Origin of the sequence: Hymenobacter rubripertinctus (genome assembly GCF_003583925.1) — a bacterium.
In the GTDB taxonomy this organism is placed as follows: Bacteria; Bacteroidota; Bacteroidia; order Cytophagales; family Hymenobacteraceae; genus Hymenobacter; species Hymenobacter rubripertinctus.
Genome location: NZ_QYCN01000022.1, coordinates 1 through 57,188 on the forward strand (window position 1 = coordinate 1; position 57,188 = coordinate 57,188).

The 57,188-nt window shown below is 61.2% G+C and carries 49 protein-coding genes, 2 tRNA genes and 1 CRISPR repeat array; of the genes, 33 read left to right on the forward strand and 18 right to left on the reverse strand.

Translation table 11 applies throughout. From position 1 onward, the window contains the following. Positions 1-46: 46 nt before the first annotated feature. A CRISPR array of direct repeats spans positions 47-1,633; the repeat unit is 29 nt; unit sequence GCTTCAATCGGACTGTGTGGAATTGAAAT. 90 nt (positions 1,634-1,723) lie between these two features. Both D0T11_RS14185 and D0T11_RS14190 read left to right on the forward strand, forming a co-directional pair. After that, positions 1,724-2,368 carry a class I SAM-dependent methyltransferase gene (locus tag D0T11_RS14185; RefSeq protein WP_147374666.1) on the forward strand — a complete coding sequence of 215 codons (645 nt, stop codon included), beginning with the start codon at positions 1,724-1,726 and terminating at the stop codon, positions 2,366-2,368. Between the two features lie 79 nt (positions 2,369-2,447). After that, positions 2,448-4,289 carry a M61 family metallopeptidase gene (locus D0T11_RS14190; RefSeq protein ID WP_119656521.1) on the forward strand — a complete coding sequence of 614 codons (1,842 nt, stop codon included), beginning with the start codon at positions 2,448-2,450 and terminating at the stop codon, positions 4,287-4,289. Positions 4,290-4,396: 107 nt separating this feature from the next. On the opposite strand, the gene D0T11_RS14195 is transcribed toward D0T11_RS14190, so the two are convergent. Beyond that, positions 4,397-5,056: a hypothetical protein gene (locus tag D0T11_RS14195; protein WP_119656459.1), complete on the reverse strand. Its 660-nt coding sequence runs from the start codon at positions 5,054-5,056 to the stop codon at positions 4,397-4,399. Between the two features lie 194 nt (positions 5,057-5,250). On the opposite strand from D0T11_RS14195, the gene D0T11_RS14200 reads away from it, so the two are divergent. From D0T11_RS14200 to D0T11_RS14240, 9 genes are all read left to right on the forward strand, one after another. Then, positions 5,251-5,820, forward strand: a complete 570-nt coding sequence (locus D0T11_RS14200; RefSeq protein WP_119656460.1) for a hypothetical protein — start codon at positions 5,251-5,253, stop codon at positions 5,818-5,820. A gap of 25 nt (positions 5,821-5,845) precedes the next feature. Continuing rightward, on the forward strand, positions 5,846-6,871 hold the full coding sequence (locus D0T11_RS14205; RefSeq protein ID WP_119656461.1) for an MBL fold metallo-hydrolase: 1,026 nt from the start codon (positions 5,846-5,848) through the stop codon (positions 6,869-6,871). 200 nt (positions 6,872-7,071) lie between these two features. Further along, entirely contained in the window at positions 7,072-8,553 is a 1,482-nt protein-coding gene (locus D0T11_RS14210) for a sodium:solute symporter (RefSeq protein WP_182888418.1), read from the forward strand. Positions 8,554-8,772: 219 nt separating this feature from the next. Beyond that, complete coding sequence (locus D0T11_RS14215; RefSeq protein ID WP_119656462.1) at positions 8,773-9,252, forward strand: energy transducer TonB; 480 nt, start codon at positions 8,773-8,775, stop codon at positions 9,250-9,252. A 99-nt stretch (positions 9,253-9,351) separates the two neighbouring features. Continuing rightward, complete coding sequence (locus D0T11_RS14220; RefSeq protein WP_119656463.1) at positions 9,352-11,199, forward strand: ABC transporter ATP-binding protein; 1,848 nt, start codon at positions 9,352-9,354, stop codon at positions 11,197-11,199. A gap of 147 nt (positions 11,200-11,346) precedes the next feature. Continuing rightward, entirely contained in the window at positions 11,347-11,853 is a 507-nt protein-coding gene (locus D0T11_RS14225; RefSeq protein ID WP_119656464.1) for a hypothetical protein, read from the forward strand. Positions 11,854-11,861: 8 nt separating this feature from the next. Then, positions 11,862-12,371, forward strand: a complete 510-nt coding sequence (locus tag D0T11_RS14230) for a hypothetical protein (RefSeq protein WP_119656465.1) — start codon at positions 11,862-11,864, stop codon at positions 12,369-12,371. A gap of 175 nt (positions 12,372-12,546) precedes the next feature. Then, complete coding sequence (locus tag D0T11_RS14235) at positions 12,547-13,119, forward strand: hypothetical protein (RefSeq protein WP_119656466.1); 573 nt, start codon at positions 12,547-12,549, stop codon at positions 13,117-13,119. A gap of 70 nt (positions 13,120-13,189) precedes the next feature. Then, the gene (locus D0T11_RS14240) at positions 13,190-14,095 is read left to right on the forward strand and encodes a DUF2911 domain-containing protein (protein ID WP_119656467.1); all 906 of its coding nucleotides are present in this window, start codon (positions 13,190-13,192) and stop codon (positions 14,093-14,095) included. Between the two features lie 233 nt (positions 14,096-14,328). Here D0T11_RS14240 and D0T11_RS14245 read toward each other — a convergent pair whose 3' ends face one another. From D0T11_RS14245 to D0T11_RS14250, 3 genes are all read right to left on the reverse strand, one after another. Further along, the gene (locus D0T11_RS14245; RefSeq protein ID WP_119656468.1) at positions 14,329-16,017 is read right to left on the reverse strand and encodes a sodium:solute symporter; all 1,689 of its coding nucleotides are present in this window, start codon (positions 16,015-16,017) and stop codon (positions 14,329-14,331) included. Next, positions 16,014-16,148 carry a hypothetical protein gene (locus D0T11_RS23375; protein WP_262681981.1) on the reverse strand — a complete coding sequence of 45 codons (135 nt, stop codon included), beginning with the start codon at positions 16,146-16,148 and terminating at the stop codon, positions 16,014-16,016. Before D0T11_RS23375 ends, D0T11_RS14245 begins: the two co-directional genes overlap by 4 nt. Before the next feature lie 198 nt (positions 16,149-16,346). Next, positions 16,347-18,893 carry a PIG-L family deacetylase gene (locus D0T11_RS14250; protein WP_119656469.1) on the reverse strand — a complete coding sequence of 849 codons (2,547 nt, stop codon included), beginning with the start codon at positions 18,891-18,893 and terminating at the stop codon, positions 16,347-16,349. Positions 18,894-19,323: 430 nt separating this feature from the next. Between D0T11_RS14250 and D0T11_RS14255 the strand changes: the two genes are divergently transcribed. The 5 genes from D0T11_RS14255 to D0T11_RS14275 all read left to right on the forward strand — a co-directional run bounded on the left by D0T11_RS14255 (position 19,324) and on the right by D0T11_RS14275 (position 25,156). After that, positions 19,324-20,982: a S8 family serine peptidase gene (locus D0T11_RS14255; RefSeq protein WP_119656470.1), complete on the forward strand. Its 1,659-nt coding sequence runs from the start codon at positions 19,324-19,326 to the stop codon at positions 20,980-20,982. Between the two features lie 238 nt (positions 20,983-21,220). After that, complete coding sequence (locus tag D0T11_RS14260) at positions 21,221-22,186, forward strand: YitT family protein (protein WP_119656471.1); 966 nt, start codon at positions 21,221-21,223, stop codon at positions 22,184-22,186. 164 nt (positions 22,187-22,350) lie between these two features. Continuing rightward, a complete protein-coding gene (locus tag D0T11_RS14265; protein ID WP_119656472.1) occupies positions 22,351-23,181 on the forward strand; it encodes an MOSC domain-containing protein in 831 nt (276 codons plus the stop codon). A gap of 379 nt (positions 23,182-23,560) precedes the next feature. Further along, a complete protein-coding gene (locus D0T11_RS14270) occupies positions 23,561-24,373 on the forward strand; it encodes a DUF547 domain-containing protein (RefSeq protein ID WP_119656473.1) in 813 nt (270 codons plus the stop codon). A 102-nt stretch (positions 24,374-24,475) separates the two neighbouring features. After that, positions 24,476-25,156, forward strand: a complete 681-nt coding sequence (locus D0T11_RS14275) for a DUF2461 domain-containing protein (protein WP_182888419.1) — start codon at positions 24,476-24,478, stop codon at positions 25,154-25,156. A 51-nt stretch (positions 25,157-25,207) separates the two neighbouring features. Here the strand turns inward: D0T11_RS14275 and D0T11_RS14280 are convergent, their stop codons facing one another. Then, positions 25,208-25,831 carry a deoxynucleoside kinase gene (locus D0T11_RS14280; protein ID WP_119656475.1) on the reverse strand — a complete coding sequence of 208 codons (624 nt, stop codon included), beginning with the start codon at positions 25,829-25,831 and terminating at the stop codon, positions 25,208-25,210. A gap of 123 nt (positions 25,832-25,954) precedes the next feature. Here D0T11_RS14280 and D0T11_RS14285 point away from each other — a divergent pair, with 123 nt between their 5' ends. After that, positions 25,955-26,416 (forward strand): hypothetical protein, encoded by a 462-nt coding sequence (locus D0T11_RS14285; protein ID WP_119656476.1) that lies wholly within the window; start codon positions 25,955-25,957, stop codon positions 26,414-26,416. 114 nt (positions 26,417-26,530) lie between these two features. On the opposite strand, the gene D0T11_RS14290 is transcribed toward D0T11_RS14285, so the two are convergent. Beyond that, a complete protein-coding gene (locus D0T11_RS14290) occupies positions 26,531-27,193 on the reverse strand; it encodes a hypothetical protein (protein WP_119656477.1) in 663 nt (220 codons plus the stop codon). Between the two features lie 165 nt (positions 27,194-27,358). On the opposite strand from D0T11_RS14290, the gene D0T11_RS14295 reads away from it, so the two are divergent. Together D0T11_RS14295 and D0T11_RS14300 are read left to right on the forward strand one after the other, a co-directional pair. Beyond that, the gene (locus D0T11_RS14295) at positions 27,359-27,871 is read left to right on the forward strand and encodes a GNAT family N-acetyltransferase (protein WP_119656478.1); all 513 of its coding nucleotides are present in this window, start codon (positions 27,359-27,361) and stop codon (positions 27,869-27,871) included. Between the two features lie 53 nt (positions 27,872-27,924). Continuing rightward, the gene (locus D0T11_RS14300; protein ID WP_262681982.1) at positions 27,925-28,305 is read left to right on the forward strand and encodes a CDGSH iron-sulfur domain-containing protein; all 381 of its coding nucleotides are present in this window, start codon (positions 27,925-27,927) and stop codon (positions 28,303-28,305) included. Positions 28,306-28,401: 96 nt separating this feature from the next. Here D0T11_RS14300 and D0T11_RS14305 read toward each other — a convergent pair whose 3' ends face one another. Then, positions 28,402-28,653: an acyl-CoA-binding protein gene (locus D0T11_RS14305; RefSeq protein WP_119656479.1), complete on the reverse strand. Its 252-nt coding sequence runs from the start codon at positions 28,651-28,653 to the stop codon at positions 28,402-28,404. 176 nt (positions 28,654-28,829) lie between these two features. Between D0T11_RS14305 and D0T11_RS14310 the strand changes: the two genes are divergently transcribed. Both D0T11_RS14310 and D0T11_RS14315 read left to right on the forward strand, forming a co-directional pair. Then, positions 28,830-30,122 (forward strand): amidohydrolase family protein, encoded by a 1,293-nt coding sequence (locus tag D0T11_RS14310; protein WP_119656480.1) that lies wholly within the window; start codon positions 28,830-28,832, stop codon positions 30,120-30,122. Between the two features lie 61 nt (positions 30,123-30,183). Continuing rightward, positions 30,184-30,855 carry a hypothetical protein gene (locus D0T11_RS14315; protein ID WP_147374667.1) on the forward strand — a complete coding sequence of 224 codons (672 nt, stop codon included), beginning with the start codon at positions 30,184-30,186 and terminating at the stop codon, positions 30,853-30,855. A gap of 78 nt (positions 30,856-30,933) precedes the next feature. Here D0T11_RS14315 and D0T11_RS14320 read toward each other — a convergent pair whose 3' ends face one another. After that, a complete protein-coding gene (locus D0T11_RS14320; protein WP_119656482.1) occupies positions 30,934-31,977 on the reverse strand; it encodes a hypothetical protein in 1,044 nt (347 codons plus the stop codon). Positions 31,978-32,161: 184 nt separating this feature from the next. Between D0T11_RS14320 and D0T11_RS14325 the strand changes: the two genes are divergently transcribed. Then, the gene (locus D0T11_RS14325) at positions 32,162-33,406 is read left to right on the forward strand and encodes a zinc dependent phospholipase C family protein (RefSeq protein WP_119656483.1); all 1,245 of its coding nucleotides are present in this window, start codon (positions 32,162-32,164) and stop codon (positions 33,404-33,406) included. A gap of 110 nt (positions 33,407-33,516) precedes the next feature. Beyond that, complete coding sequence (locus tag D0T11_RS14330) at positions 33,517-34,251, forward strand: peptidylprolyl isomerase (protein WP_119656484.1); 735 nt, start codon at positions 33,517-33,519, stop codon at positions 34,249-34,251. A gap of 13 nt (positions 34,252-34,264) precedes the next feature. On the opposite strand, the gene D0T11_RS14335 is transcribed toward D0T11_RS14330, so the two are convergent. Both D0T11_RS14335 and D0T11_RS14340 read right to left on the reverse strand, forming a co-directional pair. Continuing rightward, positions 34,265-34,747, reverse strand: coding sequence for a hypothetical protein (locus D0T11_RS14335; RefSeq protein WP_119656485.1), 483 nt, complete (start codon positions 34,745-34,747; stop codon positions 34,265-34,267). A gap of 193 nt (positions 34,748-34,940) precedes the next feature. Next, positions 34,941-37,028, reverse strand: coding sequence for a M13 family metallopeptidase (locus tag D0T11_RS14340; RefSeq protein WP_119656486.1), 2,088 nt, complete (start codon positions 37,026-37,028; stop codon positions 34,941-34,943). A gap of 169 nt (positions 37,029-37,197) precedes the next feature. Here D0T11_RS14340 and xseA point away from each other — a divergent pair, with 169 nt between their 5' ends. The 6 genes from xseA to D0T11_RS14365 all read left to right on the forward strand — a co-directional run bounded on the left by xseA (position 37,198) and on the right by D0T11_RS14365 (position 42,154). After that, positions 37,198-38,697, forward strand: coding sequence for an exodeoxyribonuclease VII large subunit (gene xseA, locus D0T11_RS14345; RefSeq protein ID WP_119656487.1), 1,500 nt, complete (start codon positions 37,198-37,200; stop codon positions 38,695-38,697). 43 nt (positions 38,698-38,740) lie between these two features. Continuing rightward, complete coding sequence (gene xseB, locus D0T11_RS14350; RefSeq protein ID WP_119656488.1) at positions 38,741-38,971, forward strand: exodeoxyribonuclease VII small subunit; 231 nt, start codon at positions 38,741-38,743, stop codon at positions 38,969-38,971. Between the two features lie 90 nt (positions 38,972-39,061). Next, positions 39,062-39,418 carry a hypothetical protein gene (locus D0T11_RS14355; protein WP_119656489.1) on the forward strand — a complete coding sequence of 119 codons (357 nt, stop codon included), beginning with the start codon at positions 39,062-39,064 and terminating at the stop codon, positions 39,416-39,418. Between the two features lie 26 nt (positions 39,419-39,444). Then, positions 39,445-40,125 carry a hypothetical protein gene (locus tag D0T11_RS22150; protein ID WP_147374668.1) on the forward strand — a complete coding sequence of 227 codons (681 nt, stop codon included), beginning with the start codon at positions 39,445-39,447 and terminating at the stop codon, positions 40,123-40,125. 794 nt (positions 40,126-40,919) lie between these two features. Next, positions 40,920-41,732 (forward strand): sensor histidine kinase, encoded by an 813-nt coding sequence (locus D0T11_RS14360; RefSeq protein ID WP_119656490.1) that lies wholly within the window; start codon positions 40,920-40,922, stop codon positions 41,730-41,732. Beyond that, positions 41,729-42,154 carry a response regulator gene (locus D0T11_RS14365; protein WP_119656491.1) on the forward strand — a complete coding sequence of 142 codons (426 nt, stop codon included), beginning with the start codon at positions 41,729-41,731 and terminating at the stop codon, positions 42,152-42,154. The genes D0T11_RS14360 and D0T11_RS14365 overlap by 4 nt, the downstream gene beginning before the upstream one ends. 105 nt (positions 42,155-42,259) lie before the next feature. Here D0T11_RS14365 and D0T11_RS14370 read toward each other — a convergent pair whose 3' ends face one another. Further along, on the reverse strand, positions 42,260-45,061 hold the full coding sequence (locus D0T11_RS14370; protein ID WP_119656492.1) for a TonB-dependent receptor: 2,802 nt from the start codon (positions 45,059-45,061) through the stop codon (positions 42,260-42,262). Positions 45,062-45,319: 258 nt separating this feature from the next. Then, on the reverse strand, positions 45,320-45,673 hold the full coding sequence (locus D0T11_RS14375) for an MGMT family protein (RefSeq protein ID WP_119656493.1): 354 nt from the start codon (positions 45,671-45,673) through the stop codon (positions 45,320-45,322). A gap of 246 nt (positions 45,674-45,919) precedes the next feature. Here D0T11_RS14375 and D0T11_RS14380 point away from each other — a divergent pair, with 246 nt between their 5' ends. From D0T11_RS14380 to D0T11_RS14395, 4 genes are all read left to right on the forward strand, one after another. Further along, on the forward strand, positions 45,920-47,065 hold the full coding sequence (locus D0T11_RS14380) for an efflux RND transporter periplasmic adaptor subunit (protein WP_119656494.1): 1,146 nt from the start codon (positions 45,920-45,922) through the stop codon (positions 47,063-47,065). 100 nt (positions 47,066-47,165) lie between these two features. Beyond that, entirely contained in the window at positions 47,166-50,249 is a 3,084-nt protein-coding gene (locus tag D0T11_RS14385; RefSeq protein WP_119656495.1) for an efflux RND transporter permease subunit, read from the forward strand. 74 nt (positions 50,250-50,323) lie between these two features. Next, the gene (locus D0T11_RS14390) at positions 50,324-51,781 is read left to right on the forward strand and encodes a TolC family protein (protein WP_119656496.1); all 1,458 of its coding nucleotides are present in this window, start codon (positions 50,324-50,326) and stop codon (positions 51,779-51,781) included. 271 nt (positions 51,782-52,052) lie between these two features. After that, entirely contained in the window at positions 52,053-52,232 is a 180-nt protein-coding gene (locus D0T11_RS14395) for a hypothetical protein (RefSeq protein WP_119656497.1), read from the forward strand. Positions 52,233-52,319: 87 nt separating this feature from the next. Here D0T11_RS14395 and D0T11_RS14400 read toward each other — a convergent pair whose 3' ends face one another. From D0T11_RS14400 to D0T11_RS14425, 6 genes are all read right to left on the reverse strand, one after another. After that, complete coding sequence (locus D0T11_RS14400) at positions 52,320-53,603, reverse strand: zinc dependent phospholipase C family protein (protein ID WP_119656498.1); 1,284 nt, start codon at positions 53,601-53,603, stop codon at positions 52,320-52,322. A gap of 223 nt (positions 53,604-53,826) precedes the next feature. Beyond that, positions 53,827-55,071 carry a PAS domain-containing protein gene (locus tag D0T11_RS14405; protein ID WP_119656499.1) on the reverse strand — a complete coding sequence of 415 codons (1,245 nt, stop codon included), beginning with the start codon at positions 55,069-55,071 and terminating at the stop codon, positions 53,827-53,829. Between the two features lie 36 nt (positions 55,072-55,107). Continuing rightward, positions 55,108-55,467 carry a hypothetical protein gene (locus tag D0T11_RS14410; RefSeq protein ID WP_119656500.1) on the reverse strand — a complete coding sequence of 120 codons (360 nt, stop codon included), beginning with the start codon at positions 55,465-55,467 and terminating at the stop codon, positions 55,108-55,110. A 287-nt stretch (positions 55,468-55,754) separates the two neighbouring features. Beyond that, a tRNA-Ser gene (locus tag D0T11_RS14415) sits at positions 55,755-55,839 on the reverse strand. Between the two features lie 78 nt (positions 55,840-55,917). Then, positions 55,918-56,004 (reverse strand) — tRNA-Ser (locus D0T11_RS14420). 115 nt (positions 56,005-56,119) lie between these two features. Continuing rightward, positions 56,120-57,115: a YihY/virulence factor BrkB family protein gene (locus tag D0T11_RS14425; RefSeq protein WP_119656501.1), complete on the reverse strand. Its 996-nt coding sequence runs from the start codon at positions 57,113-57,115 to the stop codon at positions 56,120-56,122. Positions 57,116-57,188: the final 73 nt, after the last annotated feature.

Genomic DNA, 57,188 nt, shown 5'->3' on the forward strand with positions numbered 1-57,188 from the left:
GGAATTGAAATGAAGCCGCAATATTGACGACTTGCAGCAGCAGTTGGCTTCAATCGGACTGTGTGGAATTGAAATGAAGCCGCAATATTGACGACTTGCAGCAGCAGTTGAGCTTCAATCGGACTGTGTGGAATTGAAATTGAAGTACAATCCGGCTACCAAGATTTTTAGCGGCGCTTCAATCGGACTGTGTGGAATTGAAATAATACGCAGCCAATTGGCGCAGCATTAAAGGTTGCTTGCTTCAATCGGACTGTGTGGAATTGAAATTCGATCGTGTTACCAGCACGACCGGGGGCTATCTGGCTTCAATCGGACTGTGTGGAATTGAAATTAGAACCTCAGAAATTGGGTAGCTAAAACCGTTATGGCTTCAATCGGACTGTGTGGAATTGAAATTCCGCAAGAAAGACCGCAAATAGTTGAGTCTTCCGGGCTTCAATCGGACTGTGTGGAATTGAAATCTGTTTCTGGTTCTTGAAGCCCGCGCCTATCCCGGGGCTTCAATCGGACTGTGTGGAATTGAAATGAGATCAGCGGGCTTAAAACCTACGAAATCGGCACGCTTCAATCGGACTGTGTGGAATTGAAATGGCCCGGTCCCGAGTGCGCGCAGCAGTGAGGCCACGGCTTCAATCGGACTGTGTGGAATTGAAATACCAAGGCCGCACGTCGAAGCCCGGGCAGTTTTTTAGCTTCAATCGGACTGTGTGGAATTGAAATCAGATCTTTTTAATTCCAATTGGGCAGAGGTTAGCCGCTTCAATCGGACTGTGTGGAATTGAAATCTGGACATTGGCGTTATAACCGTTGGATACTTAGCGCTTCAATCGGACTGTGTGGAATTGAAATTGGTTTCGTCGCTGGCCCAGGCCCCGGTGCCGCCGTGCTTCAATCGGACTGTGTGGAATTGAAATGGGGCGGACGGCGGGTGGCTCGTGAAAACACAGGCCGCTTCAATCGGACTGTGTGGAATTGAAATAGCACCTTGCGTACCCGCGTGGCCGTGTTCTGGTAGCTTCAATCGGACTGTGTGGAATTGAAATATAGGTGCGGTTGAAGCGGGCAATGGGGTCGTACTCGCTTCAATCGGACTGTGTGGAATTGAAATAATTATCGGGCTAACAGCAACACCTAAAAGGCTTGAGCTTCAATCGGACTGTGTGGAATTGAAATTAGTGAAATGAAGAAATATTTAATCAAAGAAAGATTGCTTCAATCGGACTGTGTGGAATTGAAATTGAAACAAGCATTCTTGAATTTCAAGAAAGACTAATGCTTCAATCGGACTGTGTGGAATTGAAATTGCACAATGCGGGTGAAAGAGCCGGTGGCAACAACAGGCTTCAATCGGACTGTGTGGAATTGAAATGGGGCTCCACGCGCAGCACCTGCCGGCCCTGCCGCCGCTTCAATCGGACTGTGTGGAATTGAAATTTGAAGCTGTATTGCGCCGTTTTCCAGTCGTACACAAGCTTCAATCGGACTGTGTGGAATTGAAATACCTGGGCCGCTGCCGCCACGGACCGCGCCGCCCACGCTTCAATCGGACTGTGTGGAATTGAAATAGCTGCGCGCCCAGGGCCTGGAGGCTGAAACCGAGGGCTTCAATCGGACTGTGTGGAATCGGTGTAGGCATTTGTTGCCTTATCAGCATCCCTGCCTAACTATACACATGGATGAGGTAGCTTTCCTGCTTTCATTCAGTGTGCTTACCCTCTTTATGATTCCCCTCCCCGATTCCGGCTTCGACTACGTGGCGGCGTTCTACGACCCGCTGGCCCGGCTCGTGTACGGGCAGTCGTTGCAACTGGCCCAACAGACGGCCCTGGATCGGGGCTTGCCGCCGGGCAGCGCGCGGCTGCTCATCATTGGCGGGGGCTCGGGCTCGGTGTTGGGCGAGGTGCTGCGCCGCCGCCCGCAGGCCCGCATTGTGTACCTCGAAGCTTCGCCCCGGATGCTGGTCCGCAGCCAAAGGTATCTGGCCCGGCACTACCCGCAGGCTGCCAGTCAGGTGGAATTCCGGCTGGGCACGGAGCAAAGCCTGGGGCCGCAGGAGCAGTTTGCGGGCCTGATCACATTCTTTCTGCTAGACTTATTCGAGCCTACCCGGCTCCGGCGCATCGTCGGGCGGTTGGGGGCAGTCCGCAAGCCGGGGGCGCCATGGCTGCTGGCCGATTTCGGGCCGCCCCGCACCTGGTGGCACCGGCTGCTGCTGAAGCTGATGTACGGCTTCTTCGGCCTGACTACCGGCATCAGCGGGCGGCAGCGGCCCCCTATTGAGGCCGAGCTGGCCCGATTGGGGCTGCACCCGGAGCCGGCCGGGCAGTTCTTCGGGGGCATGGTGGAAGCCAGCGTGTGGCGGTAGGGAAAGGTAGCGCGGTATCCTACTTTGGCCGGCAGGTGTTAGGTTGCAACTCCATTCTTATTTGCTGCTACTTATGCTGATGCGGAAAACCGCTGCCCTGCTGCTCCTGAGCCTGCCGCTGGCCCTCACCCGCCCCGCCCGGGCCCAGGCCCCCGTCCGTTACGAGCTGGCTTTCCCGAACGCCGTTCACCACGAAGCCCGCATAACGGTGACGTTTCGGGAGCTGCCGGCCGGTCCGCTGCACGTGCGCATGGCCCGCTCCTCGCCCGGGCGCTACGCCCTCCACGAATTTGCCAAGAACGTGTATGACGTGGCCGCCACCGACGCGCGGGGCCAGACGCTGCGCCTGACCAAACCCGACCCCTACGGCTGGGACGTAGCCGGCCACGACGGCACCGTGACCTTCACCTACACCCTGTTCGGCGACCGGACCGACGGCACCTACGTCGGCATCGACGGCCGCCACGCCCACCTGAACATGCCCGCCACCCTGGCCTACGCCCAAGGGCTGGAGCAGCGGGCCGCCGAGGTGCGCTTCGGTCTGCTGCCCGGCTGGACGGTGGCCTCGCAGCTCCAGCCCGACGCGGCCGGCACCACCTACTCGGCCCCCAACCTGCAATACCTCATGGATTCGCCCACCTCGTTGGGTGAGCAGCAAGTGCGCAGCTGGCAGGAAGGCGGCCGGACCATCGAGCTGAAGGTGCTCCACGACGGCACGCCCGCCGAGCTCGACGCCTACGCCAATCAGACGAAAAAAGTGGTGAAAGAGGCCGCTGCTATTTTCGGGGGCCTGCCCGCCTACGATTTCGGGCGCTACACGTTCGTGGCCAACTACCTGCCCCAGACCAGCTCCGACGGCATGGAACACCGCAACTCCACCAGCCTCACCAGCCGCCGCCCCCTGCGCGGCCCCGGGGCACTCGATAACCTGGGCACCGTCGCCCATGAGTTTTTCCACAGCTGGAACGTGGAGCGCCTGCGTCCCCAGGATCTGGAGCCGTTCGATTTTCAGCGGGCCAACATGAGCAGCAACCTCTGGTTTGCCGAGGGCTTCACCCAGTATTTCGGTGAGCTGCTGCTGCGCCGGGCGGGCGTGTACACCGATTCGGCCTACTGCAAGGAAGCGCTCAGCGGGATGGTCGATGCCATGCTCACGATGCCGGGCCCCAAACGGTACTCGCCAGTGCACATGAGCCAGCAGGCACCCTTCGTGGACGCGGCCGCCGCCATCGACCCCAATAACCGCTCGAACACCTACCTGAGCTATTACTACATTGGGGCGGCCAATGCCCTGGCCCTCGACCTGGAGCTGCGGGCCCGGTTCAAAACCGACCTCGACACGTATATGCGGACTCTCTGGGAGCAGTTCGGCAGTAAGCAGCAGAATTACGCCCCCACCCGGCCCTATACACTGGCCGATTTGCAGCGTGTGCTGGGCGAAGTGGCCCGCGACACGGCCTTTGCCGGCCAGTTCTTCCGCCAGCATATTACGGGCCACGAGCTGCCCGATTATGCCACGCTGCTGATGCCGGCCGGCATGCTGGTGCGCCCTGCTCACCCCGGGCAGGCCACGTTGGGTGCCCGCCTCCAGTTCAACCCCGCCGACAGCACCGCCACCCTGGGCACCACCCTGTTAGGCAGTCCCCTCTACCTGGCCGGCCTCGACCGCGAAGATGTGGTACTCAGGCTCGATGGCCAGCCATTTATCAGCGCCCCGGAACTCCAGAAGCGTTTGGCCGGCCACAAGCCCGGCGACACGGTGCAGGTGGAAGTGCGCACCCGCACTGGCTCCCGCACCGCGACGGTTACCCTGCAGGAAAACTCCGACCTCGAAGTAGTGCCCTATGAGGAGGCCAAGCGGCCTTTGAGCCGGGCGCAGAAGAAGTTCCGCGCTGCCTGGCTGGGTAGCAAGGCGAAGTAGACATAGAACGGGTAGGGTGCGGGGCTTGCCCCCGCCCGCCGTTGAACGCCTCATACCAGAGTTGTTCAACGGCGGGCGGGGACAAGCCCCGCACCCTACCCGTTCTCTTACCGGCTCGCATAAAACCGCCAGGCCAGCAGGGCCAAAAAACCTATCACGCCCAACACCATTATCCGTTGGCCGTGGGCACGATCGGGGACCTGGAAGGCGGGCACCCGCTCGCCATTGGGCAGCTGGCGGTAGTGCGAGTAGAGGTGCCAGCCGATAAAAAAGCTCAGCACGCCCCCGAAAACGGCCAGCACGTAGCCCGCCATCACCCAGCGGCTCTGCCGGGGCTCGGGCCGGGCCAGCTCCTGTAGGCGCTGGTGGCGTAGCTGCGCCAGCTGTTCCGAACTCGGGGCCGCGCCCCGTTCCCGGAGCAGGCGCTGGGCCAGGGCGACGTCGAGGCTATTCCACTCATCGGGCTTGCCAAGCACGTCGAGGAGCTCTTCGTTGCTAAAACTGAACAAGTAGTAGTCGGCTGGCACATCGGCCAGTTGGGCTTCGGCGGCAGCCAGCTCCAGGGCGTGGGCGCGCTCGAAATCGGCGGGGCGCAGCTGCACCAGGAAATAGCGGCTGGTTTCGTTGAAGGCGAACGAGGCATCGATGGGCAGCTGGTCGAGCCGGGTGTCGTATTCGAGGCCGTGCTCGTGGAGCAGGTGCAGCAGCGGCTGGGCCACGGTGGCGTTGGGGAAGCGCTGGTAGGTCTGGAATTCGTGGTCGGGCATGAACGGGGGAAGCGCGGGCGGGGGAGGCGCGGGCGGGGGAGGCGTGATGCGTTGGTCAAAGAAACAGGATTCTGCTAAATCGGTTGGTTTCATGGCACGTTGGTACCTGCCGGGCCATGAAACCACGTTTTGCCCCACTACGCGGGGTTTCGTATCTTTCGCTACCGCCTCCGGCCTCAACTGCTGTTTTGCTCATGCCCCGATTCCTGTATTTCCTGCCTACGGCCTTGCTGGCGGTTACCGCTGCTTCGGCCCAGAACGCGGCTCCGGCCGGCCCACGGCTGGGCCTGAAGCCTTCGTACAGCCTGCAGGCCGGGGCCACATTTGCCGGCCGCTACGGCTCGGCCACCTACCTGAGCCCCTCGGTTTCGCTGCCGCTTACTCAGCGGTTTTCGGTGTTTGGGGGCGTTACGTACCTGCGGACGATGCCGGGCGCGGCCTATGCCCCGCTGGGCGAAGCCGGCCAGCGGCTGCCGCTGGCCGGCACCAACCGCCTGCTTATTCAGGGCGGCGGGCAGTACGCGGTGTCGGCGCGGCTCTCGCTCACCGGCTCGGCCTGGAAAGACCTGACGCCGGCTGGTTTGCCTGGCGTGAACCCCTACGCCGGTTTCGGCGGCAACCTGGGCCAGGGCGTGAACCTGCGGGCCGACTACCATATCACGGAGAACTTCTCGGTGTCGGGCGGGGTGCGGGTGAGCAACGGGGCCACGGCCTACCCGGGCAGCCAATACGGCAGCTCGTATGGCAGTCCCTGGGGCTACTAATATCTCCCTGGCCCTTCGTTTTTCTATGCCCACTCCCCGCTACGTTCGCAATCCGCAGCTGTCCACCATCAAGCCTACTTACCCCGGCAACAAAATGCTGGGCCGCGAATACTGCAACGGCGAGCAGCTCTATGAGCCCGAGTTCGGTACGCTGCTCAAGTGGCAACTAAGCAAAAATCCGCAGAAGGAAGAAAAGAAGGCCGACACCTGGGTGCCCGAAGTAGTGGATTGCACCGCTTTCCTGCAAAGCCGCGAAGACGGGCTGGTGTGGCTGGGCCACTCCAGCTTCGTGCTGCGGGTGGCGGGCGTCACCATCATTACCGATCCGCTGCTGTTCTCGTCGCTGGGGTTGCGCCGCCGCCATGCCCTGCCCTGCCGCCCCGAAGACCTCACGGGCATCAATGTACTGCTGCTCAGCCACGGCCACCGCGACCACCTCGACGAGCAATCCATCAAGCTGCTGGCCCGCCAGAATCCGGCCATGCGGGCCTTCGGGCCGCTGGGCCTGGTGAAGCTGCTGCGCGGCATCGTGCCTAAGCTACCGGTGCAGGAAGCCGGCTGGTGGCAGCAGTTCGATTTGAGCGCGCTGGGCGAAACCCCACCGTTCGAGCTGTTCGAGTTGCCTGCCTCGCACTGGTACCGCCGCGGGCTGCTCGATCTGAACGAGGTACTTTGGGGCTCGTTGCTACTGCGCCTGCCCGACGGCCGCACCCTCTATTTCGCCGGCGATACGAACATGAACGACCATTTCGAGGAAATCGAGCGGCAGTTCGGCCCCCTGGATATCGTGCTCATGCCCATCGGGGCCTACAAGCCGGCCTACATGATGGCCGGCAGCCACACCAACCCCCACGAGTCGGCCAAGGCGGCCAACCAGCTCCGCGCCGGCCACCTCGTGCCCATGCACCACGGCACGTTCGACCTCAGCGACGAGCCCGCCTCCGAGCCCCAGCGCCTCATCCAGGAAATTGCCGCCTCCGGCATGCTCCGTCCCGAGCTGCACGTGCCCGCCGTGGGCGAAGTGCTGCGCTGGCAGGAGTGGGATTCTTGAGCTATTAGCTGATGGCTGTTAGCTGTTAGCTTTTTCCGGGCTTTTAGCGGTTGAAAATTAGCAGTTAGCTTTACGGTTTACTCGCTGTTGGAAAACAGTTGCGCATCAACTCTACCTGAAGACGTTTTCTCACTGGGTGGAATTGATTCACAGCAAAAAAAGCTAACAGCTAATAGCTCTCAGCTAACAGCTCCAAAAAAATGTCCCCCACCCTTATCCTGAGTCTGATTGCGGGCTACTTCGTGGTCCTGATGATTATCGCCTACTTCACGTCGCGGAAGGCCACGAGCGAGTCGTTCTTTATTGCCAACCGCAACGCGCCCTGGTACATGGTGGCCTTCGCCATGATTGGCACCTCGCTGTCGGGCGTCACGTTCATTTCGATTCCGGGGATGGTGGCCGGGCAGGGCTGGAGCTACATGGCCGTGGTGCTGGGCTACACGGTGGGCTACCTCGTGATTGGCACCGTGCTTATGCCCCTGTATTACCGGCTGCGGCTGGTGAGCATTTATACGTATCTGGAGCAGCGGTTCGGGTTCTGGAGCTACAAAACGGGCGCGTTCTTCTTTTTGCTTTCGCGGGCCGTGGGGGCGGCTTTCCGGGTGTTTCTGGTGGCGGGCGTGCTGCAGCTGGCCGTGTTCGATGGGTTGGGCGTGCCGTTTGCCGTTACCGTGACGGCCGCCATCTTCCTCATTTACCTCTACACCTTCCGCGGCGGCCTCAAAACCATCCTCTGGACCGATACTTTCCAAACCATGGCCATGCTCATCTGCGTGGCCGTGAGCATCTACCTCATGGCCGACGAGCTGAATCTGGGCTTTGCCGGCCTGGTGAAAACGGTGAAGGAAAGCTCCATGTCGCAGATTTACTTCTCCGACCCCAAGGACGATAAGTTCTTCTGGAAGCAGTTTGCCTCGGGTGCTTTTATTACAATTGTCATGACTGGCCTCGACCAGGACCTGATGCAGAAAAACCTGAGCTGCCGCAACCTGGCCGACGCCCAGAAGAATATGTTCTGGTTCACGATTGCCATTGTGCTGGTCAACATCTTTTTCCTCTCGCTCGGGGTGCTGCTTTACCAGTTTGCCGCCGCCAAGGGCATCACGCTGCCCACCAACCCCGAAACCGGCGCCGTTATCGGCGACGCCGTGTTCCCGATGCTGGCCACCAACCACTTCACCTTGTTTGCGGGCATCGTGTTCATCCTGGGCATCATCGCCGTGACCTACGCTTCTGCCGATTCGGCCCTGACGGCCCTCACCACCTCATTTTGCGTGGATATGCTCAGCATTGGGCAGTACGAGGAGCGCAAGCAGAAAACCATCCGCCAGCTCACCCACTTCGGCTTCTCGATTGTGCTGATTGTGATTATCCTGATTTTCCGGGCCATCAACGACCAGAGCGTGATTACGGCCGTGTTCAAGGCGGCTGGTTACACCTACGGGCCGCTGCTGGGCCTGTATTCGTTCGGCATTTTCACCAGCCGCGGCCTCCACGACAAGCTGGTGCTGCCCCTGTGCCTGCTCACGCCCCTGCTCACCTGGTTCATCAACGCCAACTCCGAGGCCTGGTGGGATTACAAGTTCGGCTTCGAGATTCTGATTCTCAACGGCCTGCTCACCTTCCTGGGCCTGTGGGCTATTTCGCGCCCCCGCAACCTCGAATTGAACCCCGTCGCGTAGGCGTTGTTCTTGGGTGAGAAGTGCGCGTTGAGAATTAGAGAAAGCGGTAATAAGAACTGTCATGCTGAGCGAAGGCGGAGCCGGAGTCGAAGCATCTCTACCGCAACACTATCAAGAGTCAGGATTACTATTGCGGTAGTGATGCTTCGACTCCGCTCAGCCTGACGTTCTAGTTGCCTGTTCAACCTCAGCCAAAACTCCAAGCCCCCACTCCCCGCTATGAAACACCTGTTCTTCATCCTGCTGCTCGTACCTTTGGGCCTTGCCAAAGCCCAGGCCCAGCAAACGACTCCGACCAAAACTCCCGTCGAGTTGAAAGCGGGCCGGATGCAGGCCCAGGTTAAGCCCGCCGCCAACCGGCCCGATGTGCCGCCCCAGTTTCCGGGCGGGGCCGCGGGTCTGAATCAGTTTTTTCAGCAAAATCTAAAGTATCCCGAAGCGGCCGGCGTCAAGCAAATCAGCGGCCACGTGGTGATGACCTTCACGGTGGAAGCCGACGGGCACCTGACCAACCCCTCGGTGGTGCAGCCCCTAAGCCCCGAGTGCGACACGGAGGCGCTGCGGGTAATGGGCCAGATGCCAGCCTGGAAACCCGCCACCCGCAAGGGCCAGCCCGTGCCCATTCAAGTACGCCTGCCCGTGCCCTTCGGCGTGTCCGAGGGTCTGGAGGTAGAGCAAGGCAAATCTAAATTTGAATAATGAGGAGTTAGAAGTTAGAATCCAGGAAATAGAGTTTATCGGCCTTACGGCTGTTGCGGTCCTGACTCCTAGCTCCTAACTCCTAGCTTCCCAAAACCAATGGCCCGAAGTGGACTCAATAGCAGCGGCAGCGACCTGGCAACGGCCGAGCTGCCCAAATCGAAAGTAAACAAGGAATCACTCAAGCGCAGCCTGCGCATTTTTCGCTATATGCTGCCCTACAAGGGCAAGTTTATCGTGGGCCTGCTGATGCTGCTGCTCAGCAGCAGCACGTTTATGGCCTTTCCGTGGCTGGCCGGCAAGCTCATCAATGCCGCCAACCACGAGCCGCTGGTGCTGGCCAACGGCTGGGTGCTGGGCATCAACCAGATTGCCCTGTTGCTGTTTGCCATCATCTTCTTTCAGGGCCTGTTTTCGTTCGTGCGCATCTGGTTTTTCACGCAGGTAGGTGAGTTCACGGTGCGCGACATTCGGCGAGCCCTTTATGGCAAGTTCGTGCAGCTCCCCATCCCCTACTTCGAACAGAACCGCGTGGGCGCTATCACCTCGCGCATCACCTCCGACGTAGCCCAGATTCAGGACACGTTTTCGCTGACCCTGGCTGAGCTGTTCCGGCAGCTTTCCACGATGATTATCGGCATCACGGCCATCATGATTGTGTCGGTGAAGCTGTCGTTGTTTATGCTCCTCACGTTTCCGCCCATCATTCTGGTGGCGGGGCTCTTCGGGCGTAAAATCCGCGTGCTGGCCCGCGAAACCCAGCAGGAGCTGGCCAACACCAACACCATTGTCGAGGAGACGCTGCAGGCCATCAACTCGGTGAAGGCCTTCACCAACGAGCGGTTTGAGACCCGCCGTTACGGCTCGGCCCTCGACCGGGTGGTGCGGGCAGCCCTGAAGAGCAATCTGTACCGCGGCGGCTTCGTGTCGTTTATCATCATTGGCCTCACCGGCGGCATCATCCTGATTTTGTGGCGGGCGGCCCAGCTGGTCTACAACCCCGGACCCGATCATCTCGAAGTGGGCCAACTGCTCACCTTCCTGCTTTACACGGCCTTCATTGGGGCTTCCATTGCGGGTTTGGGCGAGATGTACGGCAAGGTGCAGAGCACGCTGGGCGCTTCCGAGCGCATCCTCGAAATTCTGGATGAAACGCCCGAACCCACTCACCTCGAACCCTCTGTGGGCTTGGTGCCCGCCAGTATCCAGGGCGATATCCGCTACGAGCACGTGGTCTTCAACTATCCCACCCGCCCCGACGTGCCGGTGCTGCAGGATATCAACTTTAGCATTGCGGCGGGCGAGAAAATTGCCCTCGTGGGCCCCAGCGGCGCGGGCAAAAGCACTATTGCCGGCCTGCTGATGCAGTTCTATCCGCTCAGCGGCGGCCACATCCGCATCGACGGCCACGAAGTAGCCGACTACGACCTGACGGCTCTGCGCCGCCACATCGGCATTGTGCCCCAGGAAACGCTGCTCTTCGGCGGCACTATCCGCGAGAACATTGCCTATGGCCGCCCGGATGCTACCGACGCCGAAATCGTGGAGGCCGCCGAGCGGGCCAACGCCTGGCGGTTCATCCAGGGCTTCCCGGAAGGGCTCGATACGCTGGTCGGCGACCGGGGCATCAAGCTCTCGGGCGGGCAGCGCCAGCGCGTGGCCATTGCCCGCGCCATCCTGAAAAACCCCGCCATCCTCATCCTCGACGAAGCCACTTCCTCCCTTGATTCGGAGAGCGAGCAGCTGGTGCAGAGCGCCATGGACGAGCTCATGCAGAACCGCACCAGCATCATCATCGCCCACCGCCTGAGCACGATTCGGAAAGTGGATAAGATCCTGGTTATCGACGGCGGCCGCATCGTGGAACAAGGCACCCACGACGAGCTAAGCGAACGGGAAGGCGGCCTGTATGCTAACCTGCTCCGCTTGCAGTTTGAGTTGACGTAAGGCTACAACCGCACTTACAACAAAAGGGGCGAAGCTTTGGCTTCGCCCCTTTTGTTTTCTGCTATATTTTCGGGGTATCTCCACTTCCCTCTACCGGGAGCCGGAAATAGGCTAGATATTGAATTTTATCCCATTAATTTCGGCGCTATGGAGCCGATTATTCTTGCTGATGTCCGTATGAGCCGGGCTGATTTCGTGGCCATAAACTGGCCCATTATTGTGCGGAAGCGGGGCTGGATAAACATGCTTTTAATGAGCGGCGTTGTCGTTTATCTTTTTTGGAGTGACGGCTTTTACGAGTCTGGATACTGGCTTTACCAAGCGGGCATTACACTGGCAGTGCTGGCGGCCATGGCTATATTGTTGGGCTACTTATACCGGCGGGCAATCAACAAGCAGTACGATAGCACGCCGCTCATGCAACAGCCCGCCACGTACCGACTGTCGGTTGCTGGTATTGAGAAAACCAGTTCCCTGCAACGCCTGGAGTTGCCCTGGGCCAGCTGCCAGGGGGTGCGCCGGCTGGGGCGCTGGTATTTCCTGGTAACCGGGCCGCAACGGGGCGAATTTCTGGACCCGGCCCGTCTGGAAGCGCCGGCTACCGAAGCCGACCTGCGCGCCTTGCTAACTCAACAGGGCCTGACGTTTTTATAGCTCTCCCGATGACCATTGTTATTCCCCAGGTGCGAGTAGATTTCCGGCGCTACCTCGCCCTTTCGCTCCGTTACTCATTTCGTCGCAAGCCGCTGATGGCCGTTTTACTTGTTCCCTGGCTCACGTTTATGTGGTCGGCCGGAGCGCTGCTCACCGGACCCACTTCAGTAATTGATGTACTGAAACAGAACCCTTTAGGAATGCTGTTCATGCTATTTTTCCTGCTACTTCCGGTACTGCTCGTATGGGGCACGTGGCAGCAGTATCAGGCCAGCAGCCTACTCCTTAATCCCGCCGACTACGTTTTGAATGCCACCGGCGTAAGCGTCCGCGGCCCGGCCATGAACACCGACCTAATGTGGCCCGCCTTCACGCGGGCCGACCAATTTGGCTCCTGGCTATTGTTGCAAGCCTCTGAGCAAAGTGCCTTTTTCCTTGATCTACAACGAATAGCCCCTCCTGCCACCCCGGCTGACGTGCTGGAATTGGTGAAGTCGGGCGGGGTTTCGGTTCACTAAAAGCGCACTGCCCATGCACCTGCCTGCTACCCCACCCATGTTCCGGGAGTACCAGCTGATTCACCAGACCCAGGAGCGGCAACGGGTGTCGGTTCACCTGCCCCCGACACCTTGCCGTCCTAGTATGTCCTAGCAGAGGCGAATCCAGCGAGCCGGCGGCTACCTTCGCGCCCCAATGAAGCACCTACCCTACCACCTGCCCGCCGTGCGCCTGTCGGCCGACGAGTACGTGGCCGTGAACCTGCGGTTGTGGCGGGCGCGGCCGGGTACGCGCCGCAGCCGCTGGGTGCTGGGCGCGGCCGTGTTGCTTTTGAGCCTGAGCATCGGTATTGACCTGTGGCAGAACGGCCAGCCCGAGCGGACGTCGACGTTTATTTTTCTGACGGTGGCAGTGCTCTACGGGCTGTCGCGGGCAGCGCTGGTGCGCTGGCAGCTGCGGCGTGGCTACGCCCGCAACGCGGGGTTACACCAGCCCCTCGACTTCCGGCTGACCAACGGCGAAATTATTGGCCAGAGCGGGCAGGGGCAGTTTTCGAGCAAGTGGCCGCAGCTGAAGCGGGCCGTATGGGTGGGTACCGACTGGCTGCTGCTCTACCCCACAGAAACCGCCTGCTACTACCTCGACCTGCGCCAATTGCAGCCACCCGCCACCCCCGCCGACCTGGCCCGGCTGCTGGCCCGGCACGCGGTACCGCAGCAGCGGGTGGGCGGCGGCGGCAACCTTCCGGGCGGTGGCGGGGTTGCCTGAACGAGCGGCCGAGTTTGGTTTGCTTATTTTTACCCTCCATCTACTCTCACCTTCACCATTCCTGCTTCGTATGTCATTTTCCACTTCCCGCACCGCCAAGGCCTTCATTCCTGGCGCTACGTTGGTCCTCACCGGCTTGCTGCTCGGTGGCAACACCGCCCAGGCCCAGATCAGCACGCCCCAGCCCAGCCCCAAAGCCAGCGTAATGCAGCGCGTGGGCCTCACCGACGTTACGGTGTCTTATGGCCGTCCCAGCCTGCGCACCCGCATGGGCTTCGGCGACGCCAACACCAAGGCCGTGGTCAACTACGGCCAGCGCTGGCGCACCGGCGCCAACAACTCCACCCTCATCAAATTCTCTGATGACGTAACCGTGGAAGGCCAGAAAGTACCGGCCGGCGAGTACGCCATTTACACCGTGCCCGGCAAAACCGACTGGCAGGTGGTGCTGAGCAAGAACACCAAGCTCGGGTCCGATGTGGACGGCTACAAGGACGACGAAAACGTGGCCAGCTTCAAGGTGAAGCCTTATAAGCTGGGCGAGAAAGTTGAAACCTTCACCATCGACTTCACCGACCTCACCCCCGCCACCGCCAACGTGGCTATGCTCTGGGATATGAGCGGCGTGAAGTTCAAAATCATGTCGGACGTGGACGCGAAAGTGATGGCCCAGATCAATGCAAAGGTCATCAACAACGCCAGCCCCACCAGCGGCGACCTGGCCGCCGCCGCCGTTTACTACCTCGACAACGAGCGTGACATGAAGCAGGCCCTGGCCTGGATGCAAAAGGCCAACGCCACCGACCCCAAGTTCTGGAACGTGCACACGGAAGCCAAAATCCGCATGAAAATGAAGGATTACAAGGGCGCCATGGCCTCGGCCGAGCAGTCGAAGAAACTTGCCACCGAAGCCAAGAACATGGACTACGTGAAGATGAACGACGAGCTGATGACGGACGCCAAAAAGGCCAAGTAGTTTTTGAGCTAAAAGCTGATAGCTATTAGCTGAATACGCGCCCGGTTCCTCTTGGAGCCGGGCGCGTTGTTGTTGCGGCCCTCGCGTTGCGCCTCACCCCCTAGCCCCCTCTCCTTCAGAGAGGGGGAACTAGCTTGTAGCTTTTTAAAGCTAGATGAAGAACTAAAAACTAGTTCCCCCTCTCCTTTTCGGAGAGGGGGTTAGGGGGTGAGGCGAACCGCGAGAACGTCAGGTTATCGGCCAGCAGCTACCAGCTTATTCGACAAGCTGCCGACCACCACCAGGGCGCAGCCGATGATGTTGAACCAGAGGTAGCCGATATCAGTGGTGAAGAACAGGCCCATGACCACAATTTGCGCCATTACAGCGGCCCAGAACACCGTGCGGCCGTTCACGAATTTCAGGAAGAAGGCCACCACGAAAATGCCCAGAATGGTGCCGTAGAACAGCGAGCCGAGGATATTGACGGCCTGAATCAGGTTTTCGAGGCGGGCGGCGAAGGTGGCGAACCCGATGCCCAATACCCCCCAACCCACGGCCGCCCAGCGCGAGGCTGCCACGTAATGCCCCTCCGAGCGGCCCGGCCGGCGCGGCTTGTACAGGTCGACCACGGTGGTGGACGAAAGGGCGTTGAGGCCGGCGGCGGCCGAGCCCATAGCTGCGCTCAGGACCACGGCCACCAGCAGGCCCACCAGCCCGTGGGGCATGTAATTGAGCACGAACGTCAGGAAGATATAGTCGGTGTCCTTGGCTTCGGCGGTCGGCACGGCCTGTTTGAGCAGGGTTTGGGCGCGCTGGCGAAGGCCCAGGTTGGCGGCCTGGGTGGTCTGGAGATGGGTTTTGGCGGCGGCTATGGCCTGTACATCATCGGTTTTGAGGGCCGCTACCAGCTCGCCGGTAGCGCGGGCGCGGGCCCGGAACAACGTGGCGTGGGTGCGCTCCAGGCCGCGTAGCTGGGGGCCGTACTGCTCGGAGTGGGCCACCTGCAAATACACCGGCCGGTTGAAGGTGAGCGGGGCCGGGTTGAACTGGTAGAACACGAACAGCAGCACGCCCAGCAGCAGAATCCCGAACTGCATCGGAATCTTGAGCAGCCCGTTCATCAGCAGCCCCAGCCGGCTTTCGGTGATGTCGCGGCCCGCCAGGTAGCGCTGCACCTGGCTCTGGTCGGTGCCGAAGTACGAGAGGGCCAAAAACAGGCCGCCGGTGATGCCCGACCAGAAGTTGTAGCGGTCGGAGGGGTCGAAGTGGAAGTCAATCAGGTTGAGCTTGCCCTCGTGGCCAGCCACGCGCATGGCGTCGGTGAAGCCTACTTCGGCCGGCAGGTAGTGCACCAGCAGGTAGCCGGCAATCACCATTCCGGTGAAAATAACGGCCACCTGGGCCTGCTGGGTCACGGCCACCGCCTTGGTGCCGCCGCTCACGGTGTAGGCAATCATCAGCCCCCCAATCAGCCAGACGGTGAGCTGGATGTTCCAGCCCAGAATGGCCGACAGCACCAGGGCCGGGGCATACAGCGAGAGGCCGTTGCTGAGGCCCCGCTGCACCAGAAACAGCAGCGCCGCGAAGGTGCGGGTGCGCCTATCGAACCGGCCCTCCAGGTACTCGTAGGCCGTAAAAACCTGCAGGCGGTGGTAAATGGGCACCGCAAACACGGCAATCAGAACCATGGCCACCGGCAGGCCCAAATAGAACTGGATGAAGCGCATCCCGTCGTCGTAGGCCTGGCCGGGCGTACTCAGAAACGTGATGGCCGAAGCCTGGGTGGCCATGATGCTCAGGCCCACCGCCCACCACGAAGCCGTCCGGCCGCCGAGCAGGTAATCGTCGAGCGAGTCGCCGGCGCGGCGGGTGCGCCAGGTGCCGTAGCCCACAATGAACAGCAGGGTCCCGCCCAGAATCAGCCAGTCGAGCCCGCTCATGCAAACAGCCGGGTCAGGTACACGAACAACCCGATTTCGGCCCCCAACGCCCCCAGCACCAGCCAGTACCAGGCCCGCCACGAAGGCAGCAGCGGCGGTTTGTTGTGGGGTTCAGTTGAGGCGGTGGGCACGGGCACAGGGTTATAAAGCGAAAGATAGGGCTTCGGGCTGACGTTGCGCCTCACCCCCCGGCCCCCTCTCCGAAAAAGGAGAGGGGGAGCCTAACGCAAGAGACGTATATTTTCTCGCCTGCTTTGCCGGTCAACGTCGTCTGGCATCCCCTCTCCTTTTCGGAGAGGGGGCCGGGGGGTGAGGCGCAACGTTGAACGCTACTTCCCCAACGACACCATATTGGTCAAAATTCGGTAGGCACCGGGCACGCCGGCGGGCAGTTCGCGGAACAGCGAGAGGCCGGTGTAGATGTAGTGGCCCTTGCCGTAGTCGGCGACGAGGATGGCGCTTTCGCGGGCCGGCTCATCAGGGTCGTGGCTGCTGATGACGGTTTGGTAGCGGGGGTCCCACTTCTCGGGGTAGTAGAGGCCCTGCTCCTGCACCCAGCCCTTGAAATCGGCGGGCGTGATGCGGTTGGGCGTGTTGAGCAGGGGCTGCTTGGGGTTGAGCAGGATTACGGGCGCGTCTTCCACCGTCACCCGGTCGCGGCCCAGGGTGAGCGGGTAGGGACCGATTTCGGGCAGCACCGTGCCGCGGTTCACCACGTACTGCACCACCACGTTGCCGCCGTTTTCCACGTATTTCAGCAGGGCCGGCTGACGGGCTTTCAGCTGCTCGACGGTATTGTAAGCCCGGATGCCGAGCACCACGGCATCGAAGCGGCGCAGGTTGGTTTCGGTGAGGTCGTCGGGCTTGAGCAGGGTAACGGTGTAGCCGATCTGGCGCAGGGCCTCGGGCACCTCGTCGCCGGCCCCCATCAGGTAGCCGATTTGCTGGCCCTTGCGCTTGAGGTCGAGCTTGACGAGCGGGGCGGTGGCTTCGGGGAACAGCGTTTGGGTTGGAATGTGGTCGTAGGCAATTACCTGGTAGCCGCGCGAGTACGCCTGGCCGTCCACGGTGGCCACCGCCCGCAGCTCGGTTTTGCCCTCCTTGGCCCCCGCTACCGGCCGCACCTGGAACTGCACGGTCTGCTCGGCATCTTTGGCGGCGAGGTCGAAGGGAAAGTTCGCCGGCTCCGACTGCCAGCCGGCGGGCAGCGTGAGGGATACGTTGCCCTTCACGCCGCCTTTACCGGCCCGCACCGTCACAGGCACCGTTTTAGCCGCGTTATCGGCAAACACGAAGGCCTGCCCGCCCACGTTCACCATCACCGGCGGCACCACCGTCAGCGGCTCGTAGATTTCGCCCCGCACGGGGTCGGTGTGCTTGTATTGAACGGGGATATCATATGTAAACTCCTGACTAACTGCTTGAATAACTGCTGTTATTATAGCATCAGGTTCATTTTCGGCTAGACCCCGCTCTAATTGTGCAGGGACTTTATACATACCAACAGTTGCAGACCTTTTCAGCCAATAAGGTTGAGAAAGCAACTCGTCTCTTGTCCTTCCTTCTAGTCTATCATTATCAGCTTTTGCAGGCTGTAAAAAGGCACTTTTAATAGTTATAGGCTGATTTGGGCCTATCGTCTTGTTGACAATCGAATCCTTATCTCTATCTGGAAACCCCAGTTCACTCAAATTCAGAACCTGATTTGGTGTACGATTTAATAGTGTGATTTTCACTGGAATTGATTCGCCAAGACATACACTTGGAAAGGCTGCAATGGCTTCCATGTAGAGCCCCAGGCACGATTGAAACATGCTATTGGTTTCAGTCAGCTTTTCTTTTACCCAGAAATTATTTTGCGGTAGCTTCCTCAACGCCTCCCGCACCTTCAGTAGCCCCGCCACACTCGCGCTTGGGTTGCTTGCATCGTAGTTCCGAATCACCTCGTCTACCAGCTTGCCCACGGCCGCGCCGCCGGGTACGCGGTTCCAGGTCAGGTCCACGCCGTCGAACAGATCGGTTTTAGCGGGCACACCTTTCAGGAGCTGGAAATACTCCGGGGCCTCGCCACGCTGGGCGCTGCTGCCGAAACCCTGGCTTTTGTGGCTGGTGCGGCTTTCGGCAGCAATTTCGCCGTAGCTGCGGCCCAGCAGCGGGTTGTATCCTCCCGCATCGAGCTGGAAATACTGGCTCATGTCCTCGCCTGGCTTCACGAAGAAGCTGCCGGTGTTCCAGAGCAGTCGCTTGGCCTGCCAGGGCTGCACATACTGGAGTTGCTCGGGGAAGCGCTTGGGGTCGGCGGCGGCATCGAAGGCCTCGATGGCCAGCATGGCGCTGGCCGTGTGGTGGCCGTGGCCGGCGCGGGCATCGGGCGGGAAGCGGGTAATCATCACGTCGGGCCGGCGCTGGCGGATAACCCAGACCATATCGGCGAGCACCTGCTCCTTGTCCCAGATGGTGAAGGTTTCCTGGGCCGTTTTGGAGAAGCCGAAATCGTTGGCGCGGGTGAAGAACTGCCGGCCGCCATCGACGCGGCGGGCCGCCAGCAGCTCCTGGGTGCGGATGACGCCCAGGCCCTCGCGCAGCTCGGGGCCGATGAGGTTCTGGCCCCCGTCGCCGCGGGTAGCGCTCAGGTAGCCGGTGTCCACGAGGCGGCCGTTGGCCAGGTAGGCGATTAGCCGGGTGTTTTCATCGTCGGGGTGGGCGGCAATGTACAGGGCCGAGCCCAGCACGTTGAGCTTCTTGAGCCCCAGCAGAATCTCGGACGACGAGTACGTTTTGGGGGCCTGGGCTTGCGCCGTGAATGAGTGGATGAGTGAATGTGTGAGTACTATCAGCCAGACGGCGGCGGCGCGGAAGGGTTGGCGAAGGGTCATGCGGGGAGCTGAAGCGGGGGCGTTGAGGGGTAAAGATACGGCCGTTCACCCCACCCCCCGGGCGCCGGAGCTTTTACGATGTGGCACAGTCGCCCTCCACGGGCGCCTCACCCCCCGGCCCCCTCTCCGAAAAAGGAGAGGGGGAGCCTAACGGTTTAGCTCTTAGCCAATAGCTATTAGCTGTTCCCTTGAACGAAACTAATGGCTAACAGCTGTCAGCTAATAGCTTCGATGAACGCACCCCCTCTCCTTTTCGGAGAGGGGGCCGGGGGGTGAGGCGCCCGTGGAGGGCGACCTAGCTGACTCATCCCTGAACGAGCCAACAGCCCAACAAAACCCCGCGCTTATGCGTCGGAGGCACGGAATACGCGTCGGTAGCGTTTACCTTGCCTGCGCCTTACTTTTTAGCTTTAGCTCCCCTTCTTTGCTTATGCCGTTTTCTCCCTTCCTGCGCCGGTCCGTACTGGGCCTTGCGCTGAGCTTTCCGCTGCTGACCGCCGCCCAATCGGTGGCCCCGGCCGCCCCGGCCGAAACCGTTACGCCCGCCGATGCCGCCCTGCGGCAGTGGTATCTGCTCGACCCGACCGCCGACCGCGTGATGGGCGTGAGCGTGAACCGGGCCTACCAGGAGCTGCTGGCCGGCAAGCCCACCACGCCCGTCGTGGTGGCCGTCATTGATGCCGGCATCGACACCACCCACGCCGACCTCAAGCGCATTCTGTGGCGCAACACCCGCGAAATCGTGGGCAACGGCCTCGACGACGACCAGGACGGCTACGTGGACGACGTGCGGGGCTGGAACTACCTGGGCGGGGCCGACGGCCGCAACATCAACCTCGAAACGCTCGAAGAAACCCGCCTGCTGGCCCAGTTGCAGCCCAAGTACCTGGGTAAGAGCCGCGCCGCCCTGCCCGCCGCCCAGCGCCCCGAGTACGACCTCTACCTGAAAGTAAAGAAGAGTTACGATGCCAAGGTGAAGGAAAACACCGACCGCCTGAAGCAGTACGGCCAGGCCTACGCCGACAACGCCCAAGTAGCCGACATCCTCAAGCAAACCCTGCAAGTGGAGCGCCTCGATACGGCTGTGCTGCACAACCCGCCCACCCGGGACCCCAAACTGCGCGACCTCACCGGGCAGTTGTACGCCATGCTCAAGCCCACCGGCTTTGCCTCGCTGGAGGATATTCTGGCAGAGATGAAAAACGGCCTCAAGGAAACCCAGGACCAGCTCGACTACGGCCTCAACCTCAAGTTCAACCCCCGCCCCATCGTGGGCGACGACCCCGATAACGCCAGCCAGCGCAACTACGGCAACCCCGACGTGGCCGGTCCCGACCCCCTGCACGGCACCCACGTAGCCGGCATCATCGGGGCCGACCGCACGAATGCGGCCGGCATCCTGGGCATCGCAGCCAATGTGCGGATTATGGCCGTGCGGGCCGTGCCCGATGGCGATGAGCGCGACAAGGACGTAGCCAACGCCATCCGCTTCGCCGCCGACCACGGGGCCAGCATCATCAATATGAGCTTCGGCAAGTACTACTCGCCCCAGCGCCCGGCCGTGGAGGACGCCATCCGCTACGCCGACAGCAAGGGTGTACTGCTGATTCATTCAGCCGGCAACGAAAACAACGACCTCGATAAAACCCTGCAATACCCCGCCCCGGTGTTCAGCAACGGCCAGCGCATCCCCAACCTGATTACGGTGGGCGCTTCCTCGCGCGACAACGACGCCGGGCTGGCCGCCGAGTTCTCCAACTTCGGCAAAACCCAGGTGGACGTATTCGCGCCCGGCAACCAGATTTACTCCACCCTGCCCGGTGGCCGCTACGGCAATCTGAGCGGCACGAGCATGGCCGCCCCGGTGGTCACGGGCATTGCCGCCACGCTCAAAAGCTATTTCCCCCAGCTCACGGCCGCCGACCTCAAGCGCATCATCCTGGCCTCGGCCCAGCCCCTGCACACCAAAGTGCGCCAGCCCGGCGGCACCAAGCTGGTCGATTTCGCCGACCTCTCCAGCACCGGCGGCATCGTGAACCTCTACCGCGCCGTGCAGCTGGCCCAGCAAGCCACGCCGGCAGTGAAGTAAAAAGTGAGAGGTGAGAGGTGAGAGGTGAGAGGTGAGAGGTGAGAAACGGTACGGGAACCGGGCGCCGACAGAACGTCATTCTGAGCGCAGCGCAGCGAAGTCGAAGAATCTCTCCCGCAGCGGTAACCCTCCCGTTAGGGATTGCCATTGCAGTAGAGATTCTTCGACTTCGCTGCGCTGCGCTCAGAATGACGCGCTTTTATGCCCATCTTTAGCTCAATCCGCCCCTACTTCGTCCATGCTTATTTCCCAACTCCTGTTTCTGCGTAAGCTCCAGGCCACCGACGCTACCGCGCCGCCCCGTCCGCAGCGGCCCGTTCCCGGCAGCCGGTCGGCCCGCGACCGGCGCTGGTGGCGGCGGCAGATCATGAGCACGCTGCTGCTGACGGCGGGCGTGTTCTGCGCCGCCTTCGGGCTCGAAAGCTTTTTACTGCCCGGCGGCTTTCTGGACGGGGGCGTTACGGGTGTTTCGCTGCTGCTGCGGCAGGTGTTCGGGCTGCCGCTCCCGGCGCTGATTGTGGTGCTCAACGTGCCGTTTATGTTTATGGCCAGCCGACAGCTGGGCCGGGCGGTGGCGGTGCGCACGCTGCTGGCGGTGCTGGCCCTAGCCCTGGTGCTGGCCACCGTGCATTTTCCCATCGTCACGCACGATAAGCTGCTGATTGCGGTGTTCGGAGGCTTTTTCCTGGGCGCCGGCATCGGGCTGGCCATGCGTGGTGGCGGGGTGCTCGACGGCACCGAAATTATGGCCATCTACCTGAGCCGCAAAACCAGCCTCTCAGTGGGCGACATTGTGCTGGTTTTCAACATCGGTATCTTCAGCGTGGCCGCCTACGTGTTGTCGGTCGAAACGGCCCTTTACTCCATTCTGGCCTACCTCTCAGCGGCCAAAACCATCGATTTCATCATCGACGGTATCGAAGAATACACCGGCGTCACCATCGTATCGGGCCGTTCGGAGGCCATCCGGCGCATGATTACCGAGAAGCTGGGGCGCGGAGCCACCATCTACAACGGCAAGCGCGGCTACGGCACCCGCGGCGCCCAGCCCCAACCCGTCGATATCGTGTTCACCGTCATCACCCGCCTCGAACTCGCCCAGCTCCGGGCCGAAGTAGAGCTAATCGACCGCCAAGCTTTTATGGTGATGCACAGCGTGAAAGATACCCGTGGCGGCATGATCAAAAAACGCCCGCTACATTGAGGGTTCAGTGTCCGGTTGCCAGTTGCCAGTTGCCAGTTGCCAGTAATTAAGGAACGTCAACACTGACACCTGGCAACCGGACACTGGCAACTGACACCAGGCAACTGACACCTGGCAACTGACACCTGGCAACTGAACACCGAAAGCCTTTTTATCTTTACGCCATGACTGCTGCTCCCCTTCTGCTCACTGACCTCTATATCTACCCCGTTAAGTCGTTGGGCGGCATCCGCCTGACTGAGGCGGAAGTGGAGCCCCGGGGCCTGCGCCACGACCGGCGCTGGCTGATTGTGAACGACCGCAACCAGTTTATGACTCAGCGGCAGACGGCGGCCATGGCCCACCTGCGAGTGGCTCCTGCCTACAACGGGTTCCTGCTCAGCCACCAGCAGCGCCCCGAGTTGCTGCCGCTGTTCGTGCCGTTCGTGGGCACCCCGGAAAAGACGCTGTTTGCCTCTATCTGGGACGATATGGTATTTGCCTGGCGCGCCCGCCCCGAGTGCGACGAGTGGCTCACCGAAGCCCTGGGCCAGCCCTGCAAGCTGGTGTATATGTCGGATATGGTGCGCCGCGATGTGGAGCCCGAGCGCAACCCCGAGGGCCAGCTGGTAAGCTTCGCCGACGGCTACCCGTTTCTGCTGATCGGGCGGGAATCGTTGGCCGAGCTCAACGGCCGCCTGGCTCAGCCCGTGGGCATGGACCGGTTCCGGCCCAACCTGGTGTTCAGCGGCGGCGCGGCCTTTGCCGAGGACAACTGGGAGCAGTTTCAGGTAGGCGACCTGGCCTTCCGGGCCGTGCGGGCCTGCGGGCGCTGCGTGTTCACCACCATCGATCAGCATACGGCCCGCAAAAGCCCGGACGGGGAGCCGCTGCGCACCCTGGCCACTTACCGCGCCCAGGGCAGCCACGTCATGTTCGGCCAGAACGTGACCGGCCCCGGCAAGGGCAAGTTGCGCGTCGGGGCCTCCCTGACGGTGAACACCCGTAAGGGCTGAATGAGCCGCCGACACTTGCCCGAATCCAATGCCGCAGCCTCAAAAGGTGCTGCAAAGCAATTTCAGGCAGCTTTTTTTTACTGATTCTGCCAAAGCAGCTACCTGCACGAGGGTACGAGTTGCTATTGCACACCAGCACCCGCTTACGAAGAAAGCGCGCCTGCCAGGGTATAGCAACGAGTCTGAAACTTGTATTTTGTTAAGCTCACTACCTTTTCGGTCCTGCTGCAAAACAGCTATGCCTTCGGATAATTTATTGTTTTCAATCAAAAAAAGCCCTGACGAATAGTTTTATTCTGCTCTTTCTTTGGTAAGGCGTTATTATTCTCGGCATTATCTTATTTTTGTTGCTTCGCGTGCTCCCTGTTACTCCGCTTTTATGCGTTCACACCTGATTGTTTTACCCCGTCCGTTGGTTTTGCTCGTTGGTTTTTTACTGCTGATGGCGGCTTCGGGCCGGGCGGCGCAAAGCCAGCCGGCGGTGCACATGCAGCAGCCCTGGAGCACGCTCCTGCGCCACCACGTGACCCCTGATGGCCGCCTCGACTATGAGGGCTTGCTGGAGGAAGAAGACGTTCTGTACAACTACTTGCAGAGTCTGCGCAAAATCAAGCCGGCCGAGCAGGGCTGGACCGCCGACGACACCAAGGCCTTCTGGCTGAACACCTACAACGCGGCCGCTACCAACCTGGTGCTGGAGAACTACCCGATAGCCAGCATCAACGACATTCGCGTGAAAGTGGTGGGCGGCTACAAGTCGCCCTGGGAAGCACCGGTGGTAAACGTGGGCGGCCAGAGCTACTCACTCAACCAGATTGAGCGCGAAATTCTGCGCGACCAGTACCAGGATGCCCGCGTGCATTTTGCCCTTATGTACGGCGCGGCTTCGCAGGCCCCCATTCTGGCTGAAGCCTACGATGGGAGCCGCCTCAGCCAGCAGCTCGACGAGCAAACCCGCCGCTTCCTCAACGACTCGGCCTTCAACCAGCTCACGCCCCAGCACGCCCAAGTTTCGGCCCTGTTTCAATCCTACGCCGCCGAGTTTGGTTCGGAAGCCCAGATCATCGACTTCATCAACCGCTACGTCAGCGTGCCGGTGCTGCCCACGGCCAACGTAGAGTACCTCTCCTTTAGCTGGGCCCTGAATAACCGTACCGGCCTGGGCACCAGCCAGGCCCTGGGCCGCCACTAGCCCATGCCCCAACCCCGGCCCGCACTGCCCCGTACCGCCTGGCGGTGCGGGGCAGCTTTGTTTCAGCTTCCTGCCGCGCCGCTCAACTTCGTCTGCTGCTCCATGGATCTTGCTCTTGTCCTCAATTTTCTGCGCGACCTGGCCGCGCACAACAACAAGCTCTGGATGGACGCTCATCGCGCCACTTACCACCAGGCCCGGGCCGAATACACCGCCCTCGTGGCCGAGCTCCTCCGCCAGGCTTCCGCCGACCTGGAGCCCGGCCTGCGCGGCCTCTCCCCCTCCGACGTGATGTTCCGCATCAACAAGAACGACCGGTTTCAGCAGAGCACCGAGCCTTACAAGCGCCACATGGGTGCGGGCCTCAAGCCTGGTGGCCGGCACAGCGGCTGGGCTGGCTACTTCGTGGCCCTGGAGCCCGGCGGCGAAACCTACGTGGGTGCGGGCCGCTGGATGCCCGAACCCGCCCAACTGGCCCGCATCCGCCAGGAAATTCATTACAACGCACCCGCTTTCCACGCCATCCGTCAGGAGGCCGCCCTGCTGCGGCAGTTCCCGGGCGGCCTCGACACGTCGCAGGCCCTCAAAACGGCCCCCAAAGGCTACGAGCGCACCAATCCCGACATCGAGTGGCTGCGCCTGAAAAGTTTCTTCGTCTGGCAGGCCTTCCCCGATAGGGCCGTGCGTAGTCCCGACTTTCCGGCCCGGGTGCTGGAAGCCTGGCAGGCCGCTCGCCCGTTCGTGCAGTTTCTCAACGAAGCCATGCGCGGGGATGAGGAATAACAAAGGGAGCGGGGTAGAGGGGGTGTGCATCCCTCCACCCCGCTCCCTTTGTTAAAACAGGCCAAACAGCGTGCTGTTGATTTTTTCGATGACGATGCTCAGATCCTCGGGGTTGTTGACGTAGTCGAGATGGTTAACATCGACGATGAGCAGCTTGCCGTGGCTGTAACTCCGGATCCACTCCTCGTAGTGTTCATTGAGGTGCTTGAGGTAGTCGATTTTGATATTGTTCTCGTAGTCGCGGTTGCGCTTCTCAATTTGCTGCACCAGTTTGGGCAGGTCGGCGCGTAGGTAGAGCAGCAAGTCCGGCGGGTCCACCATGCTGATCATCGACTCGAACAGGCCCAGGTAATTCTGGTAGTCGCGCTCCGTCATCAGGCCCGACTGGTTGAGGTTGGCCGCGAAAATATGGGCATCCTCGTAAATCGTGCGGTCCTGGATAACGCCTTTATTGATTTGCTGGCGCTGCTTGATCTGCTGGGTCTGGCGGAAGCGGCTGTTGAGGAAATACACCTGCAAATGGAAGGCCCAGCGCGGCATATCGTCGTAAAAGTCCTTCAGATAAGGGTTGTGGTCGACATCTTCCAGAAACACCTCCCATTGGAAATGATGGGCCAGTTTATTGGCCAGCGTGGTTTTGCCGGCCCCAATGTTGCCAACGATTGCAATGTGCATGAGCGAGATTCGAAAAAAAGCGGAGCCGCAAAAATAGCAGTTCCCCGCCGAACCCAACATCGCCCGGGCACAGGCGTAAACAAAATCAGCAACCTCTCTACTTACGCACCAACTCCGCCCGCCATGCTTCCTCTACCTCTTGAGCCGCTAGGCACCCTACCCGATGCCAACGGCAAACCGCTCGCTGATATTCAGCATTCGTCCGCTCATGGGCTGCTCTACGTGCAATGGTTCGGCAACCTCACCGGGCGGGAGGTTATTCACGTCGCCCGCAACTACCTCACCCTGGAGGCCGATCTGCACTATCCTTTACTGCTCAACGACAAGCGTCATTCTACCGGCGACTGGAGCGAGGCAATGGAGTTTCTGGAGTACGAGTGGCTGCCCCAGGCCATGCAGGAAGGTTTGCGAGCCGTCGCTTACGTCTTCTCGCCCGATATGCACAACCAGTTGGCCAGTCTGGAATTCTTCGAACGGGTCCGGCAGCACCTGGCCATCCAGCTCTTCTACGACATGCCGGCCGCCTGGCAGTGGCTGCGCACCCAGTCGCGGCCCCAACGCGGGGTGGCTCCTGTGGCCCGTTAACGAAGCGCAGATGCCCTGCTCCTGCTGAACCCAAACCAGGATGAGCCCCGTCGGACAATAGTTGTCCGGCGGGGCTCATCCTGGTTTGTGCTCAAAAGAAAGCCGCTAAACGGCCTATTCTCGGATAACATCTTTCACATCACGTGCTTTTTCCAGGGTTCGGAACTCGCCCTGCAACGTGCGGATCCGCAGGCGCTCCTCCAGCGAAAGGTCTGCACGAACCTGCTCGTAACGGGCATTGAGGCGGGTGAGCACGGCGCTGGCTGCACTCCAGTCGGCCGGGGTCCAGTTTTTCTTATCGGCCCGCATCGTTTCAATCAGCCGGAAATACAGCTCGGGCAGCTCCGTGGCCCGGACCCGCCCGATGTTCACATTTTCGTTCAGCAGGCGGCGCTGGGCCTGGTCGGCGGTGGTAGGGCGGCGGGCAGCAGCATCCAGACTGTCCTGGCGGGTGGCCCACCGCTCGTAGCGTCCTTTCTGGGTGCTGTATTCGCGCTTGCCTTCCACCGTGAGGCTGTCGACGGCCCGGTCGAGGCGGATGCTCTGACGCTCGAACTCAGCCGATACTTTGGGCAGTTCCCGGCGGGCGGTGGAGGCGGCACGGTCCACTTTGTCGTTTACCCAGTTACTAAAATCGTGAAGGTCGCGCTCCAGACCGGCCGTAGTAGCGGTAGCAGCAGGTTTGGCGGGGGCTTTGGGCGTTTGGGCCGAGGCCGCCGAGCAGGCCAGCAGGCCGGCGGCGACCAGCAGTATGCGCGGAAATGCAGTCGGTTTCATAAGTAAGAGCAGGTAAGGCCGGACAAATGGGCAGTGGGAAGGAATCAGACGGGGCCGGCTCCGGGGGCCAGCTCGCAAACGGGGTTGGGCAATTTCCGGCCCAAAACGGGCAAATTGCCCCTTTTTGTTCGGTTTTGCGGCGAATAATGTCGTTTTTTGCCCGCTATGTCAGCTTCTGCCCCCGCTTCCGTTCGTATCCAGTCCGCCACTCCCGCCGATGTTCCAACCATTCTGGAGCTGGCCGAAGCCACCTGGGAGCCAACGTACCGGTTCATCATTTCGCGGGAGCAGATTGAGTACATGTACCGGGTAATTTACACGGCTGCCTCGCTGGAACGGCAGATGACGGAGCAAAGCCACACGTTTCTGTTGGTGTATGTAGGCGGGCAGGCCAGCGGTTACGCCTCGTTCTCGGCCCAATCTGAAGCCGGCTTATATAAGCTGCACAAGATTTACGTGCTGCCCTCTCACCAGGGCCAGGGCCTGGGCCAGCAGTTGGTGGGGGCCGTGGAACAGGCCGTGCGCGCCGCCGGCGGCCGGACGCTGGACCTCAACGTGAACCGCCATAACCCGGCCCTCGCCTTTTACGAGCACCTGGGCTTCCACCGCCACCGCGAAGAAGATGTTGCCATTGGACCCTACTGGATGAACGACTACGTCCTTCGTAAGGAATTATGAATTAGAGCGTACTGACCGCTGCCGCTAAGGTTGTGGGGAATCTCGCGTTTCTTTTGCCTGATTTTCCCGGTTCGTTTAACCAGCTTATCTTCACTTTCTCATCTCACCAGCTCACTTACCTCACCAACTCACTTACCGACTCACTCATTCACCACATGGCAACGACCAAACTCACCGTCCTCAGCAATGGCTCCCTCCGCGTGGAGGGCTCCGAAATCGAACTCGTGGATGCCCAGGGCAATGCTTATGGCCTCGGTGGCCGGGAGCGGATCAGCATCTGCCGCTGCGGCCTCTCGGCCAACAAGCCCTTCTGCGACGGTTCGCACAAAGGCCACTTCGAGCACGATGCCACCGCCTTCGACCTGCCCACGCCCGGTACCGCCCCGGCCAAGCCCACCACGCCGCCCGCCGCCCCCGACCAGCCTCTGGGCTAGACTGCCATAAAAAAGCGTTACCCGCCCCAAACAGGCCCGTTTACTTTCGCAGCGGGCCTGTTTGGGGCGGGTAACGCTTTTTTATGACCTCACCGCTTAAAACAGGGAGTTCACGAACTCTACGTACTCCTGGCGGGCTTCGTCCCGGCTTTTACCGCGCAGGCCGGCCCAGGCGTCATACTTGGCAATGGCTTTGAAATCAAATCCTCCGGGCCGGTCGCCGGAAATGTCGCCCTCGCTGCCCTGCTTGTAGAGGGCGTAAAGTTTGAGCAGAATGGTGTTGTTGGGTTTGGCAGGCAGTTCTTTGCTGCGGGCGGCGGCGGCTTCAAATTCTTCGGGAGTGGCCATGGCTTGAATGGGCAGAATGGGAGAGTGAGGGAAACGCGGCGAACGGAAGCATTAGCAGGCTGGCGGCCACCACTGGCAAAAGGTACGGATTACGCTTGAAATAGGCGGCATGCAGCGTTTATTTTGCGCGTATCTTCCCCACTCCTACCCATTTTCTGCTTTATTCTGCCCTGCTTATGCTTCACCGCTTACTTCCCTTACTGCTCGGCAGCCTGCTGCTCACGGCTCCTGCGGCGCTGGCCCAGAAAACCTACCTCCACTGCGGCCGCCTGCTGGATATGCGCTCCGAGCGCGCGCAAACGGCCATGACGGTGGTGGTAGAGAACGGCCGGGTGCTGGCCGTGGAGAAGGGCTACTCCGCTCCCGCCTCGGCTCAGGATAAGGTCATCGACCTGAAAAACCGGACCGTGCTGCCCGGCCTCATCGACTGCCACGTGCACCTGGAAGGCGAAACCAGCAAGGACAATTTCCTGCGCGAATTCACCGAAAACCCCGCCGACGTAGCCTTCGGCTCCCTCGACCACGCCCGCAAAACGTTGCTGGCCGGTTTTACCACGGTGCGCGATTTGGGCGGCTCGGGCGTGAACGTGGCTCTGCGCAACGCCATTAACCAGGGCCAAGTGGTGGGGCCGCGTATTTTTACGGCCCGCAAGGCTATTTCCGGCACCGGCGGCCACATGGACCCCACCAACGGCTACCGCCTGGACCTGATGGGCACGCCCGGACCGGCCGACGGGGTCATCAACAGCCCCGACGAAGCCCGGCAGGCCGTGCGCGAGCAGTACAAGCGCGGGGCCGACCTCATCAAGATTGCCAGCACCGGCGGAGTGCTCAGCGTGGCCAAAGACGGCTCGGCAGCCCAGATGACGGAGGCCGAAATTCGGGCCGTGGTGGAAACGGCGCGGGATTTGGGGCTGGCCGTGGCCTGCCACGCCCACGGGGCCGAAGGCATGAAGCGGGCCATCCGGGCGGGCGTGACCAGCATCGAGCACGGCACGCTCATGGACGACGAAACGATGAAGCTGATGGTGAAAAACGGCACCTGGTACGTGCCCACCATCACGGCCGGCAAGTCGGTGGCCGACTCGGCCAAAATTCCGAATTATTACCCGCCGCTGGTCACGCCCAAGGCGCTGGCCATCGGCCCCAAGCTGCAGGGCACGTTTGGGCGGGCTTACAAGGCGGGCGTCAAAATTGCCTTCGGGACCGATGCGGCCGTATTCCGCCACGGCGTCAATGCCCTGGAGTTCCGCTACATGGTAGAAGCCGGAATGCCGGCCGGGCAGGCCTTGCGCTCGGCCACGGTTTCGGCCGCCGAGCTGCTGGGCCAGACCGCCAACCTGGGTACCCTGGAGCCCGGCAAGCTCGCCGATGTGGTGGCCGTGGAGGGCGACCCGTTGCAGGACATCAACGTTATGCAACAGGTGCGCTTCGTGATGAAGCAGGGCGTGGTGTACCGGCAGGATTAGGCACAGTGTTTGTTAAAACGATTTTTAGTTCCCTTTCCAGGAAAAATTTATCCCCTATTCCATGATCAAATCTCTTACCATCTTGCTGACCAGCGGATTGACTATGGCAGCCACCGGCCAGGCGCTGGCCCAGACCGAGTTGAACTCGGTACCCCAACCCGGCCGCCCCCCGMCTACGGCCCCCACGCCGGTCCCGGCTCCCATCCTAGCACCGGGTAACTACGGTCCTGCCCCCGACGCGGCCCCGAACTACCGGTCCAGCCTTTCGCTGGAGCTGGGCTGGGGGGCGCCCTATGGTTTCGGCCTCACGTACGCCCAGCACCTGTCGCCCAGCTTCGACGTGAATGGTGGGCTCGGCATTGGTGTTGGGGGGAAAATAGGTGTGGGTGCCCGCTACTATTTAGCGCCCCAAAAACCTTTTTCACCCTACCTGGGCCTGAACCTGGTGCGGAGCGGCCGCATCGACCACGTGAATATCGACTACAACGGGGAGCAGGCGACCTACTCGATGCGGCCCAGCGGCGTGCTGCACCTGCGCGGCGGCCTGCGCTGGCAACCCGGGCGGGTGGGCCTGCTCAGTACCCTGGGCTACGGAGCGCGCTTCACCGGCGACCCGGTTTCGTACGATTTCAGCAACCCCAATCCTTCCCCCCAGCTCCGCGACCTAGTGCAGGCCATCAGCCCCGGCGGAATCGAGTTTTCGGTTGGGCTGGTTATTGGCCTCGGCCGATAAGTTTCCGGGCAGTTCAAGAAAAAGTACCCCCTACGCTGCTGGCAGGGGGTACTTTTCCTTGAACTGCCCGGAAGCCCTCTACCCTGCCAGGGCCTTGTTGGGTACCAGCAGCATAATCTTCAGGTTGAGGCGCACCACGTCGCCCATGCTGCGGCACCGACTGAACTGGCGGGTCTGGTGGTGGCGGTTGAGCTCTTCTTTGAGCTGTTCTACTTTTTCGGGGGGCGATACCTGGTCGCGGCGCAGGCAGTCGACCAAGTCTTTGAGGCGGTGGCGCTCGGAGCGGGCGCGGCGGGCCATGAGGGTGCGCTCCTCGGCCTGGTATTGGCGGATGGTTTCGGGCTTGAGTAAGCGCCCGCACAGTTGCACGATGGCCCGGTTATCCTTGAAAAACTGGGGCAGGTACATGTTCTTCTTGCCCTCGTAGCACTGTTGGTCGAAATCGATGGCCCGCACCCGGTACTGCTCGTCCTCGAAATCGAGGGTTACATCGATGACGTAGTTGTAGGCCCGCATGTCGCCCAGCAGGCGGGCGAAGCACCGCTCGTTGAATTTCACGAATTCCTTGGCAATGCGCACCTGGTTGAGGTGGGGCCGTTGCAGGTGCTTCTGAATGAAGTCGTCGCCGGGAATACCGGCAATGTGCTCCTCAATGAGCGTGTCGCCGCTGAGCAGATAGTTCATGCTGTTGGGCGAGAGCAGGTGTTCCAGCTCCAGGCCGTATACCCGGGAGGCATCGGCCCGCTTCACGTAAAAGTAATCGTAGTTGTCGTTGAGCTGGTTGACGATGCGCACCCGAAACGGCTGGCTGTTGCCGAAGCGGCAATAGTCGATGCGGTCGGCAATGAGGTGGTCGGTGAAGGACAGGTCGCCGGCCGTTTTGAGCAGGGCGTACACTTCGGCCAGGCCCATACTCAGCTCGCGCAGGGCGTTGGGCTCGTAGTACACCGTTTCCCAGAGCGTGTCGTGGCCCTGGCGGTCGAGGAGGGGAAACGCGCCGGTAAAACGGGCCAAGTCGCGGTACGTGACGGGGAGCTGGGCCTCGCGGTCGTACTGGTGCAGGTACTCACGCAGGGGCGCGGCAATGGCGTAGGTAATCTTCTTTTTGGAAATGAGCGTCACGGGCGGGCAGGCAGAAGCGGGGCGAGGAAGCCAACCCAACGGGGCCGGCCCTGCATGATACGCAGGCTGAACCGGTTTTGGCCCGCCGGGGCACTCAACGTGCGCTGGCAGCCGCAAAAAATGCGCGTATCTTTCTGTTGTCTTGTATCTTCGCTATTCGGCTCTTTACTGCCGGGCTCTCGTCATGAAAAAACTACTGGTCACCCTTTTTATCGTGCTGTTGTGCCCGGTGTTGTCACCCGGCTGGGGCTTTTTCGGGCACCGTACCATCACGCAGCTGGCCGTGTACTCGCTACCCACCGGCATGCGGCCCTTTTACTACCGCCACATGCTGCGGCTGGTAAAGCTGAGCACGGCCCCGGATGAGCGCCGCGACCAGGACCCGGGCGAGGCCAGCAAGCATTTCATCGACATCGACCACTACGGCGACGACCCCTTCGGGCTTATGCCTAAGGCCTGGGACAAGGCCGTAGCCAAGTACACCGTGGACACGCTGCGCAAGTACGGCACCCTGCCCTGGGCCGTGATAGAAACCAAGGAAAAGCTCACCAAAGCCTTCCGCGAGCAGGACACCACGGCTATTCTGGCCCTCTCGGCCGACCTGGGCCACTACGTGGCTGATGCCTATGTGCCGCTGCATACCACCGAGAACTACGACGGGCAACTGACCAAGCAGGAAGGCATGCACGCGCTTTGGGAAAGCAAGCTGCCCGAGCGTAACATTGCCAAGTACAAGCTCAAGAACGACCCGGGACGCTACGAGAAGGACCCGCTCAAGGACATCTGGCAGGTTATTCAGGAGTCGTACGGCTTTCTGGGGGCCACTTTCGATCTGGAAGAACAAGTCACGCGCAAGTACACGCCCGAAACCAAGTACGTGTTCAGCCACAAATACGGCAAAACCCGCCGGGCCTACTCCGATGCCTTCGCCGACGCCTACCACGAGAAGGTAGGCGGCATGGTGGCCTTTCGCCTCAAGCTGGCCCCCACCCTGGTAGCCTCCATGTGGATGACGGCCTGGAAGGACGCCGGCTCGCCCGACCTGGGCAAGCTGCTAAAAAAGCCCGTGACAAAGGAGGAGGAAGCAAAACTCGACCTGGAGCTGGACGCCTGGAAAGACAACCTGCTGGTGGAGCAGCAAACGCTGCTGGCCCTGCAACCCATGAAGGAGGCCGCTCGGCCCGACCTCATCAACGCGGCCCGCGCCATGCCCACCCTCTCCGACGATATTGAGGCCAAGGCTCCCGCGCCACTTCCCCCCGTGCCGGCCATCGTAGCCCCGGCGGCCCTGCCCGAAGGCACCACCAAAGTCAAGACCAAGGTGAAGCCTGCGGATGGTCCTGCGGTGAAGCAGAAAACCAAGCTGGCCCCCAAGTCCAAGAAGAAGGCCGATGAGGGCTGGAGTTCCCCGGCCGGCTCGGGTTGGTAGCCCCGGATTACGTTCCGGTTTTTACCTTTGAAGGGTGGTCCGGCCGGCAGGCCGGGCCACCCTTTTGGGTTTCCCCCGTTCCTTCCTCCGCTCCTGCCCCCTTTGCCGCCATGAAGCTTTCTTTCCTTTGCCTACCGCTGCTGGTACTCCTGGCCGCCTGCGGGCCGCCGCAACCCACCGATACTGCCACCGCTGCGCCGCCCCTGCCCGCCGTCCCCGGCCCCGACCTGATGGCTTTGGCCGACTCCAACGCCGCCCGCCTACTGCTGGCCTACGGGCGCGAATATCCGGGCCAGGAAGTGGTTCTGCGTACTCGTTTAGGCACTATGCGCATCCGCCTCTACGAGGATACTCCCATTCACGCGGCCAACTTTCTGCTGCTGAGTCGGAAGGGAGTCTTCGACGAATCGGTGTTCAACCGCGTGGTGAAGGGCCTGGTTATTCAGGGGGGAGGCTCGGAGCAGCGCACAATTGACATGCGCAGCTACCGGCTGCCGCCCGAAATCAGGCCCCATCACTTCCACAAGCGGGGTGCCTTGGCCATGGCCCGCTACGACGGGGCCATGAACCCCGACCGGCTTTCTTCCAACAACGACTTCTACATTGTGCAGGGCGAGCCCCTAACGCCCGAGCAAGCCCGCGCCGCCGCCGGCCGTGCCCTCACTCCCGAACAGGTGAAAGCGTACAGCACCGGTGGCGGCGTGCCCGGCCTCGACGGCCAGTATACCGTGTTCGGGGAAGTAGTAGAGGGCCTCGACGTCATCGACAAAATAGCCAACGAGCCCGTGGGCATGGACAACTGGCCCACCAAGGACGTAGGCATCAAGGTGGAGGTCTTGAAATGACAGTTGCTTACCACTATTCCCGCCGGATGCCGATGAGGCGGGTGTGCTGCACGTCGCCGGGCTGTTCCTGCATCAGTTCCAGGGCTTCAGCGCGGGTGTAGGTCAGGGGTTTATCGGTGAAGAAGCCGGCGGCGCTGACGTCGGCCCGGGGGTCAGTGGACTCCTGGCGGGCGGGCAGCAAATCCACGGATTTTGGCTTAATGGCACTCACGCGGTAGAAAAAGTAGCGCTGCTCGTTGCCGCCGGCGGGCTGGTAGGTCACCACGTACACGTCGTTCAGGCGGGGCTCCTGCACCTTCTGGGTCAGGGCCGAATCGGGCGGAGCGGGCAGCGGGGCCGAATCGGGCGTATCGGTGGCTACGGCGGGGGCAGCGTTGGCAGCGACGGGCGCGGCGCTCGGGCCGGGCGCGGCCGACTGGTCGGCGGGTTTTTGCTGGCAGGAGACGGCGGCCGTCAGCAGCAGCCCCAGCCCGGCAATACGAAGCGAAGAAATCATAGAACAAGTGTACGAAGATGCCGGCCGGAAGCCGTGCTGCCCGGCTCTTATTTCTGGCGCCGGTCCCTCAATCAGCCGGGTTCGGGCCACGCTCCAACCCAAGCATCAGGCATAAAAAAAGCGGCCCGCATCTGAGCGGGCCGCTTTCAAATAACCACGTCAGCTTATCTGCCAACGGCTTCAAACCGAACCCCTACCATATCCGGGCGCGGTCGGCCTGGGCGCGCATCATCTTGGCGTCCTCCTTGCAGCCGAAGGCTTCGTAGAACTCGGGCATGTTCATGAGCGGCCCCACCGTGCGGTACTGAGCCGGGGAGTGCGGATCGGTCATGACCTGCTGGCGCAGGTACTCGGGGCGGGCGTTGGTGCGCCACACCTGGGCCCAGGCCAGGAAGAAGCGCTGCTCGGGCGTGAGGCCATCGAACTTGGGCACCTGCTTGCCGGCGTTGGCCTTCTGGAGGGCCGAGTAGGCCAGGGCCAGGCCGCCGAAGTCGGCCAGGTTTTCACCCATCGTGAGCTTGCCGTTCACGTACACTGAATCCAGGGGCGAGAAAGCCGAATACTGCTTGTCAACCATGTCGGCCCGCTGCTGAAACTTGTCGGCGTCCTCCTTGGTCCACCAGTCGCGCAGGTTGCCCTGGGCATCGTACTGGCGGCCCTGGTCGTCGAAACCGTGGGTGATTTCGTGGCCGATAACCCCACCCATACCCCCGTAGTTCACGGCGTCGTCGGCGTTGGGGTCGAAGAAGGGCGGCTGCATGATACCGGCCGGGAACACGATTTCGTTCATGCTCGGGTTGTAGTAGGCATTCACCGTGGGCGGCGTCATGCCCCACTCCTGGCGGTCAATGGGCTTGCCGAACTTGCTCACATTGTCGTTGTAGCCCCATTCGCGGGAGGCCAGCACGTTTTGCAGGTAGGATTCGCGCGAGATAGTGAGGGCCGAATAGTCCTTCCACTTGTCGGGGTAGCCGATTTTCACGGTGAAGGCGGCCAGCTTCTTGAGGGCCTCCGTTTTGGTGGCGGCGCTCATCCAGTCGAGCTGCTGGATATGCTCGCCCATGGCGGCCTTAATGTTGGCTACCATCACGAGGGCCTTCGCCTTGGTATCGGGCGTGAAGGCCTTCTCCACGTACACCTGGCCGAAAGCTTCGCCCAGGGCGCCGTCGGTGGAGCGCAGCATGCGCTTCCAGCGGGGCTGCTGGCGCTTGGCCCCGGTGAGCACCTGCGCGAAGCGGAACTGCTCGTCGCCGTAGGCCTTGGGCAGGGCCGAGGCGAACGACGACACCAGGTGCCAGCGCATGTACGTTTTCAGGTTAGCCAGCGGCTCCTTTTTCATCAGGTCGCTGAGCTCCTTGAAGAACTCGGGCTGGCCCACAATCACCTGCTGGGCCGCGCCCAGGTTCATCATTTTGAGCGAGCTGGCCAGGTTCAGGTTCGGGAACTGCTTGCCAGCCTCAGCCAACGTCATTTTGTGGTAGTTGGCGTTGGGGTCGCGCAGGGCTACCCGGCTCTTGGAGGCCTTGGCCAGCTTGGTTTCGATGGCCAGCACGGCCGCCGCGTTTTTGGCCGCAGTGGCGTCGTTGTCGCCCACCATTTTAAACGTGTTGGTCAGGTAAGCAATATAGGCCGTGCGAATGCTCTTGGAACGGGCATCGTCCTTGAGGTAGTAGTCGCGGTCGGGCAGGCTCAGGCCGCCCTGGTAGAGGTTCACGGCGTACTCGTCGCTCTTCTTGTCGTCCTGGCCCACGTAGCCGTTGTAGAACGCGCCGGTCTGGATTTTCTGGGCGTGGACCACCTCCTTCTGGAGGTCGGCCAGGGTTTTAATGGCGTTGATGCGGTTGAGCTCGGGCTGCAAATACTTCAGGCCGGCCTGCTCGATGGCCATCGAGTCCATGGCCGAGGCGTAGAAGTCGCCGACCTTCTGGCCGTTGGAACCCTTGGCGGCCGAGGTGTTGGCCGCCGATTCGTCCAGGATCTGGCGCATCACCGTGTTGTTCTTGTCGGCCAGCTCGTTGAAGGAACCCCAGCGCGACTCCGCCGCCGGAATCGGGTTGTTCTGAAGCCAGTTACCCGAGGCGTACTGGAAGAAGTCGTCGCACGGATTCACGTTGGGGTTCATGTTGGCCACGTTCAGGCCCACACCCTTCGGATCGGCCGGGGCCGGCGTGGTGGTGGCCGGGGCAGCCGTGGTGGCTACCGGCTGGCTGGTGGCGCAGCTACCGAGCGAAAGGCCGGCAGCGGCCACGGCCAGCAGCGTAAGAGGGTTATTTTTTTTCATGAGCAGGAAAGATTGAAGGGTAAGGTGGAAAGGTAAATCTACCAAATGATCGGGAAATGATTCATTTTCCCGGACCGGGCCGCCGCCACCATGGGCTCACTAAACGCCCCCGATACCCGCGCCGCCGGGCGGTGCTCCACCCGGCCCGAGTGCGTATCTTGCGGGTCTGATGCCACTTTACAACCGCCGCCCCGAGCCGGGGCTTCCGTCGCCTGCCTCGCCCGCCGGGGCAGTTCTGCCACCCGCCGCATTGCCCCTGAGCGAGTTGCTGGCCCGGGTGCGCCAGACGCTGAGTGAGCGGTTCGCGGATTCCTACTGGGTGGTTGCCGAAATTTCGGACCTGACCCTGCCCCGCACCGTGGGGGCGCACTGCTACCTCACCCTCACCGACCAGCACACCACCGCCCGCGGAGCCCAGCTCAAGGCCCAGGCCCGGGCTACCATCTGGAGTGCGCGCTACCAGCAGCTGGCGGCCGCCTTCGAGCAGCAAACCGGCCTCACGCTGCGGCCGGGCCTCAAAATTATGCTGCGGGTGCAGGTCAAGTTCCACGAGCAGTACGGCCTGAGCCTCGATGTGCTGGCCCTCGACCCCACCTACACCGTTGGCGACCTGGCCCGGATTCGCCTCGAAACGCTGCGCCGGCTCCAGGCCGAGGGCTTGCTCGACCGACAGCAACGGCTGCCCCTGCCCATCGGGATTCAGCGGGTGGCCGTCGTTTCTTCGCCCACGGCCGCCGGCTGGCAGGATTTCGTGCACCAGCTCCAGGAAGCACCCTACGATTTTGCGCTCACCCTGTTCCCGGCCACCATGCAGGGCGAAGGTTCCCCGGCCAGCATCCGGGCCGCCCTCGACGCCATCCGGGGCCGGCGCCGCCAGTTCGAGGCCGTGGTGCTTATTCGGGGCGGGGGCTCCAAAACCGATTTGCTGGCCTTTGATGATTTTGGACTGGCGGCCGCCGTGGGCGCGTTTCCGCTGCCCGTGCTCACCGGCATCGGCCACGAACGCGACGAAGCCGTGGTGGACCTGACCGCCCATCTGGCCCTGAAAACGCCCACCGCCGTAGCCGCCTACCTCATCGAGCGACTGGCCCGCCTCGAAGGCGCGCTGGAAGGCTACGGCAGCCGCATCCGGGAACTGGCCCAGCACCAGGTGCAGCAGCAGGCCGCCCAGCTCAGCCGCCTGCTCCGCCAGGCCCACCGCGCCGCCCAGGGCCAGCTAGTGGAGCATCGCCACGCATTGCACCAGCGCATCCGGCTGGCGGCCGCTGCGCCCCGGGCGCAGCTGCGCCAGCAAAGCCAGGGGCTGGACCGCAAGCGGCACCACCTGCACCGGGCGGCCCGCCATGCCCTGCGCCACCACGAGCAGCACCTGCGCCAGCGGGGCCGCACCCTGGCCCAGCGGTTCCGCCGCCTGCACCGCCGCCGCCGCGAACAGCTCCTGCGCCGCCGCCACGCCCTGCAACTGGCTGCCCTGCGCCTGCTGCACCGCCAGCAGCTGCGCCTGGCCCAGCTGCCGACCCTACCCCCGCCCGGCACCGTGCGCCTGCTCACGCCCAAGGGCCGCCCCATAACCGGCCCCCTCCGGCCGGGCCAGGAAATTCTGCTGTGCCTACCCGACGCGGTAGTTCCCGCCCGCGTTGGGGGGCAACTGCCCCTCTTCTTGCGGTAGATCGAATTCGCTCTTCGCTCTCCCTAACCTTCACCTCCGCCCCATGCCGCCTAAGCCTACTGAACTCACCTACCGCCAAGCCATCGAGGAACTCGAAACCATTTTGCGTGCCCTCGAAACCGATGCCGTGGACGTGGACGACCTCACCACACGCGTCCAGCGCTCGGCCGAACTCATCCGACTCTGCAAGCTCAAGCTCCGCTCCGCCGAACAGGCCATCGACCAGGTTTTCGAGAATCTGGAGGAAGAGGACGAGAAATTCGCAGAGGAATAATACACAGCCTTCCTGGCTAAGTTATAGCGCAGGTGATAGTCTTTCCCTTATATTTGGATTTTACCTCCTCTCTTCTTCTCTGCTGCACCTATGACGAACGATGATCTGCAACAAGCCAGCGCCTGGACCCGCAACTACCGGGACCAGAATCCCAATGGCATTAAAGCCCACTGCCTGTCCGCCGAAACCCTGCAAGGCATCCTGAGCCAGTCCGGCTGCGTGGGCGTGCGGGCTTATTATGGATTAGACGAAGTGGGAGCTCCCAAGCTAGTGCTGGTTGGTTACGATGCCAACCAGCACGACATTTTACCCGCTTCGCCAGAAATGGTGCCGCAAAGTATGGACGGCAGAACATCAGCCGACGAAACTGATCTGCCCGTGAGCATCAGCATTAATAATCAGCCGTGCCCTCCTTGCTGTAGTCTACAGAATACGTTGAATAGTTAATGCTGCTAATATCAGTACCTCACGCAATGCCTGTCTGGTTTAAGGCCTTCTGTGACATTGTGGAAGCAATAGCGTACACCTTCATGCTTGTTCCAGCCACTTTAGCCGTCTATAAAAGGCGCTCTTTACGTGGTGGTATGCGAATATTAGCATACCTGCCTGCCTATCTGTTTGGCATGTTCGTACTGACACGCATTGGAAATTATATTTTTCACTACAATCTACCCTTCATTCATATATCTACTATCGGCGAAACACTGCTATATATCAAGATATATCACGATGAATTTATCGACAAAAAGGCCAAGCAGCATATACGCATTCTAGCTGCTATATTCTTATTATTTGCATTTATAGATTCTTTATGGCTGGAAGGTTTCGACAAAATAAACTCGTATACGAACTTAGTCGAAAGTGTTTTTATTATAGGTTTATCATTTTTATTCTTTGAAAGAATAGCTATTCAAAAAAGACAAATTCCCATTCAAAAAATTCCTTTGTTTGTAGCAACCGTAGGCATAGTAATTTATTTATCCGGAACTATTATATTATATCTTACTGTTAACCATTTCATTGTTTTTAATGATGAGTACAACGCACGAAAAATATATTTATTCAATTCATTATTAGTTTTGTTATTAGCAATAACATTGTTTCGATCTTTTTTATTAATCAATATAGAACATAAAAAAGCAACAATTATATAAAAAAATCAACATGCAATATATACATATATTGCCACTATAATTACCAGCTATATAGCGGCTGCGCGAACAGCATCATTTCGCCATTGATTCCCTCCACCACTTAACTCATTTATATCGGTTTCGTGAACCATAGACCTGATCTGTAAGGACACGTCTCTACATCTTGTCGTCCGCGCCGTTGGTCCGTTACCATTCAACGAGCAGCCAGAAAGATGCGTCGCTTGTATGATGTAGTGCCTTTCAAGTGAAAGGTAGCCAGCTCCTCGAAACGGGGACACCTTGCGTCTCGAAAGGCAGCGCCTTGTCCCTGACCTTATAATGCAGGTTTTGTGCCCCGTTTCATTGTTTTTACCTGAAGACTGCACAGAAGCTGTTTAGAAAGTCAAAAAATCTGTCATCCTGCGCTTGCGAAGCGCCTTATTAAGCGGGCCTATTTCGACTTATTTCCGAGTTGTGCGGACGTGATAAGGCGCTTCGCAAGCGCAGGATGACAGACTTTTTGACTTTCTAAACAGCTTCATTAATTTAGCGAGCGATATCTCATAAATACAGTTCCCGAATTCTACCCTTCCCTGCGCGCCATTCATTTCGGCCTGCTGCTGTACCTCTTATAGCGCTCTTCCCGATGGGCGTAACGCCACGCCACGCCCTGCCCCGGTGGCTGCGGTTGCGGCTGGGGTGGCGGCCCCCGGGCAAAAGGTGGCAGTATCGGGTACTCCCGCCGCATCTGGTAGGATAAATCCTTTTATCTTGAGCCAGTAACCCGGCCAGCCGGGTTACTGGCTCCCTCCTCTATGCCCGACGCGCTCCTGCCCCTGGTCCTCGTGACGCCCATCCTGCTGCTGCTGGCCCTGGGCATCGTGGGGTTTGTGGTGCGCTACCAGCGCCGCCTGATTCAGCAGCAGCTGGAAATGCAGGAGCTGCACGAAACCGGCCAGCAACAGGCCCTGGAGGCAGCGTTGCTGGCCCAGGAAGAGGAACGCCGCCGCATTGCCGGCGACCTGCACGATGGGGTGGGTACTACGCTGGCCATCGTCAAGCTCCACCTCAACACGCTCAACCAGCCCGAGCTCACTCAGGAAGCCACCCTGCTGCTCGATCAGGCCATTAATGAGGTGCGGCGGATTTCGCGCAACCTGCTGCCGGCGGCCCTCCAGAAATTCGGGCTTTCCTTTGCCCTGGAGGCCCTGGCGCGCACTATTCCGGCCGACGGGCCTACCCAGGTGAGCGTGGAGCAGCACGGCCAGCCCCACCGCCTCGATGCCCAGTACGAGCTGATTGTGTACCGGGTGGTGCAGGAGCTGCTGGGCAACGGCCTGCGCCACGCCCACGCCAGCCAGATTCACGTGGTCGTGGAGTTCGGCCCCGAGGCCTTGGCATTGCGCTACTCCGACAACGGTATCGGCTTCGACCCCACCCTACCCGACCAGCCCCCGCTCCCGGGCTCCCGTACCGGTTTGGGCCTCACCAACCTGCGCAGCCGCGTGGGCGTTCTGCGGGGTACCCTGCGCCACGAATCAGCCCCCGGGCAGGGCACCAAGGTTTGGATTTCGTTGCCGCTCCCGTATCTTGTTACCAATCAGCCCTCTACTTTACCCCTGGCATGACCACACCTTCCATACGCCTCGCCGTAGTTGACGACCATATTCTGTTCCGCAAGGGCCTGCGTGCCCTCATCAGTGGCTTCCCCGGCATGGAGGTTCTCTTTGAAGCCGGCGACGGCCAGGAGCTACTCGAACACCTCGACCACGGCACTATTCCCGACGTGATTCTCATGGATTTGCAGATGCCCGTGCTCGACGGCCTGCAAACCGTGCGCCTGCTGCGCGCCCAGTACCCGCAGGTGCGCTCGATCATCATCTCCATGCACGATGAGCCCGAACTCATCGACTCGCTGCGGGCCGAAGGAGCCCACGGCTACCTGCTGAAAAACGCCAGCCCGGAGGAGGTGCTGGGGACCATCCAGCACGTCATCACCCTCAAGCCCGGCCCTATCCCACCCCGCCCGCTGCTGTCGGTTTCGCTTTAATCCGCGCCGGGGCCAGGCTGCTTTGCCAACGCACTGCTTGCGCATACAAAGAGCCGCTCCGGTACCGGGGCGGCTCTTTGTATGCGCAAGCAGTGCGTTGTTTGGTTACAGGCCCACCGACAGGCCCACGGTGAACGTGCGGCCCCGGTTGAAGAAGGCATTCAGCAGGTTCGGGTTGGCAACGTTCGAGCTGTTGCGGTTCGAGACGTCGGTGAAGTAATACTCATTGAGCACGTTCAGCACCGAGGCCCGCAGGCCGATCCGCACCTTGTCGTTATACACTGGCTTGAGCTCGTAGCCGAAGTGCAGGTCCAGGTTTTTGGTGGTGGGCAGACGGTAGGCATCAGTACGGGAGTCTTCTTCTAGAATGCTTTCGGGGTTGAAGGCCGCGTAATACTTCGAGAATACCAGAAAAGATGGCCGCACGTACAACCCGCGGATCGGCTCGTAGCGCAAGCCCAGCTGAAACTGGTTCTGGGCCGCGTCGCCCACATGCACGCCATCCAGGTACACCGGCTGGTCGATCTGGCCGATCTGTTCGTTCGATTCGTTGGTCTGGTTCAGCAGGCCCTTACCCGTCCAGCGCCAGTCGGCCACCGAAATGGCGGCGTTGAGTTGCAGGCTGCGGCTGATTTCCTGGGCCACGCTCATTTCCACGCCCATGTGGCGGGCATTGATGTTGCGCACCGTGCTGTACACCACTTCCCCCGTGGCCGTAGAAACGGAGTTGGTGGATTTGTTGGCCCAGAGCGTGTAATAGGCGTTTAGGGTTGCCTTCAGGCTGGGGTAGCTGATGCCGTAGCCGGCCTCTACGCTGGTGATGCCCTCGGGCTTCACGTTTTTGTAGAGCAGCCCCTGGGACGTGTACACCTGGTTGAAGAAGGGCACCTTGCTGTTGTAGCCCACGTTCACGAACAGGTTGTTGCGCTCCGTGATGTTGTAGTTGGCTCCGGCCTTCACGCTGTAGCCCGTGAAATCGGCCCAGGGCGTTTCCAGGTTCTGGCCGTCGGCGTTGGTGTAGGTTTGGCCGTTTACCGTAACGGGCTTTTCGAAGGGCACGTCGTAGGCTTTGCCATCCACAGTTACCTGCTTAGCCCGGAAAAAGTCGATGCGCTTGTACCGGATCTGGGAAATCGTGCCGCTTACTACGGCCGACAGCACCGGGGTTTTGTATTCGATCTGGCCGTAGCCGCCGGCCCACTGGGTTTTACCGTCGTAGTTATAGCTGATTTTGTCGCCTTCGCGCAGGCGGGTGCCGGGGGCCTCGTTCAGGTTGCCGGTGGTGCGGGTGGTACCCGGCGTGTAGTTGAGGTGGGTGTAGTCGCCGCCCAGCAGGTCGCGTACTTCGCGGTAGTGCAGGCCCCGATACAGGCGCCCGTCGAGGCCGGCGGAGAGGGTGAGCTTGTCAGACAGTGCATAGTCGGCCCCTACTACGCCGCCGTACCAGCGGTGGCTGTTCACACTGTTAACTAAAAACTGGCTGGACCGCCGCTCCTGCGTGAACAGCGTGTCGTTCTTACGGGTAACCGGGTTGAGCACGAAAGGATAGTTGCGGACATTGGCGTTGTAGATGCCCTGAAAGTCCGTCTGGCCATTGGCCGTGCTGATGGTGCTGCTGTTACCAGTGGTCAGGCCGCTTACGCCCCCGCCATTGCCGAACGAGGCGTAGGCCACCGCACTCAGGAACAGCTTGTCGTTCACCTGCCAGTAGTCGTTGAGGTTGATCTGGGGTTTGTGGTAGTAGTTGCTCCGCTCGTTCAGGGTTTCTTTGTCGCCCACGTTGGTTACTTCCCGGGTAACCGGGTTGCGGTCGTACCGAGTGAGCGTGCCCCAGTATTGGTTGTAGTCGAAGCCCCGGTTGCCGCCGGCAATGGGGTTAGCGCCGATTTCCCGGGCTTTGGCAGTCGAGTACAGGCCCACCGGCTGGGCGAAGCTGCGCTGGCCGTGGCTCTGGGGCGAGCCCATGCCCGTGAGCGAGAGGCGGTGGCGGCCCAGGCGCTTGCTGATGTTGCCAAAGTACGTCCAGGCATCGTCAAACGTCTTGTCCACCCAGCCATCGGAGGTGCGGCGGGAGCCGAAGGCGGTAACGGCCCAGTCGCCCTTGAGCGTGCCGCTGCTCAGCATCAGCGAAGACTTGAAGTAGTTGTTGGAGCCGGTTTCAACCCGGGCCAGGGCAGCCTTCTTGTCGTCGAAACCTTTGGTGAGTACGTTGATGGTACCACCGATAGAAGGCACCGAAATTTTGGAAGCCGACAAGCCGCGCTGCACTTGCAGGCTCTTGGTCACGTCGCCCAAATCCCAGTTCGACCAGAACACCTGGCCTGTTTCCATGTCGTTGACGGGCACCCCGTTCACGAGCACGGCCACGTTGCGCTGGTCGAAGCCCCGGATGTTGATGCGGGAGTCGCCGGCCCCGCCGCCGCCCTGGGTGGCGTACACGCCGGGCGTTTCGTTGAGAATCAAGGGCAGGTCGCGGTTGCCCAGGGTTTCGCGCAGCTTCACCTCGCTTACGGCCGCGAAGGCCACGGGCGTGGAACGCTCCACGGCCACCCCCAACGAGCCCACTACCTGCACTTCACTCAGCGTAGCCCCATCCGACACCAGGTTGAAGGTTGCGGTGGCATTCTGGGTGGTCACCTTCACCTGTTGCTCCAGCACTTTGTAGCCGATGAAGGAGGCCCGCACAGTATAAGTGCCCGGCTTGAGACCCGGCACAATGTAGCTGCCGCTTTCCTCGGCCCCGGCCCCCGTGTTGGTCCCGTCGCCCACTACCTGCACCGTCGCGCCGGGCAGCGCTTCGCCGGAAAGCTTATCAAGGATGCGCCCCTTAATAGCGAAGGTGTTCTGACCCAGCGCCGACAAAGCGGCCAGGCAAACCAATACAAAAGAAAGTAAGGTGTGTTTCATGCAGTAGTCCTAGGGGTGCAGCGTTTGCACAGGCAAAGGTAAGGGTTTGAGAAGTAGCAGGAAACCGAAAAAAAGGCTGGATTCACTATTTCCGCGAACCAACAGAATTGCGCACTGCCGGTGCGCCCGGGCGTCTTCTGCCGCACCAGTGGCCAGGCGCCCTGTGCGCCCTGTGCGCCCTGTGCGCCCTGTGCGCTGCTTACGGAGTTGTTCGGTTGCGCGGCCCCGCCCATAGCGGGCGGCCGCTATGGGCGGGGCTTACTCCAGTTCGGTAGCCGGGTCCCAGAATACGGTTTTGAACTCCGCCACCTGATCCTCCACTACGCGCACCCCCTCCGCCTCCAGGGCCTGCTGCATGGCCGTGGGCGTGGCGAAGTGCAGCCGGCCCGTGAGCTGCCCGTTGCGGTTGATGACGCGGTGAGCCGGCACGTAGGCGTGGGCGGTGTGGGCGGCCATCATGGCCCAGCCCACCATGCGCGCCCCGTGCCGGGCACCCAGGTAGTGGGCAATGGCCCCGTAGGTCGTCACGCGGCCCGCCGGCACCAGCCGCACCACCGCATGAACTTCCTGGAAGAAATTACGCTGGGCTTCGGTGGGGTTGCGGGGTATCATGGGCGTAGTGCGTAGTGAGTGGAAACGAGCAGGCGGCGCAAGTAGGGCAAACGGGAGGTCAAACTCACTATTTCACCACCTTCCCACTTCACCGCCGGCGCAACCCCGGCGCATTTTCGGTGTCTTACCCCCGTTATCCAGTCCGGTGCCGCCTTGCACCAACCTGCGGCAGGAGCGCTGCGTTGTGAGTGTTACAACGGGTGCCTGCGCAGTGAGGCCGCCCGGTAACCGCCGTTGAAATTCCCCATGCAGACCCAGGAATACAGTGAATCAGAAGTAGCCGAAACCCGCCCCGGCGGAGTGGGCAACCGCATCCTTTGGCTGCTGGTGGCCCTGGCCGTGGTGGGTGGGCTGGTGTTCGCCAAGCTGAAGTACTTCCCCTCCCCCGAAGCCAAAGGCGGTGGTAAAGGAGCCGCTAAAGGCGGGAAGGGCAAGGATGGACCCGCCAAGGCCGGCCCCGCCCTGCCGGTGGAAGTGTACGTGGTGCAGGCCACCAACTTGGCCGACGCCGTGGCCGCCACGGGCTCGGTGCTGGCCGAAGAATCGGTGATAATTAAGAGTGAGGTGGCGGGCAAAATCACCCGTCTCAACCTGCGCGAGGGCCAGCCGGTACGCCAGGGTCAGGTGCTGGTCACCATTAACGCCGCCGAAATCCAGGCCGCCCTGCGCAAGCAGGAGTACAACATCCGCCTTTACCGCGACCAGGAAAAGCGCCAGCATACGCTGCTCGACAAGGAATTCATCAGTGCCCAGGAGTACGAGCAGGCCAACAACCAGCTGCTCACGGCCCAGGCCGACCTGGGCGCGTTGCGGGCCACGCTGGCCAAATCCACCATCCGCGCTCCGTTTGATGGGGTGCTGGGCCTGACGACGGCCACCGTGGGCACCTACGTGAGCCCCGGCACCGACATCACCACGCTCTCGAAGGTGAAGCCGGTAAAGATTGAGTTTGCCGTGCCCGGCCGCTTCGCCCGCCTGGTGAAGCTCCAGGACCCCATCACCATTACCGACGAGGGCTCCAACAACAAGTTTGAGGCGAAAGTATACGCCCTCGACCCGCAGATTGACCCGGTGAGCCGCACCCAGACGGTGCGCGCCCGCTATGCCAATACCCAGAACGAGCTGCGCCCCGGCGCGTTCGTGAAGGTGAACCTCGAACTCGGCGAAACCAAGGGGGCCTTGCAGGTGCCCACCGAAGCCGTGGTGCCCGAAGCCGCCGGTTACAGCGTGTACACCGTGAAAAACGGCAAAATGGAACCCCGCAAAATCAAGATCGGGATGCGCTCCAACAAGTTGATTCAGGTAACCGACGGACTAAGCGTCGGGGACTCCATCATCCGGACCGGCATTTTGCAGGTAAAGCCCGGAGACGCGGTACGCGTGATCCAATAGCTTTCACGCAGTGTTTGCCGTGGGTAGCGCAGTGGCCCACCGTGGACGACCACCCCGAAACACTGCGTCATCCACCCCGAGACACCGCGTGAAATAACTCATGAGTTTATCATCAACCAGTATCAACCGCCCGGTTCTCGCCCTTGTGATGAGCCTGGTGATTGTCATTTTTGGCGTGATTGGGTTTCGCTACCTGAGCATCCGCGAGTACCCGAGCGTCGACCCGCCCATTATCAGCGTGTCGGCCAGCTACACCGGGGCCTCGGCCGACGTGATGCAGAGCCAGGTGACGGAAGTGCTCGAAGAGGCCATCAACGGCGTGCAGGGCATCAAGAACCTGACCTCCAACTCCCGCGACGGCCGGGCCAGCATCAAAGTCGAATTCGACCTTGACGCCGACCTGGAAACGGCCGCCAACGACGTGCGCGACAAGGTATCGGGGGTGCAGGGCCGTCTGCCGCGCGATATGGACCCGGCCACCGTGAGCAAGGCCAACGCCGACTCCCAGCCCATCGTGCTGACCTACCTGAGCTCCAACCGCCGCACCCTGCTCGAACTCACCGACTACGCCAACAACACGCTCAAGGAACGCCTCCAGACCATTCCCGGCGTGTCGGAAATCCGGGTGTACGGGGAGCGCAAGTACTCCATGCGCCTCTGGCTCGACCCCGTAAAGCTCTCGGCCCTGAGCGTGAGCCCGGTGGAAATCCAGCAGGCCCTGGCCCGCGAAAACGTGGAGCTGCCCAGCGGCACGGTGCAGGGCCAGGCCACCCAGCTCACGCTGCGCACCATGGGCCGCCTCACCTCGGTGGAGGACTTCAACAACCTCATCATCCGCCGCGACGCGGCTTCGCTGGTGCGTATGTCGGATATTGGGTATGCCGAGCTCTACCCCGAAAACGACCAGACGATTTTCCGGGTGAACGGAGTACCCGGCGTGGCGCTGGCCGTGATTCCGCAGCCCGGCTCCAACCAGATTGACATTGCCGACGAATTCAACAAGCGTATTGCCCAATTCGGCAAGGACCTGCCCGAAGATCTGGAGTTGCGCCAAGCCATCGACTACTCCGTTTTCATCCGCAAATCCATCAGCGAGGTCGAGCACACGCTCATCGAGGCCTTCGTGCTGGTAGTGGTCATCATCTTCCTGTTCCTGCGCGACTGGCGTTCCACGCTCATTCCCATCGTGGCCATTCCGGTGTCGCTGATCGGCATTTTCTTCGTGATGTACCTGATGGATTTCTCCATTAACGTGCTCACGCTGCTGGGCGTGGTGCTGGCCATCGGGCTGGTGGTGGATGACGCCATTGTGGTACTGGAGAACATTTACTCGCGCATCGAGGACGGCGAGGAGCCCCGGGAAGCGTCCATCAAAGGTTCGGAGGAAATCCTGATGGCCGTTATCAGTACCACCGTGGTGCTGGCGGCCGTGTTCCTGCCGGTGGTATTCCTGACCGGCATTACCGGCCGCCTGTTCCGCGAGTTCGGCATCGTAGTGGCGGGCTCGGTGCTGATTTCGGCCTTCGTTTCGCTCACGCTCACGCCCATGATGTGCTCGCGGCTGCTCAAGCGCGAGCAGACCCACAACTGGTTCTATCGCAAAACCGAGCCCTTCTTCGAGCGCGTTATCAACGGCTACCGCAGTAGCCTGGAAACCTTTCTGCGCAACCGCTGGCTGGCCTGGCTAGTGGTGGCGGGCACGGGGGTGGGCATCTGGTTTTTCCTGGGGGCTATTCCCTCGGAGCTGGCCCCGGTGGAAGACCGCAGCCGCGTAAACATGAACGCCACCGGCCCCGAAGGGGCTTCTTACGAGTTTATGGACCAGTACATGGCCCAGGTGACGCAGATGTCCCGCGACTCGGCCGGCGACGACCTCAACAGCCTGTTCACCGTCACGTCGCCGGGTTGGTCGGGCAGCTCCAACTCGGGCATTGCCCGGGTGCTGCTCAAGGACGCCGACGACCGTACCCGCACCCAGAGCCGGGTGGCCGACGCGCTGAGCGCGGGCGTGAAGGACCTCACCGCCGCCCGCACCTCCGTCAGCCAGGACCAGAGCATCGGCTCGGGCGGGGGTGGCGGGCTGCCGGTGCAGTTCGTGATTCAGACCCAGGACTTCGAGAAGCTGCGCACGGCCGTGCCCAAGTTCCTGGAAGCCGCCCGCCTAGACCCCACCTTCCAGTACGTGGACGTGGACCTGAAATTCAACAAACCCGAGCTGCGCGTAAACATCAACCGCGACAAAGCCCAGAGCCTGGGCGTATCGGTGCAGGATATTTCCCAGACCTTGCAGGCCGGCCTGAGCGGGCAGCGCTACGGCTACTTCATCAAGAACGGCAAGCAGTACCAGATTATCGGGCAGGTGGCCCGCGAAGACCGCAGCCAGCCGCTGGATGTGCGCCTGCTCTCGGTGAAGAGCCGCACCGGGGCCATCGTGCAGCTCGACAACGTGATAACGCTCACCGAAAGCAGCACCCCGCCCCAGCTCTACCGCTTCAACCGCTACAACGCGGCTACCTTCTCGGCCTCCCTGGCCCCGGGCGAAACGCTGGGCGACGGTATTGCCGCCATGCAGGCCATTGCCGACCAGACCCTCGACGACACCTACTCCACCGAATTAGCCGGCGCCTCCCGCGACTTCCAGGAAAGCTCCTCGTCGCTGCTGTTCGCCTTCGGGCTGGCCCTGGTGCTGATTTACCTGGTGCTGGCGGCCCAGTTCGAGAGCTTCCGCGACCCGGTCATCATTATGGCCACTGTGCCGCTGGCCCTGAGCGGGGCGCTGCTGAGTTTGTGGTACTTCAACCAGACGCTCAACCTGTTCTCCCAGATCGGCATTATCATGCTCATCGGGCTGGTGACGAAAAACGGCATTCTCATCGTCGAATTTGCCAATCAGCAGGTGGAGCAGGGCATGGATTACATGGCCGGGCTGGTAGAAGGGGCCACAGCCCGCTTCCGCCCCATCCTGATGACGAGCCTGTGCGCCATCCTGGGCATTCTGCCCATTGCCGTGGCTACGGGTGCGGGCGCGCTCAGCCGCCGGGCCATGGGCATTGGCGTGGTGGGCGGCCTGTTTTTTGCCACCGTGCTCACGCTCTACGTAGTGCCAGTGATGTACTCCTACTTCGCCACGGCCAAAAAGCACCGCCAGCCGGCTCCTGAAGAGCAGGAGGCGGTAACGGCGTAGGGTTGCTGGCACCTGTACCTGTGGCATCGTTTCACCATTCTTCATCCTGCTGCCCTAGCAAAGCTTTCCCCTGAATGTCATTTCGCTTCTTTTCGCTTCTGCTGCTGTCCCTGCTCGCGGCGGCCCCGCCCCTGCTGGCCCAGACGCCCGTACTGCCTTCGCGCCGCGAAACGACCTCCCAGCCCCAGAGCAAGCCCCAAACGGAAAAGCCCGAAACGGTGGCCCCTGCCCCGCCCCTGGCCCTGGCCGAGGCCATCCGGCTCGGGGTAGAGAACAACTACGCCATCCGGATTTCGAGGCAGGATGAGCAGGTGGCCACCAACAACGTGACCCGGGGCAACGCCGGGCAGCTGCCCACGGTGAACGGCAACTTGGTGCGCAACTTCAACCGCAACAACATCCGCCAGCAGTTTGGCACTCTCGACGCGCTAGGGAACCCGACCCCGGCCCGGGTGGTAAACGGAGCCACCAACAACCAGCTCAACGCTAACGTGGCCGCCACCTGGACCATCTTCGACGGCTTCGGGATGTTCATTGCCTACGACCGGCTGAAGTCGCTCCGCCAGAGCCAACAGCTGCTGACGCGCGCCACCCTGGAAGAAACCGTGGCCAACATCACGGACTCGTATTTCGTGGTCGTGCGCGAATCGGGCAAGATTACGTCGTTGGAAGAGGCGTTGAAAATCGGGCAGGCCCGCATCGACCTGACCCAGGCCAGGGTAGACGTGGGCGTGAGTGCCAAAGTGGAAGTGCTGACGGCCCGGGTAGACTACAACGCCGACCGCTCGGCCCTGATTCAGCAGCAGGAAGCCCTGAAAACGGCCAAAATCACCCTCAACAACCTGTTGGGCCGCAACCCGAACCTCGACTTTAGCCCCCAGGACTCCATTGTGGTAGCCCGCGACCTGGAGCGCGCCGCCGTGTTAGCCGCCATCCGCCAGCACAACCCCCGCCTCCAGCAGGCGCTCACCAATACGACCATCACCACCTACGACCGGCAGCTGGTGCGCGCTTCCCGGTTTCCGCAAGTAGGCCTCACGACTGGTTACGGGCTAAGCCGTAACATCAACAACTCCGCCTTTGCGGGTACCCTGCTCACGACCAGCACCAACCGTAACCTGGGCCTTAACTACGGCGTGGTGGCCTCCGTGCCCATCTTCGATGGCTTCAACAAAAACCGCCAGGAGCAGAACGCCCGCATTGGAGAGGAGCAAAGTCAGCTCCAGCTAAGCCAGGTGCAGCTCCAGCTCGATGCCGAAGCCGAGCAAGCCTACGCCCAGTACCAGAACCGGCTGCAACTGCTGGAGCTGGAGGAATCCAACATTCTGCTGGCCCGCGAAAACGTAGCCATTGCCCTGGAGCGCTACCGCCTGGGGCTGCTTACGCCCCTGGCCCTGCGCGAGGCCCAGCGCACCCAGCTTCAGGCCGAAACCCGCCTGCTCGATATTCGCTACCAGGCCAAGCAGGCCGAGATTATTCTGCGCCGCCTCAGCAGCGGGCTGGTGCGCGAGGAACCGGCCGGCCGTAGGTAGCACCTTCGCGGCAACCCTCTCCCCTACCGGCCCAACTAGAAAACGCTGGTAGCCCACCGGGCGCGGCTTCACCAATGCCAGGCCGGGCTATAACTGCTACCCGGCTGGTCGGCCAGCAGACCAACCAGCCCGAAAATGTTTACCCAAGAAAAGAGGCTATTCGGCGGTTTTTCCGACTGATCGGGCGAAGGGTTTTCCGGCAGCCGCCGGGCCGTAGTACGTTTGAGCCATTCCTGCAACCCACCGCCAACCCGGTTCAACGCCGACTGCCATGTTTACCCGCCTCCTGCAACTCAGCCTCGTCTTTTTTGTGTTGTCGTTTGGCCTGCCCGCACCAGTTGCGGCGCAGGCAACCGGCCGCATCCTGCCTTCGGTACGGGCCAAAATCAAAGGTCAGAACCGGATGCACCGCCCGAACTACCACGTTTACCGGGCTTACCGCTACTACTAAGCCGCCGCCGCTACTTGGCTAAAAGCCACCGCCCGCCTTCCATTTCAAAACCGCAAGGCGGGCGGTGGCTTTTACCGGGTAATGGCTCTAGTTCTCGCTCTTGGCGGGTTGCAGCGCGCGTAGCTTCTGGAGAGCTTCCTGCGTTTTTTGCTGCTTGTCCCGCTCTTTTTCTTCTTCGCCCAGGGGTTCGCGGCCGGGCTCCTTGTAAAAGGTCAGCACGTGTTGCTTTTGCTCGGGCGTTACGTTCTCAAACTTCTTATCAGCCAGCTTACGTAACCACTCCCCGTACGTCTGGTCGGTAAGGGCATATTCGCCCAGCTTGGTGGGGCGGCCGGTATCGAAATCGGCGTTGGGCAGCGGCGGCCCGTGGGCCACGGTGGTGTCGCGGGGTTGCTGCTTGAGCAGGGTGCAGTAGTCCTTCATCACCTGCCGGAAACTGGCCTTAAACAGCCGTTGGGCCTCGGGCGTGGGCAGCTTAAAGGCAAAGGGCTTGAGCGGCCCGATTTTGGGCAGCACACGAATGAAATATGATACAATGCGGGCGCCGGTGCCGGGGTGCTCATACTCGCTGCCGTAGCGCTTGCGGTAGTCCCGCTCGCTCTCCCGGTACACGTACTCGCGGCGGCGGGCCTGGGGTATCTCCTTGCGGATGTCGCCCTTCTTGGACTGCCACGCGGCCCGGCTGGCAATGGGGATGAGGTTGCGCACGGCAAACCGGAACGAGCTCACCGACAAATCAACGTTGAAAATCACCTGCCCCAACTCCAGCCCGTAGGTTTTCAGGAAGGCCCGCTCCAGCACCGGCTTATCTACCTTAAAGCCGATGGAGCGCTGGTAATCGGCGGAGCGGTAGCGGCCCGAGGCCACCTGCACCACGTCGAAGGCAAACTCCAGCTGAGTGTGCTGGATGGGGGCCTCCTCGTAGGTGATTTCGTTGCCGAATTTGGCCCTGAGCTCCGGGTACACACTGGGCATGGCCCGGTTGGTACCGGCCGGGTGCCCGTTGATGTCGGCCGCGTAGTGGGCCAGCGCCCCCAAGGCGAAAGCGTACTCGTTGCGGCTGTGCGCCTCATCCAGCAGGTTGCGCACGAAGTCGCCGCTGCGCACGTAGTGCGTAAGGTTGGTAAACAACTCCGAGCCGAAGGGGTAGTAGCCCATGTCCTGGAGAATGGAGCCGCCGTAGGCGTAGGCTTTGGCCTCCGTGAGCTCCTCCGCCGTAGCGCCGGGGTAGCGGCTCTTCAGCAACGGCAGCATGCACGGCTCCCAGGTCGAATCCACGTTGGCCTGGTGAGTGAGCACGGAATAGGCAGCGGCCGGGCGCGCCAGCAGCCCCAGCAGGGCCACCGCAACGCACAGAATCCAGTTGGGCATAGAGCAGCAAAAATGGCCGGGCAGTGAGCTCAACCGGATGGTTGTGCCTGTACGCGGCATCCCGGGCCGTGGTTGTTGCCCCGCTGGCCAGGAGCAGAGCTACGCGCCAGCGGGCAAAGCAGAACGATTTCAGACCGGAGTACGAGCGCCAGCTGTATGGCCCTCTACCCGGCCCGTTCAGGTTGCCCGGGCGGGGCGCTTCCCTTGCTTGGCTGAACCCGACTCACTCTCCCAGACGCTGACGCAGTTGCTGCACTTCGCGCTCCAGGTCCAGGGTGCGGAACATCACTTTCGCTTCGAGGTCGGAATACGCGCGCTCCAGTTGTTGCTGGAGCAGCTTCTGGTCCGTTACATCGGTGTTGGTGCCGCACCAGCGAACCACCTGACCCGTCGCATCGCGCACGGGCAGGGCCCGGCTCAGAAACCAACGGTACTCGCCGTCGTGGCGGCGGATCGGGAACGTATCCTCCCAGTCGCGGCCTTCCGCTACGGCTTGTTTAAAGCCGGCGGTGATATGATCCGCGTAGTCGGGATGATAGGCACCCCGCCACTGCTGGCCCCGCATCTGGGCGAGGTCGGTGCCGGTAAAATCGAACCAGCGCTGGTTGTACCAGAAGATGGAGCCGGTTTCGTCGGCCATCCAGGCCAGTTGCGGAATAACGTTGGCCAGCGTTATAAAATCCTCTTCCCGCTTGCGCAGGGCTAGTTCCTGCATCTTCTGGTCGTGAATGTCGGTGCAGGTACCAAACCACTTCACAATGGCCCCGGCGGCGTCGCGCATGGGCACTGCCTGGCCCAGAAACCAGCGGTAGTCGCCTTGCCGGGCTTTGAAGCGGTATTCGATTTCGTAGAACTCGCCCGTAGCCAGCGAGTGACCCCAGATCTGCCGGGCCCGCTCCTGGTCGTCGGGGTGCAGCAGGTTGTTCCACATATCGGAGCCCACGCTATCGGCAAGCGTATAGCCCGTAAAATCAGTCCAGCGCTGGTTGAAGTAGGTATGAAACCCGGTCGGGTCGGTGGTCCAGACCAGCTGCGGAATAAGCTCGACCAGAAAGCTGAAGTCGCCGGCGGCTCCGAAGTCGGGCGCCCCCCCACCCCGCAACTGTTCCACATCCACGATGCTGACAATCCACTGCTGCACCTGCCCCGTCTGGTCGAGCTGCGGATAGCCCGTGCAGCGAATCCAGCGGTACTGCCCGTCGTGGCGTAGCATCCGGAACTCCAGCCGGTAGGTTTGGGCGGCGGCCAGCGCTTCCGTCCATTGCGTGCTGGTGCGCAGCCGGTCGTCAGCATGGACCAGCTCCAGCCACTGCTCACTGAGTTCAGCGGTAGTAAAGCCCGCAAACTGCAACAGCTGCGGGCTGGCATACGCTACGCGCCCCGTGGCATCGGTTGTCGCTACCATAACCAGTGCCGTGTCGGCCGAGGCAGAGGGGTTGGAGTGAGGTAAAGAAGAGTCAGAAGCCATACAAAATCGGGCAATAAGGTGGGCAACAGAGCAGAATCAGGGCTGGGTAAGCTGCATTTCCATTCCCGACTGAAAGTACAGACTCAGCTGGCTTTCGGAACCGCTACGCGAACGACGCAGCCGGGTTACCAGGGCGCGGGTTTGCTGCTGGCCCAGGTAGAGCTCCAGATACGGACGATTCAATAGTTCATCGCGCTCCACCCGCCACCGGCCACTGTCGTGCAGGCCGGGCGCGCTGAGTTCTAACTGGCCTGGCTGCAAGGCAAACTGCACGGCCCGGGCCAGCGCGCTGGTCGGGTCAGTTTGGTTCAGTACCCGGTCGGCGACCCGCCACACGCCCGTCAGAAACTCATCGGGCAGTTGTTGCAGATTAACGTCGAAAAGCACGTCGGACATAAAAGCGGACAAGAGTACGGCTGCCGGGCAAGCAAATTATGCGCCAGTGCCTCCCGAAAAAGAAAAGAAAAGTCCGCGAAAGTTATGCCTTGCTGACCAGCAAGGCGTTGAACAGACCGCATGAAGACCTATTTTGGGCCGAACGAGGGCCGCAGCGCCTCACTGGGTTTTCTGGCCGGAGTCATCCAGGTACAGCCAGTTAGCAGGTTGAGGCATAAGCCCAAAAAAGCTCCCTGGTGTACACCGGGGAGCTTTTGGAAAAACCTGTTGCCGACGGGCAGTTTTCGCAGAGGAGGAGGGATTCGAACCCCCGGAGGTGTAACCCTCAGCGGTTTTCAAGACCGCCGCAATCGACCACTCTGCCACTCCTCTGAATCAGGCTTGTTAAGTGCGTTGCCGCTCGTCGGAGCAGGTAAAAAAGGCTTTTTCACGTTCTGAAAAAGCCTCGTGTAGAGAGGGGGGGATTCGAACCCCCGATACCCTTGCAGGTATAACGGATTTCGAATCCGTCGCATTCGACCACTCTGCCACCTCTCTATAAGGCCCAACGTAAAGTGGTTTGGGATGGCAAAAGTATCGACGATTTGGCGATGAACAAGGCCCCGGGCCAAAATTTTCTTTTTTCCGCCGTTTATACCCTCATTGTCAGGCACTAATTATTGCCGGCCGTCGCCGACCGCCGTACCCGCCCCAGCCGGCCCAACCACCCCGGCCGCTTGGCCCCACCCGTCACGGCATCAATGCTCACATTCACCTCGAAGCCCAGAATCAGGGTCATGCACACGAAATCGAGCCAGACCATAAAGCCCACCAGCGTGCCCACCGAGCCGTAGAAGTGATTGTAGCTGTCGAAAATCTTGACGTAGAGAATGAACAGGAACGACACCACAAAGATGAGCAGCGTGGCCACAATGGCCCCCACCGACACAAACGGCCACTTATCGTGCACGGGCGGCACGTAGTAGTAAATCAGGCTGGTGGTGAGCAGGAACAGGAAGACCACCGAGCCGTAGCGCAGAATGGCCGTCAGCTGGTCGGTCATGGCCTCGGGCACTATCTCCTTGTACACCAGCGCATCAATAATGTAGGTACCGAAGAAAATGCCCGTCACGGCAATCAGCAGTACCGAGGAGAGCACCACCGTGAGCAGGGTGGCAATAACGCGCTTGCGGATGTAAGTGCGCTTCTTGAAGTTCGGGTACTTCTTCTCGAAGGCATCGAGCAGGGCCATGATGCCGTTGGAGCTGAGCACCAGGGCCGTAGCGAAACCGAACGAAAGCAGCCCGCCGTGCTGAATGGTTACGACATCCTCAATGGTACCCGAAATGGCCCGGTACATTTCTCGCGGAATCAGGTCGGAGAGAAATTGCAGGATGTCTACGTCGAGGTTGGGAACCGGAATCCAGGGGATGAGCGTGAACAGGAAGATAATGGTGGGAAAGATGGCAATGGTGAAGTTGAAGGCCATGTAGCTGGCCCGCTTGGCAATGCCATCGAGCTTGATTTCCTGCAGCAGTTGGGCCACCACATCGTAGACCGAGGCCCGGCCCCGGGCAAACCGCAGGCGCTTCAGAAACACGATGGCCCGCCGGTAGCTCCGGCGGCGGCGCACATCGGGCAAATGATAACGACGAACGGGAAACTGCATGGCAGGAAGTTGGGGCGCTTGTAAGCCGGGAAGTTAGGAATAGCCCGGAAAGTTATCGAAACCACCCGGCATA

Bases quoted from the DNA above. Each gene is read 5' to 3' on its own strand.
- D0T11_RS14305 (WP_119656479.1), bottom strand. From the start codon at position 28,653: ATGGCCACTCCCGAAGAATTTGAAGCCGCCGCCGCCCGCAGCAAAGAA.
- D0T11_RS14365 (WP_119656491.1), top strand. From the start codon at position 41,729: ATGACCACACCTTCCATACGCCTCGCCGTAGTTGACGACCATATTCTG.
- D0T11_RS14255 (WP_119656470.1), top strand. From the start codon at position 19,324: ATGCCGTTTTCTCCCTTCCTGCGCCGGTCCGTACTGGGCCTTGCGCTG.
- D0T11_RS14195 (WP_119656459.1), bottom strand. From the start codon at position 5,056: ATGCCCGACCACGAATTCCAGACCTACCAGCGCTTCCCCAACGCCACC.
- D0T11_RS14340 (WP_119656486.1), bottom strand. From the start codon at position 37,028: ATGAAAAAAAATAACCCTCTTACGCTGCTGGCCGTGGCCGCTGCCGGC.
- D0T11_RS14235 (WP_119656466.1), top strand. From the start codon at position 12,547: ATGAAGCACCTACCCTACCACCTGCCCGCCGTGCGCCTGTCGGCCGAC.
- D0T11_RS14425 (WP_119656501.1), bottom strand. From the start codon at position 57,115: ATGCAGTTTCCCGTTCGTCGTTATCATTTGCCCGATGTGCGCCGCCGC.
- D0T11_RS14295 (WP_119656478.1), top strand. From the start codon at position 27,359: ATGTCAGCTTCTGCCCCCGCTTCCGTTCGTATCCAGTCCGCCACTCCC.
- D0T11_RS14210 (WP_182888418.1), top strand. From the start codon at position 7,072: ATGTCCCCCACCCTTATCCTGAGTCTGATTGCGGGCTACTTCGTGGTC.
- D0T11_RS14385 (WP_119656495.1), top strand. From the start codon at position 47,166: ATGAGTTTATCATCAACCAGTATCAACCGCCCGGTTCTCGCCCTTGTG.
- D0T11_RS14285 (WP_119656476.1), top strand. From the start codon at position 25,955: ATGCTTCCTCTACCTCTTGAGCCGCTAGGCACCCTACCCGATGCCAAC.
- D0T11_RS14410 (WP_119656500.1), bottom strand. From the start codon at position 55,467: ATGTCCGACGTGCTTTTCGACGTTAATCTGCAACAACTGCCCGATGAG.
- D0T11_RS14205 (WP_119656461.1), top strand. From the start codon at position 5,846: ATGCCCACTCCCCGCTACGTTCGCAATCCGCAGCTGTCCACCATCAAG.
- D0T11_RS14200 (WP_119656460.1), top strand. From the start codon at position 5,251: ATGCCCCGATTCCTGTATTTCCTGCCTACGGCCTTGCTGGCGGTTACC.
- D0T11_RS14400 (WP_119656498.1), bottom strand. From the start codon at position 53,603: ATGCCCAACTGGATTCTGTGCGTTGCGGTGGCCCTGCTGGGGCTGCTG.
- D0T11_RS14370 (WP_119656492.1), bottom strand. From the start codon at position 45,061: ATGAAACACACCTTACTTTCTTTTGTATTGGTTTGCCTGGCCGCTTTG.
- D0T11_RS22150 (WP_147374668.1), top strand. From the start codon at position 39,445: ATGCCTGTCTGGTTTAAGGCCTTCTGTGACATTGTGGAAGCAATAGCG.
- D0T11_RS14225 (WP_119656464.1), top strand. From the start codon at position 11,347: ATGGAGCCGATTATTCTTGCTGATGTCCGTATGAGCCGGGCTGATTTC.
- D0T11_RS14250 (WP_119656469.1), bottom strand. From the start codon at position 18,893: ATGACCCTTCGCCAACCCTTCCGCGCCGCCGCCGTCTGGCTGATAGTA.
- D0T11_RS14375 (WP_119656493.1), bottom strand. From the start codon at position 45,673: ATGATACCCCGCAACCCCACCGAAGCCCAGCGTAATTTCTTCCAGGAA.
- D0T11_RS14395 (WP_119656497.1), top strand. From the start codon at position 52,053: ATGTTTACCCGCCTCCTGCAACTCAGCCTCGTCTTTTTTGTGTTGTCG.
- D0T11_RS14405 (WP_119656499.1), bottom strand. From the start codon at position 55,071: ATGGCTTCTGACTCTTCTTTACCTCACTCCAACCCCTCTGCCTCGGCC.
- D0T11_RS14390 (WP_119656496.1), top strand. From the start codon at position 50,324: ATGTCATTTCGCTTCTTTTCGCTTCTGCTGCTGTCCCTGCTCGCGGCG.
- D0T11_RS14230 (WP_119656465.1), top strand. From the start codon at position 11,862: ATGACCATTGTTATTCCCCAGGTGCGAGTAGATTTCCGGCGCTACCTC.
- D0T11_RS14290 (WP_119656477.1), bottom strand. From the start codon at position 27,193: ATGAAACCGACTGCATTTCCGCGCATACTGCTGGTCGCCGCCGGCCTG.
- xseA (WP_119656487.1), top strand. From the start codon at position 37,198: ATGCCACTTTACAACCGCCGCCCCGAGCCGGGGCTTCCGTCGCCTGCC.
- D0T11_RS14265 (WP_119656472.1), top strand. From the start codon at position 22,351: ATGACTGCTGCTCCCCTTCTGCTCACTGACCTCTATATCTACCCCGTT.
- D0T11_RS14280 (WP_119656475.1), bottom strand. From the start codon at position 25,831: ATGCACATTGCAATCGTTGGCAACATTGGGGCCGGCAAAACCACGCTG.
- D0T11_RS14360 (WP_119656490.1), top strand. From the start codon at position 40,920: ATGCCCGACGCGCTCCTGCCCCTGGTCCTCGTGACGCCCATCCTGCTG.
- xseB (WP_119656488.1), top strand. From the start codon at position 38,741: ATGCCGCCTAAGCCTACTGAACTCACCTACCGCCAAGCCATCGAGGAA.
- D0T11_RS14240 (WP_119656467.1), top strand. From the start codon at position 13,190: ATGTCATTTTCCACTTCCCGCACCGCCAAGGCCTTCATTCCTGGCGCT.
- D0T11_RS14260 (WP_119656471.1), top strand. From the start codon at position 21,221: ATGCTTATTTCCCAACTCCTGTTTCTGCGTAAGCTCCAGGCCACCGAC.
- D0T11_RS14335 (WP_119656485.1), bottom strand. From the start codon at position 34,747: ATGATTTCTTCGCTTCGTATTGCCGGGCTGGGGCTGCTGCTGACGGCC.
- D0T11_RS14220 (WP_119656463.1), top strand. From the start codon at position 9,352: ATGGCCCGAAGTGGACTCAATAGCAGCGGCAGCGACCTGGCAACGGCC.
- D0T11_RS14245 (WP_119656468.1), bottom strand. From the start codon at position 16,017: ATGAGCGGGCTCGACTGGCTGATTCTGGGCGGGACCCTGCTGTTCATT.
- D0T11_RS14380 (WP_119656494.1), top strand. From the start codon at position 45,920: ATGCAGACCCAGGAATACAGTGAATCAGAAGTAGCCGAAACCCGCCCC.
- D0T11_RS14185 (WP_147374666.1), top strand. From the start codon at position 1,724: ATGATTCCCCTCCCCGATTCCGGCTTCGACTACGTGGCGGCGTTCTAC.
- D0T11_RS14330 (WP_119656484.1), top strand. From the start codon at position 33,517: ATGAAGCTTTCTTTCCTTTGCCTACCGCTGCTGGTACTCCTGGCCGCC.
- D0T11_RS14310 (WP_119656480.1), top strand. From the start codon at position 28,830: ATGCTTCACCGCTTACTTCCCTTACTGCTCGGCAGCCTGCTGCTCACG.
- D0T11_RS14325 (WP_119656483.1), top strand. From the start codon at position 32,162: ATGAAAAAACTACTGGTCACCCTTTTTATCGTGCTGTTGTGCCCGGTG.
- D0T11_RS14190 (WP_119656521.1), top strand. From the start codon at position 2,448: ATGCGGAAAACCGCTGCCCTGCTGCTCCTGAGCCTGCCGCTGGCCCTC.
- D0T11_RS14275 (WP_182888419.1), top strand. From the start codon at position 24,476: ATGGATCTTGCTCTTGTCCTCAATTTTCTGCGCGACCTGGCCGCGCAC.
- D0T11_RS14355 (WP_119656489.1), top strand. From the start codon at position 39,062: ATGACGAACGATGATCTGCAACAAGCCAGCGCCTGGACCCGCAACTAC.
- D0T11_RS14270 (WP_119656473.1), top strand. From the start codon at position 23,561: ATGCGTTCACACCTGATTGTTTTACCCCGTCCGTTGGTTTTGCTCGTT.
- D0T11_RS14215 (WP_119656462.1), top strand. From the start codon at position 8,773: ATGAAACACCTGTTCTTCATCCTGCTGCTCGTACCTTTGGGCCTTGCC.